The 57,671-nt window shown below is 52.8% G+C and carries 55 protein-coding genes, 1 pseudogene and 1 riboswitch (1 of these 57 running past the window's edge); of the genes and pseudogenes, 19 read left to right on the plus strand and 37 right to left on the minus strand.

Going from position 1 to position 57,671, the window contains the following annotated elements; genetic code table 11:
- Positions 1–431: 431 nt before the first annotated feature.
- Complete coding sequence (gene gss / locus NNO04_RS06915) at positions 432–2,291, minus strand: bifunctional glutathionylspermidine amidase/synthase (RefSeq protein ID WP_271444046.1); 1,860 nt, start codon at positions 2,289–2,291, stop codon at positions 432–434.
- Positions 2,292–2,528: 237 nt separating this feature from the next.
- Here gss and yghU point away from each other — a divergent pair, with 237 nt between their 5' ends.
- Positions 2,529–3,395 (plus strand): glutathione-dependent disulfide-bond oxidoreductase, encoded by an 867-nt coding sequence (gene yghU, locus NNO04_RS06920; protein WP_271444047.1) that lies wholly within the window; start codon positions 2,529–2,531, stop codon positions 3,393–3,395.
- Positions 3,396–3,436: 41 nt separating this feature from the next.
- On the opposite strand, the gene NNO04_RS06925 is transcribed toward yghU, so the two are convergent.
- From NNO04_RS06925 to yghX, 13 genes and pseudogenes are all read right to left on the minus strand, one after another.
- Positions 3,437–4,129 (minus strand): molybdate ABC transporter substrate-binding protein, encoded by a 693-nt coding sequence (locus NNO04_RS06925; RefSeq protein WP_271444048.1) that lies wholly within the window; start codon positions 4,127–4,129, stop codon positions 3,437–3,439.
- A gap of 144 nt (positions 4,130–4,273) precedes the next feature.
- A pseudogene (locus tag NNO04_RS06930) lies at positions 4,274–4,414 on the minus strand (hypothetical protein); the annotation flags it as partial.
- Positions 4,415–4,491: 77 nt separating this feature from the next.
- The gene (gene hybG, locus NNO04_RS06935) at positions 4,492–4,740 is read right to left on the minus strand and encodes a hydrogenase maturation factor HybG (RefSeq protein ID WP_271444049.1); all 249 of its coding nucleotides are present in this window, start codon (positions 4,738–4,740) and stop codon (positions 4,492–4,494) included.
- 27 nt (positions 4,741–4,767) lie between these two features.
- Positions 4,768–5,109 carry a hydrogenase maturation nickel metallochaperone HypA gene (hypA, locus tag NNO04_RS06940; RefSeq protein ID WP_271444050.1) on the minus strand — a complete coding sequence of 114 codons (342 nt, stop codon included), beginning with the start codon at positions 5,107–5,109 and terminating at the stop codon, positions 4,768–4,770.
- Entirely contained in the window at positions 5,102–5,590 is a 489-nt protein-coding gene (gene hybE, locus NNO04_RS06945) for a hydrogenase-2 assembly chaperone (protein WP_271444051.1), read from the minus strand. Before hybE ends, hypA begins: the two co-directional genes overlap by 8 nt.
- Complete coding sequence (locus NNO04_RS06950) at positions 5,583–6,077, minus strand: HyaD/HybD family hydrogenase maturation endopeptidase (protein WP_271444052.1); 495 nt, start codon at positions 6,075–6,077, stop codon at positions 5,583–5,585. Before NNO04_RS06950 ends, hybE begins: the two co-directional genes overlap by 8 nt.
- Positions 6,077–7,780, minus strand: coding sequence for a hydrogenase 2 large subunit (gene hybC, locus NNO04_RS06955; RefSeq protein WP_271444053.1), 1,704 nt, complete (start codon positions 7,778–7,780; stop codon positions 6,077–6,079). The genes NNO04_RS06950 and hybC overlap by 1 nt, the downstream gene beginning before the upstream one ends.
- Entirely contained in the window at positions 7,777–8,955 is a 1,179-nt protein-coding gene (hybB, locus tag NNO04_RS06960; RefSeq protein WP_192613478.1) for a Ni/Fe-hydrogenase cytochrome b subunit, read from the minus strand. Before hybB ends, hybC begins: the two co-directional genes overlap by 4 nt.
- Positions 8,945–9,931, minus strand: coding sequence for a hydrogenase 2 operon protein HybA (gene hybA / locus NNO04_RS06965; RefSeq protein ID WP_271444054.1), 987 nt, complete (start codon positions 9,929–9,931; stop codon positions 8,945–8,947). The genes hybB and hybA overlap by 11 nt, the downstream gene beginning before the upstream one ends.
- Before the next feature lie 2 nt (positions 9,932–9,933).
- Positions 9,934–11,052, minus strand: coding sequence for a hydrogenase 2 small subunit (gene hybO, locus NNO04_RS06970; protein WP_271444055.1), 1,119 nt, complete (start codon positions 11,050–11,052; stop codon positions 9,934–9,936).
- A gap of 188 nt (positions 11,053–11,240) precedes the next feature.
- On the minus strand, positions 11,241–11,528 hold the full coding sequence (locus tag NNO04_RS06975; RefSeq protein ID WP_271444056.1) for a DUF2623 family protein: 288 nt from the start codon (positions 11,526–11,528) through the stop codon (positions 11,241–11,243).
- A gap of 84 nt (positions 11,529–11,612) precedes the next feature.
- Positions 11,613–13,253: a methyl-accepting chemotaxis protein gene (locus NNO04_RS06980; RefSeq protein ID WP_271444057.1), complete on the minus strand. Its 1,641-nt coding sequence runs from the start codon at positions 13,251–13,253 to the stop codon at positions 11,613–11,615.
- Between the two features lie 204 nt (positions 13,254–13,457).
- Positions 13,458–14,345 carry a YghX family hydrolase gene (yghX, locus tag NNO04_RS06985; protein ID WP_271444058.1) on the minus strand — a complete coding sequence of 296 codons (888 nt, stop codon included), beginning with the start codon at positions 14,343–14,345 and terminating at the stop codon, positions 13,458–13,460.
- Positions 14,346–14,501: 156 nt separating this feature from the next.
- Here yghX and NNO04_RS06990 point away from each other — a divergent pair, with 156 nt between their 5' ends.
- Positions 14,502–15,542 carry an aldo/keto reductase gene (locus NNO04_RS06990; RefSeq protein ID WP_271444059.1) on the plus strand — a complete coding sequence of 347 codons (1,041 nt, stop codon included), beginning with the start codon at positions 14,502–14,504 and terminating at the stop codon, positions 15,540–15,542.
- Positions 15,543–15,632: 90 nt separating this feature from the next.
- Here the strand turns inward: NNO04_RS06990 and NNO04_RS06995 are convergent, their stop codons facing one another.
- Positions 15,633–16,136 carry an ESA_00282 family adhesion-associated protein gene (locus NNO04_RS06995; RefSeq protein ID WP_271444060.1) on the minus strand — a complete coding sequence of 168 codons (504 nt, stop codon included), beginning with the start codon at positions 16,134–16,136 and terminating at the stop codon, positions 15,633–15,635.
- Between the two features lie 107 nt (positions 16,137–16,243).
- Between NNO04_RS06995 and NNO04_RS07000 the strand changes: the two genes are divergently transcribed.
- Positions 16,244–16,648 carry a hypothetical protein gene (locus NNO04_RS07000; RefSeq protein WP_271444061.1) on the plus strand — a complete coding sequence of 135 codons (405 nt, stop codon included), beginning with the start codon at positions 16,244–16,246 and terminating at the stop codon, positions 16,646–16,648.
- A 1-nt stretch (position 16,649) separates the two neighbouring features.
- Positions 16,650–17,060 (plus strand): cytoplasmic protein, encoded by a 411-nt coding sequence (locus tag NNO04_RS07005; RefSeq protein ID WP_271444062.1) that lies wholly within the window; start codon positions 16,650–16,652, stop codon positions 17,058–17,060.
- A 137-nt stretch (positions 17,061–17,197) separates the two neighbouring features.
- On the opposite strand, the gene exbD is transcribed toward NNO04_RS07005, so the two are convergent.
- Both exbD and exbB read right to left on the minus strand, forming a co-directional pair.
- Complete coding sequence (exbD, locus tag NNO04_RS07010; protein ID WP_162379505.1) at positions 17,198–17,623, minus strand: TonB system transport protein ExbD; 426 nt, start codon at positions 17,621–17,623, stop codon at positions 17,198–17,200.
- Between the two features lie 6 nt (positions 17,624–17,629).
- The gene (exbB, locus tag NNO04_RS07015; RefSeq protein WP_271444063.1) at positions 17,630–18,364 is read right to left on the minus strand and encodes a tol-pal system-associated acyl-CoA thioesterase; all 735 of its coding nucleotides are present in this window, start codon (positions 18,362–18,364) and stop codon (positions 17,630–17,632) included.
- 252 nt (positions 18,365–18,616) lie between these two features.
- Between exbB and metC the strand changes: the two genes are divergently transcribed.
- Positions 18,617–19,804: a cystathionine beta-lyase gene (gene metC, locus NNO04_RS07020; RefSeq protein WP_271444064.1), complete on the plus strand. Its 1,188-nt coding sequence runs from the start codon at positions 18,617–18,619 to the stop codon at positions 19,802–19,804.
- Between the two features lie 131 nt (positions 19,805–19,935).
- Positions 19,936–20,595: a DedA family general envelope maintenance protein YghB gene (gene yghB / locus NNO04_RS07025; RefSeq protein ID WP_271444065.1), complete on the plus strand. Its 660-nt coding sequence runs from the start codon at positions 19,936–19,938 to the stop codon at positions 20,593–20,595.
- 38 nt (positions 20,596–20,633) lie between these two features.
- On the opposite strand, the gene NNO04_RS07030 is transcribed toward yghB, so the two are convergent.
- Positions 20,634–21,533, minus strand: coding sequence for an AraC family transcriptional regulator (locus tag NNO04_RS07030; RefSeq protein ID WP_271444126.1), 900 nt, complete (start codon positions 21,531–21,533; stop codon positions 20,634–20,636).
- A gap of 193 nt (positions 21,534–21,726) precedes the next feature.
- Between NNO04_RS07030 and yqhD the strand changes: the two genes are divergently transcribed.
- From yqhD to NNO04_RS07045, 3 genes are all read left to right on the plus strand, one after another.
- Positions 21,727–22,890 (plus strand): alcohol dehydrogenase, encoded by a 1,164-nt coding sequence (gene yqhD / locus NNO04_RS07035; RefSeq protein ID WP_271444066.1) that lies wholly within the window; start codon positions 21,727–21,729, stop codon positions 22,888–22,890.
- Between the two features lie 104 nt (positions 22,891–22,994).
- The gene (dkgA, locus tag NNO04_RS07040) at positions 22,995–23,822 is read left to right on the plus strand and encodes a 2,5-didehydrogluconate reductase DkgA (protein WP_271444067.1); all 828 of its coding nucleotides are present in this window, start codon (positions 22,995–22,997) and stop codon (positions 23,820–23,822) included.
- A 195-nt stretch (positions 23,823–24,017) separates the two neighbouring features.
- Positions 24,018–25,472, plus strand: coding sequence for an anion permease (locus NNO04_RS07045; RefSeq protein ID WP_271444068.1), 1,455 nt, complete (start codon positions 24,018–24,020; stop codon positions 25,470–25,472).
- Between the two features lie 103 nt (positions 25,473–25,575).
- Here NNO04_RS07045 and NNO04_RS07050 read toward each other — a convergent pair whose 3' ends face one another.
- From NNO04_RS07050 to NNO04_RS07070, 5 genes are all read right to left on the minus strand, one after another.
- Positions 25,576–27,795, minus strand: coding sequence for a YgiQ family radical SAM protein (locus tag NNO04_RS07050; RefSeq protein WP_271444069.1), 2,220 nt, complete (start codon positions 27,793–27,795; stop codon positions 25,576–25,578).
- Positions 27,796–27,902: 107 nt separating this feature from the next.
- Complete coding sequence (gene ftsP / locus NNO04_RS07055) at positions 27,903–29,315, minus strand: cell division protein FtsP (RefSeq protein ID WP_271444070.1); 1,413 nt, start codon at positions 29,313–29,315, stop codon at positions 27,903–27,905.
- A 71-nt stretch (positions 29,316–29,386) separates the two neighbouring features.
- Positions 29,387–30,124, minus strand: coding sequence for a 1-acylglycerol-3-phosphate O-acyltransferase (gene plsC, locus NNO04_RS07060; RefSeq protein ID WP_271444071.1), 738 nt, complete (start codon positions 30,122–30,124; stop codon positions 29,387–29,389).
- Positions 30,125–30,308: 184 nt separating this feature from the next.
- A complete protein-coding gene (parC, locus tag NNO04_RS07065) occupies positions 30,309–32,567 on the minus strand; it encodes a DNA topoisomerase IV subunit A (RefSeq protein ID WP_271444072.1) in 2,259 nt (752 codons plus the stop codon).
- 201 nt (positions 32,568–32,768) lie between these two features.
- Positions 32,769–33,161, minus strand: coding sequence for a YgiW/YdeI family stress tolerance OB fold protein (locus NNO04_RS07070; protein WP_271444073.1), 393 nt, complete (start codon positions 33,159–33,161; stop codon positions 32,769–32,771).
- 152 nt (positions 33,162–33,313) lie between these two features.
- On the opposite strand from NNO04_RS07070, the gene qseB reads away from it, so the two are divergent.
- The 4 genes from qseB (at position 33,314) to NNO04_RS07090 (ending at position 36,354) form a co-directional block, all read left to right on the plus strand.
- Positions 33,314–33,973, plus strand: a complete 660-nt coding sequence (gene qseB / locus NNO04_RS07075; RefSeq protein WP_271444074.1) for a quorum sensing response regulator transcription factor QseB — start codon at positions 33,314–33,316, stop codon at positions 33,971–33,973.
- Positions 33,970–35,319, plus strand: coding sequence for a quorum sensing histidine kinase QseC (gene qseC / locus NNO04_RS07080; RefSeq protein WP_271444075.1), 1,350 nt, complete (start codon positions 33,970–33,972; stop codon positions 35,317–35,319). Before qseB ends, qseC begins: the two co-directional genes overlap by 4 nt.
- 108 nt (positions 35,320–35,427) lie before the next feature.
- Positions 35,428–36,009, plus strand: coding sequence for an NAD(P)H-dependent oxidoreductase (locus tag NNO04_RS07085; protein ID WP_271444076.1), 582 nt, complete (start codon positions 35,428–35,430; stop codon positions 36,007–36,009).
- Positions 36,010–36,039: 30 nt separating this feature from the next.
- The gene (locus NNO04_RS07090; RefSeq protein WP_271444077.1) at positions 36,040–36,354 is read left to right on the plus strand and encodes a putative quinol monooxygenase; all 315 of its coding nucleotides are present in this window, start codon (positions 36,040–36,042) and stop codon (positions 36,352–36,354) included.
- 95 nt (positions 36,355–36,449) lie between these two features.
- Here the strand turns inward: NNO04_RS07090 and NNO04_RS07095 are convergent, their stop codons facing one another.
- The 3 genes from NNO04_RS07095 to NNO04_RS07105 are packed head-to-tail and all read right to left on the minus strand — an operon-like array spanning position 36,450 to position 40,780.
- Complete coding sequence (locus tag NNO04_RS07095) at positions 36,450–37,637, minus strand: glycoside hydrolase family 88 protein (RefSeq protein ID WP_271444078.1); 1,188 nt, start codon at positions 37,635–37,637, stop codon at positions 36,450–36,452.
- 28 nt (positions 37,638–37,665) lie between these two features.
- The gene (locus NNO04_RS07100; protein ID WP_271444079.1) at positions 37,666–38,934 is read right to left on the minus strand and encodes an oligosaccharide MFS transporter; all 1,269 of its coding nucleotides are present in this window, start codon (positions 38,932–38,934) and stop codon (positions 37,666–37,668) included.
- Between the two features lie 28 nt (positions 38,935–38,962).
- On the minus strand, positions 38,963–40,780 hold the full coding sequence (locus NNO04_RS07105; RefSeq protein ID WP_271444080.1) for a DUF2264 domain-containing protein: 1,818 nt from the start codon (positions 40,778–40,780) through the stop codon (positions 38,963–38,965).
- A 166-nt stretch (positions 40,781–40,946) separates the two neighbouring features.
- Between NNO04_RS07105 and NNO04_RS07110 the strand changes: the two genes are divergently transcribed.
- Entirely contained in the window at positions 40,947–41,783 is an 837-nt protein-coding gene (locus NNO04_RS07110) for an AraC family transcriptional regulator (protein WP_271444081.1), read from the plus strand.
- A 106-nt stretch (positions 41,784–41,889) separates the two neighbouring features.
- On the opposite strand, the gene parE is transcribed toward NNO04_RS07110, so the two are convergent.
- Genes parE through nudF form a run of 5 tightly spaced genes read right to left on the minus strand, consistent with a single transcriptional unit; the run spans position 41,890 to position 46,295 of the window.
- Entirely contained in the window at positions 41,890–43,782 is a 1,893-nt protein-coding gene (gene parE, locus NNO04_RS07115) for a DNA topoisomerase IV subunit B (protein WP_271444082.1), read from the minus strand.
- A gap of 28 nt (positions 43,783–43,810) precedes the next feature.
- The gene (yqiA, locus tag NNO04_RS07120; protein ID WP_162379484.1) at positions 43,811–44,392 is read right to left on the minus strand and encodes an esterase YqiA; all 582 of its coding nucleotides are present in this window, start codon (positions 44,390–44,392) and stop codon (positions 43,811–43,813) included.
- Complete coding sequence (gene cpdA, locus NNO04_RS07125) at positions 44,392–45,219, minus strand: 3',5'-cyclic-AMP phosphodiesterase (RefSeq protein ID WP_271444083.1); 828 nt, start codon at positions 45,217–45,219, stop codon at positions 44,392–44,394. The genes yqiA and cpdA overlap by 1 nt, the downstream gene beginning before the upstream one ends.
- Before the next feature lie 24 nt (positions 45,220–45,243).
- Positions 45,244–45,666, minus strand: a complete 423-nt coding sequence (locus tag NNO04_RS07130; RefSeq protein WP_271444084.1) for a DUF1249 family protein — start codon at positions 45,664–45,666, stop codon at positions 45,244–45,246.
- On the minus strand, positions 45,663–46,295 hold the full coding sequence (gene nudF / locus NNO04_RS07135) for an ADP-ribose diphosphatase (RefSeq protein ID WP_162379482.1): 633 nt from the start codon (positions 46,293–46,295) through the stop codon (positions 45,663–45,665). Before nudF ends, NNO04_RS07130 begins: the two co-directional genes overlap by 4 nt.
- 199 nt (positions 46,296–46,494) lie before the next feature.
- Between nudF and tolC the strand changes: the two genes are divergently transcribed.
- From tolC to NNO04_RS07150, 3 genes are all read left to right on the plus strand, one after another.
- Positions 46,495–47,973, plus strand: coding sequence for an outer membrane channel protein TolC (gene tolC, locus NNO04_RS07140; protein ID WP_271444085.1), 1,479 nt, complete (start codon positions 46,495–46,497; stop codon positions 47,971–47,973).
- Positions 47,974–48,190: 217 nt separating this feature from the next.
- Positions 48,191–48,862, plus strand: coding sequence for a DUF1190 family protein (locus NNO04_RS07145; RefSeq protein ID WP_271444086.1), 672 nt, complete (start codon positions 48,191–48,193; stop codon positions 48,860–48,862).
- Between the two features lie 5 nt (positions 48,863–48,867).
- Positions 48,868–50,028 carry a glutathionylspermidine synthase family protein gene (locus NNO04_RS07150; protein WP_271444087.1) on the plus strand — a complete coding sequence of 387 codons (1,161 nt, stop codon included), beginning with the start codon at positions 48,868–48,870 and terminating at the stop codon, positions 50,026–50,028.
- Between the two features lie 39 nt (positions 50,029–50,067).
- On the opposite strand, the gene ygiD is transcribed toward NNO04_RS07150, so the two are convergent.
- Positions 50,068–50,856 (minus strand): 4,5-DOPA dioxygenase extradiol, encoded by a 789-nt coding sequence (ygiD, locus tag NNO04_RS07155; protein ID WP_271444088.1) that lies wholly within the window; start codon positions 50,854–50,856, stop codon positions 50,068–50,070.
- 142 nt (positions 50,857–50,998) lie between these two features.
- Between ygiD and zupT the strand changes: the two genes are divergently transcribed.
- Positions 50,999–51,772, plus strand: a complete 774-nt coding sequence (zupT, locus tag NNO04_RS07160; RefSeq protein WP_192613513.1) for a zinc transporter ZupT — start codon at positions 50,999–51,001, stop codon at positions 51,770–51,772.
- Between the two features lie 74 nt (positions 51,773–51,846).
- Here zupT and NNO04_RS07165 read toward each other — a convergent pair whose 3' ends face one another.
- Both NNO04_RS07165 and ribB read right to left on the minus strand, forming a co-directional pair.
- Complete coding sequence (locus NNO04_RS07165; RefSeq protein WP_271444089.1) at positions 51,847–52,023, minus strand: hypothetical protein; 177 nt, start codon at positions 52,021–52,023, stop codon at positions 51,847–51,849.
- Positions 52,024–52,304: 281 nt separating this feature from the next.
- Positions 52,305–52,958: a 3,4-dihydroxy-2-butanone-4-phosphate synthase gene (ribB, locus tag NNO04_RS07170; RefSeq protein WP_271444090.1), complete on the minus strand. Its 654-nt coding sequence runs from the start codon at positions 52,956–52,958 to the stop codon at positions 52,305–52,307.
- Between the two features lie 105 nt (positions 52,959–53,063).
- Positions 53,064–53,213: riboswitch (FMN riboswitch) on the minus strand.
- 132 nt (positions 53,214–53,345) lie between these two features.
- Here ribB and ubiK point away from each other — a divergent pair.
- Positions 53,346–53,642: a ubiquinone biosynthesis accessory factor UbiK gene (gene ubiK / locus NNO04_RS07175; RefSeq protein ID WP_271444091.1), complete on the plus strand. Its 297-nt coding sequence runs from the start codon at positions 53,346–53,348 to the stop codon at positions 53,640–53,642.
- A gap of 29 nt (positions 53,643–53,671) precedes the next feature.
- Here ubiK and glgS read toward each other — a convergent pair whose 3' ends face one another.
- From glgS to glnE, 3 genes are all read right to left on the minus strand, one after another.
- Positions 53,672–53,881: a cell surface composition regulator GlgS gene (gene glgS, locus NNO04_RS07180; RefSeq protein ID WP_271444092.1), complete on the minus strand. Its 210-nt coding sequence runs from the start codon at positions 53,879–53,881 to the stop codon at positions 53,672–53,674.
- Between the two features lie 230 nt (positions 53,882–54,111).
- Positions 54,112–55,545, minus strand: a complete 1,434-nt coding sequence (gene hldE / locus NNO04_RS07185) for a bifunctional D-glycero-beta-D-manno-heptose-7-phosphate kinase/D-glycero-beta-D-manno-heptose 1-phosphate adenylyltransferase HldE (protein WP_271444093.1) — start codon at positions 55,543–55,545, stop codon at positions 54,112–54,114.
- 47 nt (positions 55,546–55,592) lie between these two features.
- Positions 55,593–57,671: the 3' portion of a bifunctional [glutamate--ammonia ligase]-adenylyl-L-tyrosine phosphorylase/[glutamate--ammonia-ligase] adenylyltransferase gene (gene glnE / locus NNO04_RS07190; RefSeq protein WP_271444094.1), read on the minus strand. Its footprint extends 762 nt past the window's final position; the window shows 2,079 of its 2,841 coding nt (coding positions 763–2,841); the start codon falls outside the window, past its right edge; the stop codon is at positions 55,593–55,595.

A 57,671-nucleotide genomic window follows, 5' to 3' on the forward strand; every position in this document is an offset into this window, starting at 1 on the left:
ACAGTATGAAAACGACTTGTTAACCCATGTCGTTGCATATTGAATTATGCGGCTGTACTTCTTTGCCAGTCACTTTTCATGGTGGGAATAATATCACATTTTTTATTTTTTGCTCAAAAATAACACAGCACGTGATACGAAAACACTCTAAAAGTAGTATTGCCTTAAATAAAAAAGCCGAAAAATCAAAATAAATTGCGTTCCATCGTACTGATGTCAGTGACTCAATGAAAATCGACGTAAAACTTCAGTTAAATATATCGCCATTCAACACTAACTTCAGTTATTTCAAAGGGAACGCCACTCCAGGGTCGGAATTGTTATACCGACATGCCCGCCAGGAAGCCGTTTTTAACGTGTTGAGAATGAAACGACCTGAATGAATCAGCGGCGGCAGGTAACCACCGCTGATTTCTCTTCAAAACGAGAGACTACGCCTTAACAACGATCAAGGGTTCTATGTCGCTCTCTTTCTTAATCACCAGTGAATCATCGCCACGCAGGCAAGTGCCGCCGTAGTTGCCGCCAACGGTGAACGTACAGACCTGAATGTACTTACCCGCCACGTTTGGCAGACACCAAAGCTGCTGATAAATGTTCTTCTGCTCTGCAAATTTGCCGCTGGTTTTATCCAGTAGCTCTTCCTGATGACTGACCAAATCGATGTTGCTGCCACAGCGGCCCGCGATCGGCTTCACCGCATATCCTGTCTGCACCAGTTCATCGTTAACGGTGAAATCCGTATCAAGCAGATAGCGATGATGGGGGAACAGTTGCCACAGAATCGGCAGGATAGCTTTGTTGCCGGGGATCATTGTCCATAACGGCTCAAAGACCAAAACTTCCGGGCGGAGCAACACATCGATCAGTCGAACGTCCTGATGGGTATGCCCGGTACGGATCGGTACTGCCGCGTATTCGGTTTCACTGACCTCACGCACCTGTTCAATGGCCGTTTCCCACGCCCAGGTTTTCCAGACACAGTTCACCAGCCGACCATCACCATCAATCAACTGACCGGCATCATCCCAACGCAATTCATCCAGACCACGCAGGATCTTGCTTTCAAATCCCGCCTGATGCAGCGCCTGCTGCATAAACTGCGCATGATAATTCTCCTCAATATCCTTATCCTGCATGATATGCACGAAAGGACGCGCATGGCTGTGCTTCCAGGCGCCCGCCAGTTCGTTGATCAACCCCTCTGCCGGATTATGCCCCGTCCCTTTATAGCCATGCTCTGCCCATCTTTCGAGGATCAAACCCGCTTCGGTATGACACGACGCGGAATCGGCGTTGTATTCGTATACCTTCAGCCCGCGTTCATCCATACAAAAATCCATACGACCGGTGATCATATGGTGGCGACGGCGTTGCCAGGAGAGCCGCAAACGCGGCCAGAGAATTTTCGGGATATCAAACAGCGCCAGCAGGCTGTCATCTTTCAGCACTTTGTCGGTCGCATGCAGGTACATCAAATGTAACTCATTGGTCGCTTTGATCAGCTCCTGCTCTGCGCTCTCAGTAATGGTGAAATACTGGTGCGGATCCTGATTGATCACATGGCCGTTCGCCTGCACATACGCTTTCTGCAGCGGATCCTGTTCATTGAGCCACTTACCGTCAAACTGCCCTGTGTTTTCCAGTCGCGCACCACGGATCGTCAACGCGTCGTTGGCGATCTCAGGTTGCGGCAGGCTGTGGCGCGTATCATCCGTCTGGATCATCCAGCCCAGAATGGTAGTGTCATCAAAGGTATCGCGAAGGGTGTAACAGCCGTTCTCTACCACCATCTCCAGTTCACGAGTCCATTGTTGACCCGGAGGAAGCGGCGTGTGAATCACGTTCTGTTCCGCAATGCGGACTTTGGTACCCAGTAGCTGGGTAATGATCGCCACATGGACTGTGTCTTTGAATTCACCGCCTTTTTGCCAGATCAGCAGCGCGCCCGCGACCGGAGCCCGGGGAGAACCATTAGGAAAAGCTTGTAACGGCAGAATGTTGTCATTCACCACTTCACGCAGGAAGCGCAGCGAGAAGATTTCCCATGCCATTCCAACATCAGTGAACACAACACCATAATTAAGAAAGAGAAAACGGCGGGCGAACTCAACGCACTGCCATTTGTGGCCCATATATTCATCGTCAATGTAGCTACGAAAAGCAGCATCATCGTCGTAGTCCCGTGGGTCGAGGGAGCTGTAATCTGAAGAGTAGATCGCCACACCACCGGGGGCGTAGCCCAATAATGTCCCGAAAGGGGCATCCTGACTGGTCGTTCCTTTGCTCATGCACCTTACCTCAAAACAATACAGTCTGAGCAGCCTGGCGTGAATTTTTCGCTCTGATTGCCTGCTCTGTGACACTAACCGGACAGAGGTCGACTTATCATACACCTCAACGAAGCGGATGGCGTTCAGAGGCGAAAAATTCACAATCGGTGGCCATCTTAATGTCCCAATCTGTTAAATGAGGGTCTACTGAACTGCTACACTGCTTCAACACAACCCCTCAGAAGGCAGGTCAACATGTCCGATAACACTTATCAGCCCGCGAAAGTCTGGACGTGGGAAAAATCCAGCGGCGGCGCGTTCGCCAATATCAATCGTCCGGTCTCTGGCCCAACCCATGAAAAAACGCTGCCTGTAGGCAAACATCCTCTACAGCTCTACTCCCAGGGAACGCCTAACGGTCAGAAAGTGACAATCCTGCTGGAAGAGTTATTGGCACAGGGCGTAACCGGTGCGGAATACGACGCCTGGCTGATCCGCATTGGCGAAGGCGATCAGTTCTCCAGCGGCTTTGTTGAGGTCAATCCAAACTCGAAGATCCCGGCGTTGCGCGATCATTCGCTGACTCCGCCATGTCGTGTGTTTGAATCAGGTTCTATCCTGCTTTATCTGGCGGAAAAGTTTGGCTATTTCCTGCCCCAGGATCTGGCAAAACGCACCGAAACCCTGAACTGGCTGTTCTGGCTCCAGGGCGCAGCACCGTTCCTCGGCGGTGGTTTTGGCCATTTTTACCACTATGCGCCGGAGAAAATTGAGTACGCCATCAATCGCTTCACCATGGAAGCTAAGCGTCTGCTGGATGTGCTGGATAAGCAGTTAGCGCATAACCAGTATGTCGCGGGAGAGGAGTACACTATTGCCGATATGGCCATCTGGCCCTGGTTCGGCAACGTCGTCTTAGGGAACGTTTACGATGCAGCAGAGTTCCTCGATGCGGGCAGTTATCAACACGTACAGCGTTGGGCGAAAGAGATTGCTGAGCGTCCGGCCGTCAAGCGCGGGCGGATAGTAAACCGCACCAATGGGCCGCTGAACGAGCAACTGCATGAACGTCATGACGCCAGCGACTTCGACACCCAGACCGAAGATAAGCGTCAGAGCTAAACCAGGATGCCGGACAAGACGTTTACGTCGGCGTCCGGCATTTACCTAAACCCGTGCTGCCTGAGGATCGTCACCGCTTGTGGTGAGAGCAGAAAATCTGAAAACGGCTTACCCCGTTCACTCAAACAGGCAAAAGCGTACTGGGCAACCGGATTGTAAGGCTCCGGTATCGCTATGATTTTTAGCGTAGCAACCTCACGCAATCTGGGCGCATAGCTGGCGTAGCCGATAAAGATATCGGTGTAATCGTTGTTGATTAACCACTCCGCAGCCAGCCTGCCCGGCGGAATGGCTAATGTTTCCCTGCCTCCGACCAACGCCACTGCGCGCTCTCGCACACGTTCTCCTGCCTCGCCCATTTGTGAGAAGAGCAGTTGAGTATAATCACCGGACGGATCGCATCCCGCTGTTGATGTGCCAATCCGTAGCGCCAGACGGGTTAACAACGCCAGCCAGTCATCACCGGCACGCACGAGATCTGCCCGCACGCAAAGACACAGGCGATTGGTGGTGAATGGCGCAACAAGCAGCGCGCGACCGGCATTCAACAACGCGTGTAGGTGTGCCAGATTTGCCGAGGCAAAAAAGTCGCACGGTTCCCCCTTTTCTATCCGCTCACGCAGCAATCCCGCAGGAGCAAAATCACAGGAAATACCCTGCCTTTCTTGCGCCTGAAAGCACGCCATCAGCGGTCGCCAGGCAGTGCGGAAACTCCCCGCAGCCAGTATGCGCATCAGTCAACCCCCTGATAATCGGTACGATAAAAACGCTGATACCAGTCATTGGCTTCTTTACGCATATCAATGCCCCCGCATGCGCCATCATTAACCCGGTATATTTACCGGAACCGTAGGTGGTCAGATCCGGGTTCACCATATAAGCGCGAACACGCGATCCACGGAGTCCGGAACAGTCACCTGGCGGCCAAGCTGATCGGTAAATGTTCGGTCGGCCTGAGCCATTAATGGCAGGGAAAAAAGCAACGCCAGCAAGGAAAGCTGGCGTAAGGATTTAAGCATAGGTGTGTTCTCACTTTCGATGTATAAAAAAACATACAGCGATGTGGGCGCACTTAACAGATTGTCATCAGGGGTTATCAGGCGCTGGTGACGTCATACTCCATACGGCGTAGCGCATCCAATGTGGCTTTGGCTTCATCTTCGTCGATGATACTCATCGCAAATCCCACATGCACCAGTACCCACTGCCCGAGCAGCTCAGCTGGATCACCTTCACATATCAGCGCAATGTTGACATCACGCTTGATGCCACACACTTCAACCTGCGCAAGCTGGTGAATATCTTCACCGACGGCCAACACCTGACCCGGAACTCCAATACACATAGTTAACCACCTGGAATGTACAACGGGTTATTCAACTTCAATACTTTTTACTTTCAACGTATCACCGGTTTCAACACGCAGACTGCCACCATGACAAAGCGGACACTGCGCGTCATGCTGCGAGATTTCAACCGCCTGGCTACAATCCCAACACCAGGCCTGAGCCGGTTTGTAGTCGATGTGAAGCTCACATCCCTGCGCAACCGTACCCTGGCAGACGATATCGAAACTGAAACGCACAGCACTCTCTTCAACGCAAGAGAGTGCCCCGATCTCCAGCCACACGCCGGTGACCCGCTTTACGTCATGTTGCTCAGCCTGCTGCACGATGATCTCAACGGCGCTCTGGCATAGAGACAACTCATGCATTTTCGCAGTTCCTACGGCCCAGCAGCAGCGCACGACGATTTAGCTGTGGCGCGTCAGGATTGCTGACCGGCAACGACAGCAGCATCCGCGCACAGTCGTCCGCCAGGCGGAGCCCTTCTTCAGCCGACATGCCGTGATCAAGCGGCGACATCAGCGAACAGGAGAGATACTGTGAAACGCCATCCAGCTCGCCAACGGTGAAGGTCATTGTACCGTAGGGCAGTCGAAGCCCCAGTTTTTCACTGACTTTACGCAGCGGCCAGAGTTGATCCGGCCCAGGGAAAATCAGCGCACTCAACATCCACGGGGTGATAACACACCCCGTCCATTGACCTTCAAATAGCGTAAAATCAGAGACGTACACCGGCATGTTCGGATGCAGAAAAGAGAGATCGTGCATCGAACGCTGCGCAATCTCTTCAAACGCGGCCTGAACCTGCGCCTTCGGGGCAGTCTGGAACCCTAAAAACTCCTCAGACATGCGTCGCCTCCCGTGGGATGGCTTCAACACCTGATTCGCGCAGCGCGGCAAGAACCTGCTCTAAAGCAGGTTCAATCATCGCTTCCACTGTCGGCGTTAAGCCAATATGCGGTTCCAGCGATTCCGGGATAACGCCAACCAGCGTCAGTTTCTTCGGAAATTCGTCGGTGAAGCGAAGGGCCGACAAAACGTCGGCCAGGCCAAGCTGGTGCGGTGAGATTTTGTTGGTAAACAGCGCCGGAATCTCTTCATCCCGCAGGATCATCATCGTTCCCGGAGTGCTTTTTCTCGACACAATGGCATCAGCAATGATCAGATGATCTCTGTTCGCCATATCGCCGAGAAGCTCCATTCCCGCCGTGCCGCCATCGAGGATCTCAACGAAATCCGGCAGTACATATCGCTGCTCTAACGCTTCAACGATACGTACTCCGATGGCTTCATCGGTCAGCAAAACATTGCCGACCCCTAAGACTAATATCCGCATTACAGAACCTTAACTGAGACGACTTCGTTCCCGTCAACGTCCACCACATGCACCGCACATGACATACAAGGGTCGAAGGAGTGAATGGTACGCACCACTTCCAGCGGTTTGTTCGGATCGGCGATCGGTGTCCCTACCAGAGAACGCTCATACGGTCCCACTTCGTCATTAAAGTTACGTGGGCCAGAGTTCCAGGTTGACGGTACAACCGCCTGGTAGTTGCTGATAATGCCGTCTTTAATCACCATCCAGTGAGAAAGCATACCGCGTGGCGCTTCGAGGAAGCCGACGCCTTTGAATTCGCCAGTGGCCGGAATATTCGGTTTCACGAAGGTCGTGTGGTCGCCTTTACCGATGTTCACGATCAACGCGTTATACTGATCCTGCAACACTTTCTGCAGTTCACAGCAGTGAACGGTACGACCAATGATACGGCCCAGCGTCGAATGCAGCTGCGCCACTTCGATCGTTTTACCGGTCAGCTTGGTGTAAATCGCAATGATTTCATTCAGCTTGGCATGGGTAGATTCGCGTTTCGCCGCCAGTTTGCACAGCAGGTTGGCCAGCGGACCCACTTCAACCGTTTTACCGTAGAAGGTTGGCGCTTTAACCCAGGAGTATTTGCCATCATCTGACCAGCCGGTGTAATCCGGAACCGTTGTACCTTCCCACGGTGCCTGCGGCGCTTCGTCTTTGTACCACGCGTGTTTCGCACTTTCCTGAATCCCTTTGATCAGGTATTCATCGGAGTGAGAGGTGATCGGACGATAAGTCGACAGATCTTCATTGGTGATGTAACCGCCCGGGAACAGGAAGCTACCGTTTTTACCGTCAGTCGGGAATTCCGGTGCGCTCAGGTAGTTCACCGCACCCTGACCGCGTTCCAGCCACTCTGGATAGAACGCCGCAATAACCGCGGTATCCACCTTGTAAACCTGCTCAACAAAGTCACTCAGCTTATCGATGAAGGACTTAATGTACATCAGGCGTTCAAGGTTCAGCACGCCCAGACCGTCCAGATTGATAGGGTTCGCGACCCCACCGACCGCCAGGTTCTGAATGTGCGGTGTTTTACCGCCCAGCAGTGCCACGACGCGGTTTGCATCACGCTGACATTCCAGTGCCTGCAGGTAGTGCGCCACCGCAATCAGGTTCACTTCCGGCGGCAGTTGCATCGCCGGGTGACCCCAGCAACCGTTAGCGAAAATACCTAACTGACCGCTGGCAACCAGATCTTTAATCTTGTTCTGAACCCTGGTGAACTCTTCCGCGCTGTTCAGGTGCCAGGTTGACACACCGTTCAGCATCGCCGAGGCTTTCGCCGGATCGGCTTTCAGTGCGGAGGTGATGTCCACCCAGTCAAGCGCAGACAACTGATAGAAGTGCACGATATGGTCGTGCGTGGTGTGCGCTGCCAGAATGATGTTACGGATGTACTGTGCGTTCACGGGAACATCAATATTCAGCGCGCTTTCTGCTGCACGCACGGAAGAGATAGCGTGAGTCGTGGTGCACACACCACAAATACGCTGCACAATCATCCACGCATCGCGCGGATCGCGGTTTTTCACGATCTCTTCCATGCCGCGCCACATGGTACCGGATGCCCATGCTTTTGATACCACGCCATTTTCGATTTCGCAGTCGATGCGTAAATGCCCCTCAATACGGGTTACCGGATCAATAGTAATTCTCTGGCTCATGCTTTGCTCGCCTCATGACGATTTTGATCGTTTTGCTTTAAAGGAGGAAGTATCGGCAGTAGACGAATGAGTACGATATATGCGCAAATCTCAATAGCCACAAAACCAATAGAAATCAACAGTTCTTCCCAGGTCGGGAAGTAGTGGTAGCCGCCGCCTGGATTGAATGCCACCAGCGAGTAGGACAGACGCCATGTCGCACAACCTAACAACGCGCTCAGCGCGGACAGGTACAACATGCGTGAGTCGTTACGCAGTTTCGCGACACGCAGCACCACCAGCGGGAAGACCATCAGAACAACTTCAAGCCAGAACATGGCGGAGTAAAAATCGCCCGCAAAGGCATACGACAGTTTGTCCCGATATACCAGTTCGCCAAAGCGCAGGACGAGGAAAATCCCCAGCAATACGCTGATCGTGTTCGTCAGTTTCACGAACAGGCTTTTCTCATCCGGGCCGTTCCCTTTCAGACCTGCTTGAACCAGAGAACCCTCAAAGATGACTATCGAGAAGCCCATGATAAAGGCGGTCAATACCGAGAACAGCGGCAACATTTCATAGCTTTGCCATAGCGGATGCACTTTAATCCCTGCAGAAATCATCAATGATCCCATTGAGGACTGGTGCATGGTCGGCAGCAGCGCGCCAAGCGCGATGATAAAGAACATCACTTTGTTCAAACGTTTGAGCGAAACCTTCCACCCCAGACGTTCAAACAGAGCAGGTGCAAACTCCAGCGCCATGATGCCGATATAGATGGTCATACAGACCGCCGTCTCGAACAGTACCGAGTTCACGTTAAAGTGGCCCGGAATGTAGAAGTACGGCAGGTTCCAGTAGCGACCAACGTCAATGGTGATTGACAGACCACCCAGGGAATAACCAAACAGGCTCGCCAGCAGTGCAGGGCGCACCAGTGGGTGATACTGTCCTTTATTAAAGACATATACCGCCCACGCCAGCGCCCAGCCGCCACAGGCGAAGCCCGTGCCGATCAACAGGTCAAACGCGATCCACACGCCCCACGGGAAACCACCGTTCAGATCGGAGACAGACCCCAATCCGAATACCAGACGTTTCACGATGAGGATCATGCAGAGGATGATAAGCGGCCCAAAAATAATGACCGGTTTGCTGACTATTTTTCCGCCCAGCGGTTTAGGATCATGACTCATGATCGTCTCCTCCGTCGTGATGGTCGTTTTTGGTGTTACGACGAACCAGCACGGTTAAGCCCGCCAGTACGGCCAGTGGTAGCATCATGCCTTTATACAGGGTGTGTTGAACATGTTCGGAACGTGCGCCCGTTGAAAGATCGGCCAGTTGCGGAAGGTCCAGATTCTCATAAGGCACCCCCGTCAACACCAGCACCTGCGTACCGCCGCCCTCTTTTTCACCGTACAGATGCGGGTAGTACTTCGGTACTGTATGCAGATAGGTATCGTCTGATTTCAACGTTTGACGCGGATAGTGGTAGTCGCTGCCTGGTTTCAGTGCCAGACGTTTTTGCGCTTCCGCCATCAGCTCTTCACGCGTACCAAAAATGACCGCCCCGGCAGGACAAACTTCGACGCAGCCCGGCAAACCGCCTTTATCAAGACGCTCAACCCCTTTCTGGTTACACAGCTCACATTTATGAAGCGCACCAAACGGGTTGTTGTAGTCGTATTTCGGCACGTTGTAAGGACAGGCAACCATGCAGTAACGACAACCGGTACACACATCTTTGTCATAATGGACAATGCCGGTTTTGGGATCTTTCTTGAGTGCAGATACCGGACAAACAGAGACGCAGTTGGGATCAACGCAGTGCATACATTGTTTTTTAATGTACGCATAGCCGTTCTCTTCCTGGTCCTTGTTGACGCCATCGCCGCTACGCCACACCTGAATGATGTTATTGGTGTACGGCGACAGTTTGTCGTTATTGGACCAGGTCTGTTCCCCTTGTGGGTTGCGCTCCGGGAAGTTGATATCCTGACACTTGGTGACGCAGGCCTGACAGCCTACGCACAGCGTCGAGTCATACAACATCCCCAGCGATCCTGGGATCGGCGGGCGATTTTCGGCAGCTGCATAGCTGACAGACGGCGCGGCGCCTAACAGCAATGCCCCGCTGGAGGCTGCTTTAATAAAGTTACGTCTGTTCACGGTTATTCTCCCCGTGAGTCAGCGTCATCTTTCTTTTGCTGACGCCCCAGTTCACGTACCGCCATCACGCTGACACCGGCAACCAGCCCAGCCACACCGCCAAGCAACCCGATAGCGCCAGCAGAAACGTTGCCGCCCTCTTTCATGTTCACGTCAGGTTTTTCTGAGCGCGGAGTTTGATTTTCCACATGAGCGAGCTGGTGGATACCTTTATGGAAACCGATGCCTTCTTCGTTACAACCGTAGCAAGGGTGCCCAATCGCGACCGGCCATACGCCGCCGACATCGCAGAATTGCAGAGTGGAGCAGTTACCCCAGGTTTCTGGTCCTTTACAGCCCAGATGGTAGAGACACCAGCCTTCACGGTGGCCTTCATCACCAAACTCTTTCGCAAAACGACCAGCATCAAAGTGCGGACGGCGTTCGCAATGTTCGTGGATCAAGCGACCATAGGCAAAGGTAGGACGATTTTTCGCATCCAGTTTCGGTGGTTTGCCATACGTAATGATGTGCGCAACTGTCGCAAGGAAGTTGTGCGGGTTAGGCGGGCAGCCTGGGATATTGATAATGGTTTTGCCCGGCAGCACTTCCTGCAAACCGACGGCGCCCGTTGGGTTCACGCCCGCAGCCGCCACACCGCCCCATGCAGCGCAGGAGCCGATAGCGATAATCGCTGCCGCGCCTTCAGCCGCTCTGCGGATATGATCCACAATCGGCTCACCGGCAACCATGCAGTAAATACCGTTATCTTTTAATGGGATAGAACCATCAACGACCAACACATACTGCCCTTTATATTTCTCCAGAGCATTATGTTTGTTCTCCTCGACCTGATGGCCGAAGGCGGCGGAAAGGACCTCATGATATTCAAGAGAGATGGTCTCCAGAACAAGGTTTTCTACCGTTGGGTGAGTTGCCCGCAGCAAGGATTCAGTGCAACCCGTACATTCCTGAGCGCCAATCCAGATAACCGGTGGACGCTGAGGACGGGTAACCGACTCGGCCATTTCTGCGGCGGCTTTGCTACTGAGCCCCATAGTAGCGGCTAGTGCTGCACAAAGCTTCATGAAATCACGACGGTTAACGCCGTGAGAATTGGTGAGAGTATTATCTCCAGTCATTATATTGTTATTCCGTTGCAAAGACCTGGCTCTATTTTGCACCTATCGCAAAAACCATACTGCGATCGGAGCGCCATTTACCACACTTTCTTTATGGTTATGTATATTATGATACTGCGAGGGGACAATAAAACGAAGGTGTAAGACAATAGTGTAATTAATTAAAGCAAGCTAATACCCCTTTTGGATCAATATTCGAGTCGATAACCAGCCATGAAAAATCGAATGGTTGTATTCGACTGATTCTCTCTAAAGAAGTCCATCACCATCTCTTTATCCAATCCATAACGACGGGTCAGAATTCCCGCCTCCCAGGCGCTAAGTTGGCGATCGCCTGTTTTTTCAAACATGCGATGCGAAAAACCTAATACAAAACCACGTTTATAGTCGGAACAAAAATTCGCCACATTGCGTGCGCTATCGGCATGTGATGCGTTTAACCCAGCCATCAAACCTTTGCCAAAATGATTTTTCATACAGCCTCCTAACCGCTATACAATTTATTATATAGCGGTTTTTTAAACAAAGGCCAGTGGTATTGCGTACTTTCTTACGCCTGATTAAAAGGTTACCCACTCATCGGTTAAATCGGGAGCAGAAGCTCCGGTTTGGGTAGGGCCAGAGGCATTTTTTCCCGGCTGAGTCTGCGGCTCGCTATGGGAGAGGCGGAACCGTTGTACTGAGCGCTGCAACGCCTCAGTCTGACGTTCCAGCGCTGACGCCGCCGCTGAAACCTGCTCCACAAGCGCGGCATTTTGTTGGGTCACACTGTCCATCTGGGTGATCGCTACCCCCACCTGAGAGATGCCTTTGCTTTGCTCCTCGGAGGCCGATGCAATTTGCTTCATGATGGCAGTGACTTCCGTGACGCCCCGCAGAATGGCCTCCATGGTCGAGCCGGTCTCTTTCACCAGTTGCGCTCCCTGCCCGACACGATGCGCTGATTCAGCAATCAGCGTTTCGATCTCTTTCGCGGCCCCCGCACTGCGACTGGCCAGATTACGCACTTCGCCAGCGACGACCGCAAATCCGCGACCTTGCTCGCCCGCTCTGGCAGCTTCAACGGCGGCATTCAACGCCAGGATATTGGTCTGGAAGGCGATGCTATTGATAACTGTAGTGATTTCGGCAATCTGCTTTGAACTTGCAGAAATACCGTCCATGGTATCAACCACTTCCGACACCAGCGCGCCGCCTTTTTCGGCGGTCGCCGATGCAATATCTGCAAGCTTGCTGGCCTGGCGCGCGTTTTCCGCATTCAGTTTTACCGTTGCGGTAAGTTGTTCCATGCTGGCCGCTGTCTCTTCCAGTGCGGCAGCCTGTTCCTCGGTGCGGGAAGAGAGGTCGTTGTTACCGCTTGAGATCTCCGTCGCGCCACGCCAGATATTGTCGCTGCCCGAACGAATCGTGCTCACCGCTTCACGCAGACTGTCCTGCATAGCACGGAGCAAAGGCATCAGTTGTCCCACACAGTTACGCCCCAAATCCTCAATCGGTTGGCTGAGATCGCCCTGCGCAATCTGGCGAAACTGCTGACGGATACGCGCCAGCGGCTTCATCAGCAGCACCACAAGATAACGGTCAGTAAAGAGGAGGATCGCAATACCCAGAATCGCGGCAGCGATGATCATTGTGCGGATAACCGATGTTTGACCATCCACCATGACACGAGTGTTATCCAGGCGGGTCCCGGCTTCGTGGTTAAAACGCTCAACGCTGGCACCAAACGCACGACTTAAGGCGGGCGTCACGGTCGTTGCCTGCTCGCGCCATGCCGCCTGAGAGTCCTCCTTTGCCAGTTGCATTTGCGGCATAATCCCCTTATCCAGCAAGGCCTGCCAACTCGCCAGCACTGCGGCCGCCACCTCCTGGTCCATCGGCCCTGGCGACAGCGTTTTCATCTCCTGAAGTTTTTTTCGCATATTATCAAGCGATTGCTGTGCTGGGGCGAAATCGGGTATGCCGCCGCCGATTTTAACGTCCATTGCGCGGCTCAGACGGGTAACAAAGCGAAAATACTGATCGTTACCCTGGCTAAGCACCGTCATCTGACGCACCAGATGTCGGTCAACTTCGTTCCCTTCCGTGACCTTCGATAAGGCATGGATACTAAATAGACCGACGCCCGACCAGAGCAGACAAAAAAGACCCAATATTGTCAACATGACAACACGAATAGAGAGGTTTCGCAGTAAGTACATAAGTATTCCCTTGCCGTAAATGAGGATTCGCCATTAAGCGTGACTTATCTGCGTTATCGGCAAAATGTGAAGAAGATATACTTACTTTTCATTTTTTATGCGATAAGAACCCCCTCAATCACAATATTGAATAAATGCTAATGGAATGGGAAACTATTATTATTCAATATCTGCTCTTAATACTGATAAGCAGATTCATACTTTTCATCGCAAATACTTTTCGAACCAGGTCAACGTACGCTGCCAGGCAAGATCGGCGGCGGATTTGTCATAACGCGGCGTCGAATCATTGTGAAAACCATGATTTACCCCAGGGTAAATATACGCTTCAAAGACGTTATTATTTGCTTTAAGCGCTGTTTCATAAGCGGGCCAGCCTTCATTTATCCGCGTATCCAGAGCGGCATAGTGTAATAACAAGGGGGCGTTGATTTTAGGGACGTCTGATGCCGGAACCTGGCGTCCATAAAAAGGAACAGCGCAGGCCAACTCCGGATACGCGACCGCCGCCGCGTTCGATACCCCGCCACCATAGCAAAAACCGGTGATACCGACCTTGCCCGTCGCTGCGGGATGGCGCTGCATAAACTCAATGGCGGCGAAAAAATCATTCATTAATTTTGTGGGGTCGACCTGTTGTTGCAGTTCCCGGCCTTTGTCATCGTTGCCCGGGTAACCGCCGACAGAACTCAGGCCATCTGGCGCCAGCGCAATGTAACCCGCCTTTGCCACTCGCCGCGCCACATCTTCGATATAGGGATTCAGTCCACGATTCTCGTGAACGACCACCACAGCGGGTGTTTTACCTTCAGCCTTTGCGGGCCTGACCAGATAGCCGCGCACATCACCATGCCCGTTCGGTGACGGATAGGTAATGTATTCCGGCACAATATCCGGGTCGGTAAATTCCACCTGCGTTGCCAGCGCATAATTCGGTTTCAGCAGGTTAAACAGCGCAAGCGCCGTCATGCCCCCCACCGCGTACTTCGCAGCAAGTTTGAGAAACTCACGTTTAGAGATCTTTCCATGCGCATAGTAATCGTAGTAATCGAGCAGTTCTTGCGGGAAATCTTTGGCTGTTAGTCTTGGCATAACCTCACTCCGGCACGGATGTTTTGTTAAGCAAAGCATAGCGGCGTATTTTTGCCCAATATTTCATCTCAATGTGACCTGGCGAACGGGACAGACCTGACGCAGTCGCTAGAATAGAAACGTTGTTTTGAAATCCAACAGCTCTAAGGAGATTGCATGACCTGGTTAGCTAACCCTGAACGTTATGAGCACATGCTGTATCGCTATTGCGGGAGAAGCGGTTTGCGTTTGCCTGCGCTGTCACTGGGCTTGTGGCACAGTTTCGGTCACGTTCACGCGCTGGATTCACAGCAAGCCCTGCTGCGTAAGGCATTTGATTTAGGTATCACCCATTTTGATTTGGCCAATAACTATGGACCGCCTCCGGGCAGTGCGGAGGAGAATTTTGGCCGCCTGTTACGCCGCGATTTTGCGAACCATCGCGATGAACTGATCGTCTCCACCAAAGCCGGATACGACATGTGGCCGGGTCCTTATGGCGCTGGTGGTTCACGTAAATACCTGCTGGCGAGCCTCGATCAGAGCCTGCAACGTATGGGGCTGAATTACGTCGATATCTTCTATTCGCACCGGGTCGACGAAAATACGCCGATGGAAGAGACGGCTTCTGCGCTGGCTCAGGCGGTGCAAAGCGGGAAAGCGCTTTATGTCGGCATTTCCTCATACTCTCCCGAACGTACGCAACAGATGGCTGACCTGCTGCGTGAATGGAAGATCCCGCTGCTGATCCATCAACCCTCCTACAACCTGTTAAACCGCTGGGTTGATAAAAGCGGTCTGTTAAATACGCTGGAAGCCAACGGAACAGGTTGCATCGCCTTTACACCGCTCGCCCAGGGGCTGCTCACAGGAAAATACCTGAACGGTATTCCGGAAGGTTCCCGCATGCAGCGTGAAGGGAAAAAGGCCCGCGGTCTGACGGAGAACATGCTCACCGAAGAGAATATTTCCAGCCTGCGTTTGCTCAACGAGATGGCGCAACAGCGCGGACAGTCGATGGCGCAAATGGCATTAAGCTGGCTGCTGAAGGATCCCCGCGTCACATCCGTGTTGATTGGCGCCAGTCGCCCTGAACAACTGGAAGAGAACGTTCAAGCGCTGAATAACCTGACGTTCACTGCTGAAGAACTGACGCAGATTGATAAGCATGTTGCAGATGGCAAACTGAATCTGTGGCAAGCATCATCAGATAAGTAAAGACATTGCGCCGGGCGGCCCTTTCGCCTTACCCGGCCAGTGAGTGAAAACCCGCTTCCGACCATTCCTGAAGCATCAGAATCACAGCGCTCAAACGTTATCCGGTTTTATGGGTGAGCGCTGATATTCTGGCCACACCAGCGCGACCAGGGAGGGATAAGCCTCCAGGCTGAACTCCTGGAAACATTGCCGCAAATTGAGTACATCAAGATCAGAGTGCGAGACCTTTTCTCCATTCAGACAACGTTTTTTAATATTGTCATAGTATTTGTACACCGCAGAATTAAGATCACTACAACGTCTTTGCGCGTCAAACAAACCTGGCGTTCCATTCAATTCAGCCACCGTCATCCGTTTTATCGTGGCGTGAAGAAAATCGATATATTCATGATTAACTCGCCAGTACCATACCGGTGTAATAGTGTTCATGAGCGATGAAAAATGATCTTCGCCCTCTTCTTTCGTCATCGGTTCTTGTTGATGACTTACGCTGGCTTTCGCTTCAGAATAATTTTTATTAAGTCCTCGCATCAGGACAAGTACACCAAAGGTAAGCAATAGCAGGGTAATAACAGAATAAAAAATACTGTTCATTTATTGACTCCATTTTTTTTGATTTTAAAATTACACCATGTTATTGTCAATGAAACCTACCTTATAAACACACTCGTTATACTATTGACAGGAAAGGATATTACAGAATGCTTCCTGAGCATCTTGTTCCGTCTCGCTTTCATCTATCGCCTTCCCCCGCAGACCCCAGCACCGCTGCAAAGAGTGAAAATTTAGCTCAGGGAAAGAAAACACTCAGCGATTATGAATCAGATATTTTAATTAGCGCCACTGCCACTGGCCAGTCCAGGAATATGCTACTTGAAGAGCGCGACCGTCATTTAAAAGATCGATTGTATCGTGTTGCCAAAATTGAAACGTTTGCCCGCCTCATAAATACACTGCAGGCCGAAGGTGATATTGATGCGCAAACCGTTAGCAAAATACTGGCAGAAACAACTGCAAAGATAAACGACGATGGTAATAAAATTTGGCTTAATTTAATTACCGGTGAGAAAAACACCCCCATTTTTTATTCTCTGGAAGATGATTAAAATGAAAGACGTTGAGGATAATAATGTTTATTTAGCTTTAGATAGCGATAAAAGTGATGAATTTATCTTAAAGCAAAATCTTGACGCGTTAATTGCCAATAAAAATGCCATCCTTGAAAGCGTCGCGCAAGAGATGGTATCAATTCCCGCAGAGCTTGTGAGGTTAAAATGGCAAAACCGCCGTGAAATCTATGCCCTGCAGGTAAAGGAAGAGATTTACGGCGCGATCATCAACACCCTCACAGAACAACGCCCGGAACTGCATGCCAAAATCATGGCTCGCCTGGAAAGCAGCTGGCAGCACTTGCTGGCGCGGGAAACCGCCACATTACGTCTGACCCGTAAACTTTCCGATGGCAATTACCGGACAGCCAATATCACGACAGTGGCGCTGGATGAGAATCGACAGTAAACACGAAAAGAGAAAATGTGCGGGGGATGTTTTCAAGGACAGATGTTGCGTAGAGTTGTGCCAGGCAACGACACCAGGCCGGCCAACGAGTCGCAGAAATCAGGCCGGACAGGCCTAAGCACCGTCCGGCAAAACGATTACTTCGCTTTTGCGACCTCTTCACCAACCAAACCAATTTTCAGGTAACCCGCCTGATGCAGCGAGTCCATTACCTTCATCATGGTTTCGTAATCAACCGTCTTGTCTGCGCGAAAGAAGATCGTGGTGTCTTTCTTTCCTTCGGTCAGCGTATTAAGCGCGTTGATCATGGTTTCATCCGTGACCTGATCGTTGCCGATGAACATGGAGTTATCGGCCTTCACAGACAGGTAAATCGGTTTTTCCGGACGGGGTTGCGGCACACTGGAGGAAGCAGGCAAATTCACCTTCACATCCACCGTCGCCAGAGGCGCAGCCACCATAAAGATGATCAGCAAAACCAGCATAACGTCGATAAACGGCGTCACGTTGATTTCATGCATTTCACCATTATCGTCCAGGTTTTCGTTAAGACGCATTGCCATGAAACATTATCCTACACGTAATTTCTGCGCGGTACGCACCGGCTGAGCGGAGACACTCGCGTTCAAATCCAGGTCACGGCTTTGCAGCAACAACACCTGTGCCGCCACGTCGCCCAGCATCGCTTTATAGCTGCCAATCTGGCGGGCAAAAACGTTGTAGATAACCACGGCAGGAATGGCCGCCACCAGACCAATCGCCGTCGCCAGCAGTGCTTCTGCGATACCCGGAGCCACAACGGCAAGGTTAGTGGTTTGCGTTTGTGCGATACCGATGAAGCTGTTCATGATGCCCCATACCGTACCGAACAGACCCACAAAAGGAGAGATCGCACCGATAGTCGCCAGATAACCGTTACCCCGTCCCATATGACGACCCACGGCTGCGACGCGGCGTTCCAGACGGAACCCTGTACGCTCTTTAATACCTTCGTTATCTTCGCTGCCTTCCGACAGTTCCAGTTCGTTTTGCGCTTCGTTAATCAACATCGCGCTAAAACTTTTTTCGTCAAATTCAGAAGCGATATCGCTTGCCTGATCCAAAGAACGGGCTTCAGCCAGTTGCTCCTGCTCACGCTTGAGTCGGCGCTTCTGCGTGAAATGCTCAACGCTTTTGCTGAAGAAGATAGCCCAGGTGACCACTGACGCCAGAATCAGACCAATCATCACACACTTAACTACAATGTCGGCGTGCTGATACATACCCCAGACGGAAAGATCCGTCTGCATCAAATTATTACCCACTCTGTATCTCCAGGACGCAAATCACAAAATCTGAGCGCAATAATATCAAAACGACGTCGAATTGATAGTCGTTCTCATTACTATTTACATATTGCCGCACCTTTGGTTTCTTTTCCTTGCGCTTACGCAGTAAAAAAGCCACGAGAGGATATTTTGATAAAATTTTCTGCTTTATCGAAATTCCTCTGGATGCGCGGTGCCGCATTCATGTTAGTTTAGACATCCAGACGTATAAAAAACAGGTCGTGCGACATGACAAAAAAACACCTTGATACTCAATTTGTGAATGCAGGACGCAGTAAAAAGTACACCCTGGGATCGGTAAACAGCGTGATTCAACGCGCTTCTTCACTGGTATTCGAGACAGTCGAAGCGAAAAAACACGCTACCCGTAACCGCGCCAACGGCGAGCTTTTCTATGGCCGTCGCGGAACGTTGACCCATTTCTCTCTCCAGGAAGCGATGTGCGAACTGGAGGGCGGTGTTGGATGCGCCCTGTTCCCCTGTGGTGCGGCAGCCGTCGCCAACACCATTTTAGCTTTCGTCGAGCAAGGCGATCACGTGCTGATGACCAACACAGCCTATGAGCCAAGCCAGGATTTCTGCACCAAAATTCTCGCCAAACTCGGTGTGACCACCGGTTGGTTCGACCCTATGGTCGGCGCCGATATCATAAAACACATTCAGCCCAACACCCGAATCGTTTTCCTGGAATCGCCGGGCTCCATCACAATGGAAGTCCATGACATCCCAGCGATTGTTGAAGCAGTCAGACGGGTTGCGCCTGATGCAATTATCATTATTGACAACACCTGGGCCGCCGGGGTGCTCTTTAAAGCGCTGGATTTTGGAATCGATATCTCGATTCAGGCGGGGACAAAATACCTGATCGGTCACTCTGATGCGATGGTCGGAACCGCGGTTTCCAACGCGCGCTGTTGGGAGCAACTGCGTGAGAACGCCTATCTGATGGGACAAATGCTGGATGCCGACACGGCGTACATGACCAGCCGCGGTTTACGTACATTGGGCGTGCGCCTGCGCCAGCATCATGAAAGCAGCCTGAAAGTAGCTGAATGGCTGGCAAATCATCCGCAAGTGGCGCGCGTCAACCACCCTGCGCTCCCCGGCAGCAAGGGCCATGAATTCTGGAAGCGCGATTTTACCGGCAGCAGCGGTTTGTTCTCATTTGTCCTGAACAAAAAACTCAGTAATGACGAGATGTCAGCCTACCTCGACAACTTCAGCCTGTTCAGCATGGCTTACTCGTGGGGGGGATTTGAATCCTTGATTCTGGCGAATCAACCTGAGCACATGGCCGCCATTCGCCCGGAAGGTGTAGTGGATTTCAGCGGAACACTGATTCGTTTACATATTGGTTTAGAAAATGTTGACGATCTTATTGAGGATTTAGCCGCAGGATTTGCCCGGATCGTGTAAAGTTGCCGCCAATGGACATAATTGCAGACACTTCCAGCAGAAAAGTCTGTGTTTGTTGCGTCCGGGATCAAAGCGTCCCGGGCAATTCGGGAGTACAATAGGCACTTACACGCGGTTCCACAGGAAAGTCCATGGCTGTCATTCAAGATATTATCGCTGCGCTCTGGCAACACGATTTTGCTGCGCTGGCGGATCCACATGTTGTTAGCGTTGTCTACTTTGTGATGTTTGCCACACTGTTTTTAGAAAACGGTCTGTTGCCAGCATCCTTTTTACCGGGAGACAGCCTGCTGATACTGGCAGGAGCGCTGATTGCACAAGGTGTGATGGACTTTGTACCCACCGTGGCGATATTAACCGCAGCGGCAAGTCTGGGATGTTGGCTCAGCTATATTCAGGGTCGATGGCTGGGAAATACGCAAACAGTGAAAGGCTGGCTGGCGCAACTACCGTCCAAGTACCATCAACGCGCAACCTGCATGTTCGACCGGCACGGTCTTCTGGCTCTGCTCGTTGGGCGCTTTTTGGCATTTGTTCGCACTCTGTTACCCACGATGGCGGGAATTTCCGGACTCTCTAACCGCAGATTCCAGTTTTTTAACTGGCTGAGTGGTCTGCTGTGGGTTGGCGTGGTGACCAGTTTCGGCTATGCGCTCAGCATGATCCCCTTCGTCAAACGCCATGAAGATCAGGTGATGACGTTTTTGATGATCCTGCCGGTTGCCCTGCTGACGGCAGGATTGCTCGGCACGGTGATTGTTGTCATCAAGAAAAAGTACTGCAACGCCTGAGCCCTTCCTCTTCCCGGCGTTGCCAGCCGGGAAGTCAGTTAACTCCCCTGGAGAGTCCGAATTCGCGCCGCATCCTCACCCGGCGTAACGCCAAAATAACGTTTAAATTCCCGACTGAACTGCGACGCACTCTCGTAGCCAACCCGCATCGCAGCGGCACTCGCTTTCATCCCGTCATGAATCATCATCATCCGCGCTTTATGCAGTCGGTAGGACTTCAGGTATTGCAGCGGCGAGGTGCTGGTGACCGATTTAAAATTATGGTGGAACGCGGAGACGCTCATATTGGCCTCCGCTGCCAGTTGTTCAACGTTAAGGTTTTCAGTGTACTTATTTTCAATGCGCTTCAGCACACGGCTAATCAGACTGAAGTGTGTCTGGCGACTCACCAGCGCCAGCAGCGCGCCCCCGCGCGGCCCGGTCAACACATGGTAAAGTATTTCACGGATGATCTGTTTCCCCAGAATCCGCGCATCCAGTGGCCGTTCCATAACATCTAACAGCCTCTCGGCAGCACAAAGGATCTCGTCTGACAGCGTAGCGGAGTTAATTCCGCTCGCCGCCATCGACGGCTGGAAGCGATCGTCTTCTCCGATGTCCATCAGCAACTCCTGCAATTGCAGGATATCCACATTCAGGCGAATACCGGCCAGCGGGCGTTCTGGCGTCGCATACGTTTCACATTCAAAGGGTAAAGGTACTGTCAGCAACAGGTATTCATTGGCGTCGTAGCGAAATACGCGCTCATTGATATAACCGATTTTATGTCCGGAGAAGAGGAATATGATGCCAGGTTCATACATCACCGGCGTACGCAGACCAGGTTCAGTGCCGTATAGCAAGCGGACATCAGGAAGCAATTCACTAAGCTTCTTCTCATTACTTTTCAGCTGCTTAATTTTATCTGTCAGCAGAAGACAGGTCTCTTCTCGGTTCATCGCGCGCCATTTTGTCATCGGTTTACCACCTCTACATAGTGCGCATTTTTATCTATTTTCTCCAGTCTTCTGGAGAAATAGGCAAGACATTGGCAGAAATGAGCATTGAGAGGCACGCCACTGAAGACCACAATGTTCACCATCAGGCAGACATCCACCTGCCCTCTTTTCTACCCACATAAGGGAACGAACAATGAACAATTTTAATCTGCATACCCCAACCCGTATTCTGTTTGGTAAAGGCGCTATCACCGAACTGCGCCAGCAAATTCCGCAAGGCGCCCGCGTGTTAGTCACCTACGGTGGGGGTAGCGTGAAAAAGACCGGCGTGCTGGCCCAGGTACATAACGCCCTCAGCGGTCTTGATGTACTGGAATTTGGCGGGATTGAACCAAACCCGTCTTATGAAACGCTGATGAATGCCGTCAAAATGGTGCGTGATGAGAAGGTGACTTTCCTGCTGGCTGTGGGGGGTGGATCCGTCCTGGACGGTACGAAATTTATCGCTGCCGCCGCTCACTACGCAGAGGGCGTCGATCCGTGGCACATTCTGGAAACCCGCGGCAACGACGTGAAAAGCGCAGTCCCGATGGGTTCTGTTCTGACGCTGCCCGCGACCGGTTCCGAATCTAACTCAGGCGCGGTTATCTCGCGCAAAACCACCGGTGATAAGCTGGCGTTTATGACGCCGTTTGTACAGCCGGTCTTTGCTGTGCTGGATCCGGTTTACACCTACACGCTGCCGCCGCGTCAGGTTGCCAACGGCGTCGTCGATGCGTTTGTGCACACAGTAGAACAGTACGTCACTTACCCGGTCGATGGAAAAATTCAGGATCGTTTCGCTGAAGGCATTCTGCTGACGCTGGTTGAAGATGGCCCGAAAGCGCTGCAGGAACCTGAAAACTATGATGTCCGCGCCAACGTGATGTGGGCGGCGACGCAGGCGTTGAACGGTCTGATTGGCGCAGGTGTTCCCCAGGACTGGGCAACCCATATGTTGGGCCATGAGCTTACCGCCATGCACGGCCTCGATCATGCTCAAACACTGGCTATCGTTCTACCGGCGCTGTGGAATGAAAAACGCGACACTAAACGCGCCAAACTGCTGCAATATGCCGAGCGTGTCTGGAACATTACGGAAGGTTCTGATGACCAGCGTATTGATGCCGCTATCGCCGCGACTCGCGGTTTCTTTGAGCAATTGGGTGTGCCGACCCGCCTCTCAGATTATGGTCTGGATGGCAGCTCAATCCCGGCGTTGCTGGCAAAACTCGAAGCGCACGGCGGTACAAATCTCGGTGAACATCAGGACATTACGCTGGACGTCAGCCGCCGTATTTATGAGGCGGCACGCTAAGGTTTTTTCGCTTCAGGCTTTCGTTTTTGGGCATTTCGTCCAGACTTAAGTCACACAACCTCACCGGGGCTATGCTCCGGTGAGCTCATATGAAGGAGGAACGCATGGCTACACCAACCATTATCAAGCTTCAGGATGGCAACGTAATGCCGCAACTGGGCCTGGGTGTCTGGAAGGCGAGCAATGAGGAAGTGATCTCCGCCATTCATAAAGCGCTGGAAGTGGGGTACCGCTCATTTGACACTGCTGCCGCGTATAAGAATGAAGAAGGGGTCGGCAACGCGTTAAAAAATGCGGGCATAGCCCGGGAAGAGTTGTTCATCACCACCAAATTGTGGAATGACGATCAGAAACGTCCTTATGAAGCACTGCAGGAAAGCCTGGATAAACTGCAGCTCGACTACGTGGATCTCTACCTGATGCACTGGCCTGTCCCTGCTATTGATCATTATGTTGAAGCATGGAAAGGGATGATCAACCTGAAAAAACAGGGGTTGGTGAAAAGCATCGGCGTATGTAACTTTCAGATCAATCACCTCCAGCGTTTGATCGACGAAACGGGCCTGGCACCGGTTATCAACCAGATCGAACTACACCCTTTGATGCAGCAGCGCCAACTGCATTCCTGGAATGCCACGCACAAAATCCAGACGGAATCCTGGAGCCCGCTGGCGCAGGGCGGCGAGGGAGTATTTGATCGCCCCATTATTCGCGACCTGGCGGACAAATATGGCAAATCTCCGGCACAAATTGTGATTCGCTGGCATCTGGACAGCGGTCTGGTGGTGATCCCGAAATCCGTCACGCCTTCACGTATCGCGGAAAACTTTAACGTCTGGGATTTCCGTCTCGATAAAGATGAATTGAGTGAAATTGCCAAACTCGATCAAGGAAAACGTCTGGGACCAGACCCGGATCAATTCGGCGGTTAACGCATCCACTTTCCTTTTTGAAGCCCGGCGTTCTGTCGGGCTATTTTCATTTTGCAATACACCGAAACAATATCCACCTGATTGTATGTATCTTTCCTGCCATCTCAGGCGCAGCATTATATTAGCTAACCATTTGGTTACTAATGGAAATTATATGCACCATAACTGATAACAACATTTAACAGGTGGCTTATTGTGAAGGAAAACAAATCTCAGGGCGTCAAATGGCTCCCGCTCATTATCATTATGTTGATCACCGTCGGACTGTGGCAACTCCCTCCTCCCACCGGATTAACGGCACCCGCATGGCACTCGGCCATTATCTTTGTCGCCACTATCGCCTCTATTGTTGCAAAAGTACTGCCCATTGGCGCAGTGGGCCTCATTGGTATTACCGTTTTTGCGCTCGTCTATGCCGCCGGGGATAAAACCGCCAGTGGCGCAATCACCACGGCGCTGAGTGAACTCAACAGTTCGCTGATCTGGCTGATTGTCGTGGCGTTTATGATCGCCCGAGGGTTTATCAAAACCGGCCTGGGTCGGCGTATTGCCTTGCAGATGATCCGCCTGCTGGGCAAACGTACGCTGGGGCTCGCCTACGGCCTGGCCTGCGCCGATCTGATCCTCTCTCCGGCAATGCCAAGTAACACTGCTCGCTGCGGCGGGGTGATTTACCCTATCGCCGACTCACTGGCGCGCAGCTTTAATTCACGACCCGATGATGAGTCCCGCAGTAAAATCGGCACCTTTCTGATCACCTGTATCGGAAACGTGAATGATGTGACCGCCGCACTCTTTATGACGGGCTACACCGGTAACCTGTTGGCGGTGAAACTGGCAGCAAACGCCGGCGTCACATTGACATGGGGAAGCTGGTTTATGGCGGCGCTGCTGCCCTGCCTGGTCTCGCTGCTGATCGTCCCTCTTCTCGTCTACTGGTTGACCCGACCAGAAATCAAACACACACCCGATGCCCCCAATATCGCACGCAAAGAGCTGGCGGAAATGGGAAGCATGACGCGGGGAGAATGGTTGATGCTGGCAACCGTCGGCGTTCTGCTGGTGCTGTGGATCTTTGGTGATGTGCTGGGGGTAGATGCGACAACAGCCTCGTTTGTCGGCCTCTCCATTTTGCTGCTGAGCGGCGTTCTCAGTTGGGAAGATGTTAAAAGCGAGAAAGGCGCATGGGATACGTTGATTTGGTTTGCGGCATTGCTCATGATGGCAAACCAGTTGAAGAAATTAGGTTTCACCAGCTGGTTTGGTAATCTGATTGGTGACAGTATCGGCAGCACGATGCAGGGCACCAGTTGGGTGATCGTTCTGCTTATTCTGAATGCCGCCTATTTCTATACCCATTACTTCTTCGCCAGCGGTAACGCTCAGATCGCCGCCCTGTATGCCGTATTCCTGGGAGTAGGCCTGCACCTGAATATACCGGCGGCGCCGATGGCGTTGATGTTGGCGTTTACCAGCAGCCTGTATTGTTCACTCACCCAGTACACCCACGCACGCGGTCCGATCCTGTTTGGCGCAGGATATGTTCCAACAGGTGTCTGGTGGCGAACGGGTTTTGTCATCAGCTTGTTTAATCAGGCGGTCTTTTTGACCGTGGGTCTGGCATGGTGGAAAGTGCTGGGTCTGTACTAAGGCCATGAAGCTTGCCGGATGGCGGCGCAAGCCCCTTTTCCGGCCAGCCAATTGTATTTTAAACGAAAGCCCGGTCAGCGTTAGCGCTGCCGGGCTCCAGGGTTTAGCGCCCTGCCGCAGGTTTAGCGCGTTTTTTCGCCCCTTCAGACGGTTTGCGCGACGGCGTTGACGCAGCTTTCTTCGCGCTCGCCGGTGTCTGACGCTGATGCGCCACTGGCGTGTGCTTGGTCAACGCCGGACGCGTATTACGGTTCTGACGACGCGCTTCGCGCATCTCTTCCAGCGTCGGTGACGGCACCAGACACTCACGACGACCGCCAATCAGATGCTTTTTACCCATTTCTTCCAGCGCCTGACGGATTAACGGCCAGTTCGCCGGATCGTGGTAACGCAGCAGCGCTTTATGCAGGCGGCGCTGTTTGTCCCCTTTCGGCACCACCACATCTTCACTCTTATACCCAATTTTACCCAGCGGGTTTTTCCCGGTGTAATACATGGTGGTCGAGTTCGCCAGCGGCGACGGATAGAAGTTCTGTACCTGATCAAGACGGAAACGACGCTGTTTCAGCCACAGAGCCAGATTGACCATATCCTCGTCTCGCGTACCGGGGTGCGCAGAGATGAAGTAAGGGATCAGATACTGCTCTTTACCTGCCTGTTTCGAATAGGTATCAAACAGTTCCTTGAAGCGGTCATAGCTGCCCATACCCGGCTTCATCATCTTCGACAATGGACCTTCTTCGGTATGTTCCGGCGCAATTTTCAGGTAGCCGCCGACGTGATGGGTCGCCAGCTCTTTGATATAACGCGGGTCTTCAACGGCGATGTCATAACGTACCCCGGAAGCGATCAGGATCTTCTTGATGCCCTTCAGATCGCGGGCGCGGCGATAAAGATTAATCGTCGGCTCATGATTGGTGTCCATATGCGGGCAAATGTCCGGATAAACGCACGACAGGCGGCGACAGGTTTGCTCCGCGCGCGGTGACTTACAGCGCAACATGTACATGTTCGCCGTGGGGCCGCCGAGATCAGAAATGATCCCCGTAAAACCAGGAACAGTGTCGCGAATCGCTTCGATCTCATTGATGATCGAATCTTCCGAGCGGCTCTGAATAATGCGCCCTTCATGTTCTGTGATCGAACAGAAGGAACAACCGCCAAAGCAGCCGCGCATGATGTTGATCGAAAAACGGATCATTTCATAAGCCGGGATACGGCTGTCGCCATACGCCGGGTGCGGCACACGCTTATACGGCAGAGCAAAAACACTGTCCATCTCTTCAGTCGAGAGCGGAATGGCGGGCGGGTTGATCCAGATGTAGCGATCGCCATGCTTTTGCATCAACGCACGCGCGCAGCCAGGGTTGGTTTCATGGTGCAAAATACGCGAAGCATGCGCATACAATACTTTGTCGCCCTTCACCTTCTCAAAGGACGGCAACAACACGTAGGTTTTCTCCCACGGCTTCGGGCGCGGCGGCTGTACCGTTACCGCTTTTGCTTCCTGCTTTTTCGGCGCGACCGGTTTGTTATCGGCGCACGGCAAGTCTTCGCCATAGGGATGCGGGATAGGATCGATTTTACCCGGCGTGTCCAGACGCGTGGAATCCACGCCGCTCCAGCCGGGCAGCGCTTCTTTAACCATAATCGCAGTGTTACGTACATCGCGGATCTGATCGATGGTTTCGCCCATCGCCAGACGGTGCGCAACTTCCACCAGCGGTCGCTCGCCGTTGCCGAACATCAGCATGTCGGCTTTAGAATCCACCAGCACCGAGCGGCGTACGGTATCCGACCAGTAGTCGTAGTGCGCGGTACGGCGCAGACTGGCTTCGATGCCGCCGAGGATCACGGGTACATCTTTCCATGCTTCTCTACAGCGCTGGGTGTAGACCAGGGTGGCGCGATCCGGGCGTTTGCCCGCCACGTTATCCGGGGTATAAGCATCATCATGGCGCAGTCGGCGATCGGCGGTATAGCGGTTGATCATCGAGTCCATGTTGCCGGCGGTAACGCCGAAAAACAGATTCGGTTTGCCCAAACGCATAAAGTCGTCTTTGCTGTTCCAGTCCGGCTGAGCAATGATGCCGACGCGGAATCCTTGCGATTCCAGCATACGACCACAAATCGCCATACCAAAACTCGGATGATCGACATACGCATCACCGGTAACCAAAATAATGTCGCAGCTATCCCAGCCAAGTTGGTCCATTTCGTCGCGTGACATCGGCAAAAAAGGTGCGGGACCAAAACAGGCTGCCCAGTACTGAGGCCAGGAGAAAAGGTCTCTGTCTGGCTGGATCAGGGATATTGCGCTCATAACACTTCCAAAAATGGTAAAAAAATAATCAAAGGCCGGCGATTATAAGCCGGAACGAATGAGAAATCGAAAGGTATTCTTACTCGCCCTCGCGGGCGAGAAGAGGATTATGGCGCCGGGTTCACCAGTAACTGCCCGATAGAACCCCGGTCCGCCATTTCCAGGGTCTGGCTGGAAAAATAGAACGGGAAATGCGCCCAGGACGGTTGTCCATAATAAACCAGCAGTTCTACCTGACCATCCACCCACACGGTGTCTTTCCAGCCCCTGTCTTCCGGGAAAGGAATGGCGCCGTTCACGTTGCGAATCAGGAAGGTAACACCCTCAATGTGGAACGACTGCGGCAGATCGGCGCGGACGGTCCAGCGCTCCCAGGTACCCTGCTGAGCGGTAATATCAACACGATTGACATCCCACAACTGCCCATTAATACCCGGATCGTCACCCAGGCTGATATCCCGACTGCGAATCGGCGCGCCGCTCAGGATTTCCGTCGGCAACAGGCGCATCGGCAGATTGTCTGTCACCAGCGGCAGAAGCCCCGTTGGGCGTAACGTCAGCACCAGCGTTGATACCAGAATACTGGAAGGCTCAAAGAACCCGCGGATCCGGTCGACAATGCTTGCCGCCTCGCCACAGGTAATCGACACCTCATCACCGTTGGTCATATCGACCAGGATCTCACGACGTTCACCTGGCGCCAGCGACAGTTGTTTAACCGACACGGGAGCAGGCAAAAAGCCCTGGTCACCCGAAATAACATGCAGCGCGCGACCGTCGCTCATCTGCAAAAGATAGCGACGTGAGTTGGAGGCGTTTAGCAAACGCAATCTCACCCAGCCGCGAGACACTTCCACATACGGGCTTTGTACGCCGTTAACCAGCAAGGTGTCGCCGACAAAACCGCCGCTTCCCGGTTCGCTGTACTCTGGCGCACCAAAATTATCCAGTCGTTTGTCCTGGATGATGATGGGGAAATCATCCACACCGTAGTGGTTAGGGATCGGCAGCGACTTGCTCACTTCATCTTCGACCAGCCACATCCCGGCCAGGCCGTTGTACACCTGTTGCGCGGTTCGGTTCGGTGTATTAGCGTGATACCACAAGGTGGCGGCGCTCTGGCGAATCGGCAACACCGGCGCCCAGTCGGCATTCGGCGACATCATGCGCGCCGGACCGCCCATCAGCGGCCCAGGCACCTGAAGACCCGCGATGGTCATCGAGACGTTTTCAGCCAGCCGGTTACTGTAGATAAGCTTGACGTCATCCCCTTTCCAGACGCGGATCGTCGGTCCCAAATAGCGGCCATTAATACCCCAGACCGGCGCGCGAGTCCCTTGCGTAAAGGACCAGTGCGCGCGCTGTAATGTCATAAATAATGGCTGTCCACGGCGGGACTCTAACAGTGGCGGAACAGGCAACGGTTGCTGCTGTCCGGCAGCATGTGCTCGCAGCGGAACAGCACCAGCACACAGTGCGATCCCTGATGCCTGAATGAACTGACGCCGACTGAGTGACATATAAGCTCCATGTAAAACTGGCTAAAATAATGCGCAGGAAATCGTATTCCGCAAATCTCTCACTAACCGGCTCACACTTTGCCGGCCGCTTCCCGTTCTGCAACTTCTTTATCGAGCTCTTCGATTTTTTGTTCCATCAATGTACGGCAATGTGCCGCGAGCTCCCGAACCTGATCTTTACCAAAAGCGCTGATATCAATCGGCGGCAACATCTCAACGATCACCAGACCATTGTTCAGTCGGTTAAGTTTAATCTTATTTGAGGTATTGGATACGCACACGGGAATAATAGGTACGCCTGCTGCAATCGCGGCATGAAACGCCCCCGTCTTAAACGGTAGCAGACCACGCCCACGGCTGCGCGTGCCTTCCGGGAACATCCAGACGGAAATACGGCGTTTCTTAATATGGCGGACCACCTGCGCAATGGTACTGTGTGCTTTGGCCCGGTTATCTCGGTCAATCAATAAGTTACCGGTTAACCAATATAACAGCCCGAAAAACGGTATCCACAACAGGCTTTTTTTACCGACGGTAACAGTAGGTGGTTGCACAATATTTGCTGCCGTAACCATGTCGTAATTATTCTGATGGTTAGCGATATAAATGGCATTGCCATGGTTTTCAACACCGGCAGGCAAACGGCATTCCACCTTCAAGCCATACAGAGGGGCCAGGCGGCCAAACATACGACCAAACGTCGCGACGTGCTTAGGATTTCGCGGACTGAAGAGACAGTAAATACACCCAAAAATACAGACCAGAACACAGTAAATAACAGTAATAAAGAGACGAAAAATATATAGCATAACAACCTCTGAAGCCCTAAGAGCCTACTTTTGTACGTCACCTGCTATCAGGTTAGAGCTTTGTTAAGAGCGGCTCTCTGGAAAAGCGTATTGTTAATCGCAACGCACGAATAAACAACGGTTTCACGGGAATTTTTAACGTTTATTCTCCCTCCATGAAAGGAGGGAGAATAAGACGAGACCATTACTCTTCGCTATCGCCACTGCTTGCGCGGCGAGGAGAGTCAATCTCGATACGATCGATACGCTGCAGACCGCGCATCAGCGTACCGCGGCGACCACGCTCACCAGTCACTTTTTGCAGCTCTTCAGGACGCAGTTTAATTTTGCGCTTGCCGACATGAATCGTCAGCGTGCTTTGTGGCGGCAGAACGTAAAGTTGCGCCAGGCCATCGTCGCCTTTCGCTGCTTCCGCTGAAGGAATATTGATGATCTTATTCCCTTTGCCTTTCGACAATTGCGGCAGATCGCTGACCGGGAACATCAACATACGGCCCGCATGCGTTATTGCCAGCAGCATATCGGTGTCATCTTCAATCACCACCGGCGGCATCACATGCGCATTTTCCGGTAACGTAATCAGTGCCTTACCCGCACGATTGCGCGCGACCAGATCGTTGAAGGTACACACAAAACCGTATCCTGCATCAGACGCCATCAACAGTTTCTGCTCATCGCCTTCCATCAGCATATGATCCACCGTCGCCCCCGGCGGCAGCGTAAGCTTACCGGTCAGCGGTTCGCCCTGACCACGTGCCGACGGCAGCGTAATCGGATCGATGGCATAGCTGCGTCCGGTCGTGTCGATGAATACCACGGGCTGGTTACTCTTGCCTTTCACGGCGGCTTTAAAACTATCACCCGATTTATAGTTCAGCCCTTGCGCGTCAATATCGTGACCTTTGGCGCTACGCACCCAACCCATTTGAGAGAGCACAATAGTCACAGGCTCTGACGGCAGCATGTCATGCTCGCTCATCGCCTTAGCTTCTTCGCGCTCCTGCAAAGGAGAGCGACGATCATCGCCATAGGCATCAGAGTCAGCCTGCAGTTCTTTCTTCAGCAGGTTACTCATTTTGCGCTCGGAAGCCAGAATGCCCTGCAACTGGTCACGTTCTTTCGCCAGCTCATCCTGCTCACCGCGGATTTTCATCTCTTCCAGTTTGGCAAGATGACGCAGTTTCAGTTCGAGGATAGCTTCAGCCTGCGTTTCAGTGATGCCAAAGCGCGACATCAACGCGGGTTTGGGTTCATCCTCGTGACGGATGATCTCAATCACTTCGTCGATATTGAGAAACGCCACCAGCAAACCTTCGAGGATGTGCAGGCGCTTAAGGACTTTCTCCAGACGATAGTTCAGGCGGCGGCGCACGGTGTCACGACGGAACGCCAGCCATTCGGTCAGGATTTCCAGCAGGTTTTTCACTGCCGGACGACCGTCCAGGCCGATCATGTTCAGGTTGATACGATAGCTTTTTTCCAGATCCGTGGTGGCGAACAGGTGGTTCATCACCTGATCCATGTCCACCCGATTGGAGCGCGGAACAATCACCAGACGCGTTGGGTTTTCGTGATCCGACTCGTCACGCAGATCGTCCACCATCGGCAGCTTTTTATTGCGCATCTGGGCGGCGATTTGCTCAAGGACACGCGCACCGGAAACCTGGTGCGGCAGCGCGGTAATCACCACCGCGCCGTCTTCTTTATTCCATACCGCACGCATACGCACGGAACCGCGCCCGTTCTCGTAAATCTTACGGATTTCAGCACGGGAGGTAATGATCTCAGCTTCCGTCGGGTAGTCCGGCCCCTGCACGATATCCAGCAGTTGATCCAGCGTCGTTTTCGGCTGTTCAATCAGGGTAATAGCCGCTTTCGCCACTTCGCGCAGGTTATGCGGAGGAATGTCAGTTGCCATCCCGACCGCAATACCGGTAGTGCCGTTGAGCAGAATGTTGGGCAGACGCGCAGGCAGCATTTTCGGCTCCTGCATCGTGCCATCAAAGTTCGGCACCCAGTCTGACGTTCCCTGCCCCAGTTCACCCAGCAGAATCTCCGCGTACTTCGACAGGCGAGATTCGGTATAACGCATTGCTGCGAAGGATTTCGGGTCGTCCGGCGCCCCCCAGTTTCCCTGGCCGTCAACTAACGGATAACGGTAAGAGAATGGCTGCGCCATCAGCACCATAGCTTCGTAGCAGGCGCTGTCGCCATGAGGATGATACTTACCCAGTACGTCGCCGACGGTACGGGCGGATTTTTTAAATTTGGCGCTGGCGTTCAGTCCCAGTTCCGACATCGCATACACGATGCGACGCTGAACCGGTTTCAGCCCGTCACCAATAAACGGCAACGCCCTGTCCATGATGACGTACATGGAATAATTCAGATAGGCGTTTTCCGTGAATTCATGCAGCGCAAGGCGCTCTGCCATATCGCTCATTAATCGTGGTTCCTCAACGGTTAGCCTGAACAATACCCACTCTCTGTCAGGCAATATTGCCGCAGATATTACCCTATCTGACGCGTTGAGTCACAAAGTCTGCCAGCTTTCCCCCATCCGGTTGGCGAGGTTGATGTTCGATGGGAAGTCGCGGAGTCGACTGAGCAATGATCAGAGCCGCACACGCGGCCCTGATGAGGATTATTTGGTAACTTTGGTGACCTGTTTTACATCGATCTCTACAGAGTTCCAGTCTTTATCAACCTCACCCTGAATTTCCACAACGTCCTGCGGCGTCACGGTCACCCCGTTCCAGCGTTTGTGGTCGATATCCACATTCATGGTGCCGGTGGCATCTTTAAACAGATATAAATCGTCGGAAATACGCTCAACGATATTCCCGCGCAGCGTTACCCAGGTATCATCACGCAGCGATTTAGCACTTTCGACTGTCGTGCTGCTACCGTTCGGGCCAACAAACCCGCCGCTTTGACTTTGCGTCGCCGTCGGACCAGAAAATCCGCCCTGTTGCGCAGCCAGGACCGGTGCAGAACTCAATGCCATCACGGCAATCATTGCAGCCAATTTCTTCATGATTCTTCCTCCCTTTCATGTTGTTTCACATCCATTAAATACCTTAATTCTTAACAACTTCTTAAGCCAAAAAAAGAGATATTATTTCTGTACATCGCCCGCGACGACAGGGTTTACTGACAGCAGACTGATTCAATGCAGGGACGAATATCATGCGAATTTTACTGGTAGAAGATGACACGTTAATTGGCGATGGCGTCAAAGCGGGTCTGGGTAAAATGGGATTCAACGTCGACTGGTTTACTGAAGGTCGCCTGGGTAAAGAAGCGCTCTACAGCGCCCCTTATGATGCGGTGATCCTCGATCTTACGCTGCCGGGAATGGACGGGCGGGAGATTCTGCGCGAATGGCGTGAAAACGGCAAACGTGAACCGGTATTGATTTTGACGGCGCGTGATGCGCTGGCGGAACGTGTTGAAGGTTTGCGTCTCGGCGCAGACGACTATCTTTGCAAACCCTTTGCGCTCATCGAAGTCGCCGCCCGGCTGGAAGCGCTGGTGCGCCGCGCCAACGGCCAGGCCAGCAACGAACTACGTCATGGGCAGGTGGTGCTCAATCCCGGTAGCCTGATGGCGACGCTGGCGGGTGAACCTTTACCGCTCAAACCGAAAGAATTTGCGCTGCTGGAACTGCTCATGCGCAACAGCGGACGAGTTCTGCCGCGCAAACTCATCGAAGAAAAACTGTATAGCTGGGACGATGACGTCTCCAGCAATGCCGTTGAAGTACATGTCCATCATCTGCGCCGCAAACTCGGCAGCGACTTTATCCGTACCGTACATGGAATTGGCTACACCCTGGGTGACGCATGAAATTAACGCAACGTCTCAGCCTGCGGGTCAGGTTAACCCTGATCTTTCTGATCCTGGCATCCCTCACCTGGGCGGTTTCCAGCTTTGTCGCGTGGAAGAAAACAACCGACAACGTTGATGAGCTGTTTGACACGCAACTGATGCTGTTTGCCAAACGCCTGAGCGCGCTGGATATTAACGATATCAACGCGTCAGCCCGCATGGCGCGCACGCCAAAAAAATTCAAACACGGCCACGTCGATGACGATGTTCTGGCCTTTGCGGTATACACCAGCGACGGCAGAATGGTGCTGCACGATGGCGATAACGGACGAGATATTCCCTACAGCTACCGTCGGGAAGGCTTTGATGATGGCCGGTTGAAAGGGGATAACGACAAATGGCGTTTTATCTGGTTAACCTCCGCCGACGGTAAATACCGTATTGTGGCAGGGCAAGAGTGGGAATACCGAGAAGATATGGCGTTGGCGATCGTCACGGCGCAACTCACCCCCTGGCTTATCGCCCTCCCACTGATGCTGCTGATCCTGATTGTGTTGCTCAGTAGGGAACTCAAACCGTTGAAGAAACTGGCGCAAACGCTGCGTTTGCGCGCCCCGGAATCGGAGGAACCGCTTGATCCTAAAGGCGTCCCCAGTGAAGTACGCCCGTTGGTTGAAGCCCTCAATCAGTTATTTATCCGCACACACTCAATGATGGTGCGTGAACGACGCTTCACCTCAGACGCGGCCCATGAACTACGCAGCCCTTTAACGGCGCTGAAAGTCCAGGCTGAAGTGGCGCAACTCTCTGACGACGATCCAAAAGCCCGGGAAAAAGCCCTTGCGCAATTGCATGCAGGTATTGATCGCGCCACGCGCCTGGTTGATCAACTCTTAACTCTTTCACGACTCGACTCGCTCGACAATTTACAGGATGTGGCAGAACTCTCTCTGGAGGAGGTTCTGCAATCCGCCGTGATGGAGATTTATCATCTGGCGCAGCAGGCACACATCGATGTGCGTCTGAACATTAATGCACACCATGTCATGCGAACCGCGCAGCCTCTGCTGCTCAGTTTGCTGGTACGAAATCTGCTGGATAACGCCATTCGCTACAGCCCGCAGGGCAGCATCGTGAACGTGACCTTACAGGCGCGCTGTTTTACCGTTACCGATAATGGCCCCGGTGTGGCGCCCGACATTCTGCCCCACATCGGCGAACGTTTTTATCGCCCACCGGGACAGAGCGTGACCGGCAGCGGACTGGGTCTGTCAATCGTCCGCCGGATTGCCGCATTACATGGTATGGAGGTGGCGTTTAGTCATGCCCCCCAGGGGGGATTTGAAGCCACTGTGAAGTGGTAAAGCAGGATTATTGCTAATTAAGCAAAAGACTTTGCACATTTTGCTAATTTTACCAGGTCGGTCATCAGCGTAAAATGGCCTTCAAACGCATTCCTGTGAGGACAAATAATGAGCAACATTCTGATTATCAACGGCGCGAAAAAATTCGCACATTCCAATGGTCAGTTGAATGACACCCTGACCGAAGTCGCGGATGGCCTCCTGCGCGACCTCGGGCATGATGTTAAAGTCGTCCGTGCCGAAAGTGATTACGACATCAATACCGAAGTACAGAACTTCGTCTGGGCCGATGCGGTCATCTGGCAGATGCCAGGCTGGTGGATGGGCGCACCGTGGACGGTTAAAAAATACATTGATGACGTCTTCACTGAAGGTCATGGCATCCTGTACGCCAGCGATGGACGCACCCGTTCAGACGCGTCGAAGAAGTACGGTTCAGGCGGTTTGATTCAGGGCAAAAAATATATGCTCTCGCTGACCTGGAACGCGCCGATGGAGGCGTTCACGGATAAAGATCAGTTCTTCCACGGCGTGGGCGTTGATGGCGTGTACCTGCCGTTTCACAAAGCGAATCAGTTCCTTGGAATGGAAGCGCTGCCGACCTTTATCGCCAATGACGTGATTAAAATGCCGGACGTCCCACGTTATATCGCAGAATATCGCAAGCATCTGAGCGAGATTTTTGGTTAACTGGTAGCCTGGAATTAGAAGGAGTTAACCATGCTTACAGTCATTGCTGAAATCCGTACGCGTCCAGGTCAACATCACCGCCAGGCGGTACTGGAGCAGTTCGCAAAAATTGTCCCTACCGTATTGAAAGAAGAGGGTTGCCACGGCTATGCGCCGATGGTCGATCACGCCGCGGGTGTGAGTTTCCAGACCACTGCCCCTGATTCAATCGTGATGATCGAACAGTGGGAAACCGTGGCGCATCTTGAAGCGCATCTGCAAACCCCTCACATGAAAGCCTGGAGCGAAGCCGTCAAAGGCGATGTGCTGGAAACGACTATTCGTATTCTGGAGCAGGGGATTTAAGTGCAGTGGTATTGCCGGGTGACACGCTGTTTACCCGGCCTTGAAAACCCTAAAACTTAACCTCCAGGCCCGGTAAGCACCACCGGGCCTTTTTATTACCAGTACAGCTTCCAGCTCTGCGTAAACCGCATCAGCGCCTCAACGTAGAAATAATCTCCCCAGCTTGCACACTCATCCACACCCTTGTTGCTCGCCAGATGGTAAACCGAGTGTTTCAGCAGACCATTACCCTTCTCGTCTTTGCCCATCAGGTAGTGTTTCGTCAGCGATGACATAATCCCTTTCGCCCACGCCAGATAACGTTCACGATCAGGATCGGTGATCGGCAGGTGTTTCACGAGCTCCAGCAATCCACATACCGCGATCGCCGCCGAGGAGGAATCACGCAATGCGTCAGTTCCGACCAGCGCCAGATCCCAGTGACAGACATAATCTTCCGGCAGACGGTTCAGAAAGTAGTTCGCCAGTCGTTTCGACAGGGCGATCATCGTCTTGTCGCCGGTGTAGATATAGCTCAGCAGGAAACCGTAAATTCCCCACGCCTGCCCACGCGACCAGCAGGAGTCGTCCGCATAGCCCTGCTGCGTATTGCCATAGCGCGGCGCACCGGTTTTCACGTCCATATAATAGGTGTGGAAGGTGGACGCATCCTCACGAATCAGGAACGTCGCCGCCTGCATCACGTGCGCTTTAGCCGCTTCTGCAAAGCGCGGATCGCCGGTCTGCTCCGTTGCCCAGTAGAGCAGTGGCAGGTTCATGTTGCAGTCGATAATCATCCGTCCGGCCTGTTCAGGATCGGCCAGATCCCCCCACGCCTGGATGATCTTCGCCTTCTCGTGGAAGCGTTCGAGCAGGGCTTCAGCAGCAAGCAAAGAGAAACCGCGCGCCTCATGATTGCCCGTCAGACGCCAGGCCGCCACACAAGACAGGGTGTACAGAAAACCTAAATCATGGGTATTGGTGTCGCTGCGCCCGGCGATGCGCAAGCCGAACGAGCGAACATGTTTTTCCGCCATCGTACGGAATGTTTCATCCCCGCTCATCTCCCACGCCAGCCAGAGTTGGCCAGTCCAGAAGCTGGTGGTCCATTCGACGTTTTCGGTTAACGGGTAATAACCGTCCTGGCAGGTTTCCGCCGGGAATTTTTCACCGAACTCCGTTAAATGACGGCTAATCAGCTCGAGGACATGACCGCGCGCGGAACATAACTCATCGTTAAATGCGTGGGCATCAACGGGCGCAGGGATATCGGTCAGGCGTTCCTCAACGATACGACTTAACATATTTCGGTTCCTTCTTTTAAAGCTGTAATTAGCGTGATGGATGGTGTTCTGCAACGTTCATGGCCTGCGCCCCGCGCCATTTGCTCTGGCAGGCGGATAACGTAAAGGCAGAAATCAGGGTAAAGGTCAGCGCCGTGACGCCCATAATGATATAGGTCTGTTCAAAGCCAATGCGGTCATACATATATCCGGCAGGTGATGACACCACCACGTTTCCGACATACAACATCGCCTGATAACCTAATAAATACATGGTGGCGTTAACGCGTTTATCGAAATGCTCGGCGATATATTTAAATACCGACACCAGCAGCAGACAGATTTCCAGACCATAAAGCGGTTTAAGAATCGAAATTAACAAGTGTGAATCACACATGCCGGAAATAATCAGTCTGGCACCTACCACTAATCCAACAATTAATAATCCACGCTTGGCACCAATAAAATTCACAAACAGCGGGATCACCATGTACATCAGGAATTCCATCCCCGACTGCACCGTGCCCAGATAGCCAAAGACCGCATTGCCCTGCTGCACGTCATCGAAGAAGGTGACGAAATAGCGCGAGAACTGCTGTTCGGCGATAAACATCATCCACGCCACGCCCGCCACATACAGGCAGAAGGCCCAAAATTTGCGATTACGCAGCAGCGCATAAACGTCTGACGGCGCAATTTTCTCTTTGGTCAGCACCTCCCCGGCGTGAACGGAGTTAGTGTTCACTTTTAGGCTCAGCAGGACAATCAGCATGATGACCGACGCAACGCTGCCCATAATGAAGTTATATGCCGGAGAGAGGTTAAACAGCAGGCCGGAGAACGAGGACGCCACCGCCCAGCCGAGCGATCCCCACATTCTGATCTGGCCGAACTCCATTCCGTTCAGGCGGCTAAAACGGTCAGAATAGGATTCACACGCCGCCACCCCCGCATACCAGGCAAAGCTTAAATAGAGTGCGCCGAGAATAATCCCGAGCATGGTGTTGGACATTAATAGCGGCTGATAGACGTAAATAAAGAACGGTGCCATCAGCGCCGACATCGCCACCACAAAATAGAGCAGGTATTTGCTCATACCAATTTTATCGAGAATATAGCCGTAAATCGGTTTCAGAATAACGGAGAATACGCCGTTAACCGCAAATACGGTACCAATTACCGAACCGCTCAGATTCGCCTTTTGGCCGAGCCAGATAGCCAGCAGGCCAATACTTGCCGACCAGGTAAAGAAATAGAGAAAAATAAAACTACTGATTTTGTAATATTCAGTTCTGTTGTTTGTTGATGTATTTTTCATACCACCCTCGCCGAGATATCCGGAGTTATTAGATAAAGAACGCCAATTGACGTTCGCTTCCCGGTTCGTGAATCACGACCTGGTTACGGTTAATGTGCAACTGTGGAGCCACTGCGTAATTCTTTCGTTCTCCGGAGGCGGTCACGGCGCAACAGAGCCAGCTTTCACCGACTGGGATTTCCGTGGCGAGCACCGGAATAGAGGCGCACTGCGCAAACATAATGCTGCTGTTTGGCGGCGTAACGACGCTGTCCGGTACGCGGGCAATTGCGGGAGACAAATCAATAATCACGCTGCTGCCGTTTTCCGCGTTCAGATAACAGCCTTTCTCCTGCAACTGATGCTCGGTTTTCATCACCGCAAAACCGCCTTCCACCGTTTGCAGAGTACGAGCACTATCAATACGATGCAGACGCAGATGCCACTCGCCGAACGGCACCAGCCAGGTGTCGATCTGCACGTCATGCCACGGCAACCAGCGCGAGAAAATGAAGTTCTCATCGACGCGTACTTCCTCACAGTCGCGGCGACCACGGAAGTAGTTATCGCCATCAGAGAGCAACAGCATAGAGTCGCAGGCAGCGTGTTTTAGACCGTAACGCCCACGCTCAATGGTGAAACCAAAGCGGCTGGAGTAGGCAAATTTGGTGTATTTCGCGTCAGTGTTGACGAAATTATTCAGCTCCAGTTGCCCTGCGGTGAGCAGCGTGGCGTGCTGCGACGCGTCGGCATGGATGATGATTTGCTGCGCATTTGGGATCAGATGTTTTTCAGCACGTTCCGGTAACGGCTGTTCGTCGGCTTGCCAGAACGGATGCTCCTCTTTCAGTGCGAGGATCAGATACGTTTTCAGCGCCCAGTACGGTGATCCCGGCGAGTTGTAGTCCTCGCACATCACCAGATTTGGATATGCAAAACCGAGCGTCAGGATGCCATCGCGATCGCAGATCGGCTGCTGCTGCCACCAGCGCAGATGGCGCAGGATCACGCCTTTCACAATCCCTGGCGTGAACACATCCAGCCCGGAAAACGCTACCGCGCTCCAGAACGCCACCATCGCAAAGCGATAGGTCAGGCTGCGACCAAAGGGGATCGACGCACCGTCGGTAGCGGACATGTAGATAAAATCATCGGCAAACAGGCGCGCGCGATCACGCAGCACTGCAGACCTCTCCTCGTCACCGCTGAGCGTGGCGTAAATCAGGCCGTAGAAGTGGAACGCCATTGAGATGTAATAATCTTTCGGGCGGCCAGGACCGTCGGAATACCAGCCGTCACCCAGGTAATATTCATCCATCATGGCGAAACGGCGGTCGATAGCGCTCTGGTCAAACGGCATTCCGGCGCGTTTAAAACCGAGCTGGACCATAATGGCAAAATAGTTCCAGTTGCTGTCCGGCATCTGCGCATCGGTGATTTGATTCAACCACGCGTGCAGGTTCTGTAACTCGCGTTCGCTAAACCTGGCAGTGAGCTTATCCTGCAACAGCGAAAGCCCCAGGCCATACGCAGCCATCTCCACCAGACGCTGGTCGTATGGCGCAGTTTCGCCCCAGTAGCCTGCGCTTTGCGGATCGGTTCCCAACTTGATAGCCGTGATGTATTTGTCGCCAAACGGCGCGGCGTCACCGGACGCCATCAGCGGGAACAGCCCCCACAGTGCGCGGGAAAGCCCCTCCATCTGCGCAATATCCGTGGCGTAGTGCGCGCAGGTATCGCCCAGAGAAAAATGGGAACTCTCCTGTGGGAATTGTTTGTCCAGCGCGCCCAGCATCGCGTTTAACGCGGCCACGACATCCCGACGGGAAGACAACGGATTTGATTTTTCTTTATTTGCCGCCAACATACGCTCGTCCTCAGAATCAACTGCGGCAAAGAATAGTGAATCAGGGCGGCGTAGAAATGTTAGCCATGTCACAGCGACAACAGATGAATAAACTCACAGTTGAGAAAATTTAAAAAGGTGGTTTATAAATGCAATGTGAGAGGTAAAAATTGAGTTTTATTGCACTATGCGCGACACGCCAAAATCCGAGCATCTGGAGCTGATTGCCTTAAACGACGCCACCGTGTCGTTCAGTCGACTATTCGCCAATACCGTGCGTTATCACCACTGGCATCAGTGCCTGGAAATTCTCTATGTTGAAGAGGGGTTTGGCGTAGCGATTGTCGATAATCGTCACTACACCATGCGCCCCGGGCGGCTGTTTTTCTTCCCGCCGTTTACCCTGCATAAAGTGATGGTGGATGAGCAGGCCGTGGCGATTTACCGCCGCACCATTATTCATCTCGACCATCACGCGATATTAAAGACCCTGCGCGATTTCCCGCAAACCCAGCAACGATTGCAGAAACTGTCCCGACGTGGAGGTGAGGCGTGGGTGGTGGATGTGGCGCACTGCCATGCGCACGTTGTCCATCTCTTTGGCTGTTATCAGCCACCGCTGAACAGCGAAAATATCGCCAGCCTGCTGATCGGTCTGTTTGCCATGCTGCCAGGAGATAACGACAGCGCACCTGGCAACCGCCACGGTATTGCAAGCCTCGTGATGTTCTGGCTGGATGAGAACTATCAACACAAATTCACGCTTGATGCGCTGGCGCAGGAGTTAGGCAAATCGCGCAGTTACGTTTCACGAAAATTCCACGCTGAAATGGGCGAGAAAATTCATGATTATCTGAATACGCTGCGGTTACGAAAGGCCTGTGAAAGGTTGCTCCACAGTGAGGATAGCGTGCGGGAAATTGCTACCAGGGTCGGATTTTCTGACGTGACGTACTTTATCAGCGCGTTTAAAAAAGGTATCGGCGAGACGCCATTACAATACCGTAAGGCGCATAAATTATAGTGTTGAAAGCGGCATGAACGCTTTATCCGGTCAGTCGGTTATTCACGAACGGCAGGCCGGATAACGCGCTTTCGCATCGCCATCCGGCACTAAAACACAAGTGTGATTACCCTTCGAGATCTGCCAGGTCGCCTTTCTCCTGCAACCAGTTGCGGCGATCTTCAGAACGCTTCTTAGCCAGCAGCATATCCATCATCGCATTAGTACGTTGATCGTCTTCGTCATCAATGATGAGCTGCACCAGACGACGGGTGTTCGGATCCAGCGTGGTTTCGCGCAGCTGCATCGGGTTCATTTCGCCCAGACCTTTAAAGCGCTGCACGTTCGGCTTGCCTTTCTTGCGCTTCAGTTGCTCCAGAACACCGGCTTTTTCTTCTTCCGTCAGCGCGTAATAGACCTCTTTGCCAAGGTCGATGCGGTATAACGGCGGCAGCGCAACGTAGACGTGCCCATGTTTTACCAGCGTACGGAAGTGTTTCACAAACAGCGCGCACAGCAAGGTGGCAATGTGCAAACCATCAGAGTCCGCATCCGCAAGGATACAGATCTTGCCGTAACGCAGCTGGCTTAAATCATCGCTATCCGGATCAATGCCGATCGCCACAGAAATATCATGAACCTCCTGCGAAGCGAGAACCTCATCAGAAGAGACTTCCCAGGTGTTTAGGATCTTACCTTTCAGCGGCATGATCGCCTGATACTCACGATCGCGCGCCTGTTTTGCAGAACCGCCCGCCGAGTCCCCTTCCACCAGAAACAGTTCGGTACGGTTGAGATCCTGCGCAGTGCAGTCCGCCAGTTTTCCTGGCAGCGCCGGACCACTGGTCAGTTTTTTACGCACCACTTTCTTCGCCGCCCGCAAACGGCGCTGAGCGCTGGAAATCGCCATTTCCGCCAGCAGTTCCGCTGCCTGCACGTTCTGGTTCAGCCACAGGCTAAAGGCATCTTTCACCACGCCAGAAACAAAGGCCGCGCACTGACGCGAAGAGAGGCGCTCTTTGGTTTGCCCGGCAAACTGCGGGTCCTGCATCTTCACGGAGAGCACGTACGCGCAGCGATCCCAGATATCCTCGGCGGACAACTTCACGCCACGCGGCAAAATATTGCGGTATTCACAGAATTCGCGCATGGCGTCCAGCAGCCCCTGGCGTAAGCCGTTGACGTGGGTACCGCCCTGCATGGTAGGGATCAGGTTAACGTAGCTTTCAGTCAGCAACTCGCCGCCTTCCGGCAGCCATAGCAGCGCCCAGTCGATGGCTTCCGTTTCACCTTCAAAATTGCCGATAAACGGTTTTTCAGGAAGCGTGGGCAGGCCATTAACGGCTTCGGCCAGATAGTCATTCAGACCATCCTGATAGCACCAGCGCTGTTCGGTATTGTTAACTTCATCTTTAAAGGTGATTTCAACACCCGGGCACAGAACCGCTTTGGCTTTCAACACATGCGTTAAACGAGACACGGAAAAACGCGGGCTGTCGAAGAAACTTTCGTCCGGCCAGAAGTGGACGCTGGTGCCGGTATTGCGTTTACCACAGGTCCCAATGACCTGCAGATCCTGCACTTTATCACCGTTTTCAAACGCGATGTTATAGACCTGGGCGTCACGGCGAACCGTCACTTCAACGCGTTTCGATAAGGCGTTCACCACCGAAATACCCACCCCGTGCAGACCGCCGGAGAACTGGTAGTTTTTGTTGGAGAACTTGCCCCCAGCATGCAACCGGCAAAGGATCAGTTCGACTGCCGGGACGCCCTCTTCAGGGTGAATATCCACCGGCATGCCACGTCCATCGTCAATGACTTCCAGAGATTGATCGGCATGTAAAATCACATCCACGCGTTTTGCGTGGCCCGCCAGTGCTTCATCCACACTGTTATCAATCACTTCCTGCCCAAGATGGTTGGGACGGGTCGTATCGGTGTACATCCCTGGGCGGCGGCGTACCGGCTCAAGCCCAGTGAGTACCTCAATGGCATCAGCGTTATAAGTTTGCGTCATGGTTTAAATTAGCAATTCGAATTGATTGTCAGAAACTGTGCAGTCCAAGAAAATCGACAATCTGGTTGAAATAATCTTCGAAGCCCGTGAATGCGTGATTCCCACCTTCGATCACTGTCTGACGGCAGGAGGCGTAATTCGCCACCGCCTGGCGGTAGTCCAACACTTCATCCCCCGTCTGTTGCAGCAGCCAAATCAAATCCGGCGCTTCCAGCGGGTCAATCTGCATGACTTTAAGATCGTAAATATGGCGTGACTCTAGCACATATTGCTGCCCCGTGTAGGGGTTCTCGTTCTGACCCAGGTAGTCGACCAGCAGTTCGAAGGGTTTTACTGCGGGGTTCACCACCACGGCCGGTAACATGAAACATTGCGATAACCAGGTGGCGTAATATCCGCCAAGCGAGGAACCGACGATGCCCAGCGATTCTCCGCCATGTTCAAGCACGATAGATTCCAGAAGCTCTGCCGCATCGGCAGGATACGGCGGCAATTGCGGCACCACCATTTCAACATGAGGATGGTGCTCCGCCAACCAGCTTTTAAGCAGGCAAGCCTTTGCCGAGCGGGGGGAACTATTAAATCCGTGGAGATAAAGAAGCGTAGACATCAGTAGCCTTCTGAAGCGGTATCAGGTCGGAACTGGGTCCCCTGCAGACGACAGACTTCCGTTTTCAGCGTACCGTCGGCAAACAGCTCCAGCGTACGCCAGCCCGGACCAATCGTGTCCAGCGTGAAATTCGCGCAATGTGGCTTAAACTGAACGCATGTCGATGGGGTCGCCATCAGGCGACGGCCGTTCCATTCCAGATCCTGTTCCTGATGAATATGCCCGCACAACAAATACTTAACACGAGGATAGTTCACCAGTATGGTATCCAGTTCTGCGGCGTTGCGCAGACTGTGCTGGTCAAGCCAACTGCATCCCGCAGGCAGCGGATGGTGATGCAAAAGCAACAGCGTGTGGCGCTCGGGAGCATCAGCGAGTTTACGCTCCAGCCATTCAAGCTGGAACTCACTTAACTCGCCGTGGGGAACGCCAAAAACCTGACTGTCCAGCAGCAAAATTTGCCACTGTTCGCCAATCCAGACGCGTTTAGCCGGAGAGATCCCCGCATCCTGTAACGCGCTGTACATCGCGGGTTGAAAATCGTGGTTGCCTGGCAACCAAACGCAAGGCGCACGAAAGCTTGCGATGCCTTCAGCGAAATGCTGATAGGCCGCAGAACTTTGATCCTGAGCCAAATCGCCCGTTGCCACGATCAAATCGAACTGAATCTGCTGCGCATGGATCGCATCCAGTACGGCCTGGTAGCTTTCCCAGGTGTTCACGCCCAGTAGTGTTTCGTGCTTTGCGGCAAACAGGTGAGTGTCTGTAATTTGTAAAATCCTGACTCTGGCCTCACCAGCCAAAGGAAGGGTTAACAGGCTTTCCAAATGGTGTCCTTAGGTTTCACGACGCTAGTAAACCGGAATCGCCATCGCTCCATGTGCTAAACAGTACCTTAACCAATCAGCTAAAAACTGATTAATTTGATGCTTTTCGTCGCGTTGATGCAACTTTTTATTTGGATAATCATACCGCGCTTTGAAGCGAAAGATCTGCTGAGTTGAACACACTTCAGCCACCATCGCATCATGATACAGGCGCACCGTCAACGACGGCAGGCTCCAGTAGGTGATGGCAGGCGCAGTCTGCTCAATCTCCACCAGGGTAGTGTATCGGGTCGATTCCACAATCGTTAACCGATATTGTGCGTTTGCCACCTGATAGCTCACTGTTTCACCGGGTGCGTCATTACGTGGCAACAGGCGGCGCAATTGCGAAAAGTTAGTTTCGCACAGGCGCATCATCTCAGGAAAGTCAGGTGTGTAACGCTTCATTTTTTCCACTCGTTTTTTAACTCTTGATAGTGCAGTTGCAGCCATTGCAAAGCGATGACAGACGCCGCGTTGTCGATTTTCCCCTCTTCCACCCACTGGTATGCCTGCTCCCGACTTACCACATGAACACGAATATCTTCGTTTTCATCCGCCAGACCATGAATCCCGCTTGCGGTCGTGGCATCCACTTCACCCACTAAAATTGACAGGCGCTCACTGGTGCCGCCAGGGCTTGCCAGATAACTCATCACCGGCTTCGTCCGTTTGACATCAAGGCCAGCCTCTTCCATCGCCTCACGGCGGGCGACATCGTCTGCGGTTTCGCCCTCTTCAATCATACCGGCAACCATCTCCAGCAACCACGGACTCTCACTGGTGTCGTACGCCGCGATACGGATCTGTTCCACCAGCACAACTTCATCGCGCTCAGGGTCAAAGGGTAGCAAGACTGCGGCGTGCCCGCGCTCAAAAATTTCACGTTGAACCTCGCCACTCATTTCTCCATTGAATAAACGATGGCGAAAGCGATAAAGGTCCAACGAAAAAAAACCGCGATAAAGCGTTTCTCGTGCAATAATTTCTACATCGTTTTTAGAGAAAGTCATCGGCGAACTGTCTTGTTTATGCATTGTTCTGTCCTGGTTACCAATAGTGATTAGAATGTGAATTTCAAGGCCGTTTGAATACTGTTTCACCTGGCTTGTGATAAATTGGTGCAAATTAACGCCGTATGGCACATAACGCCAACTTTTCGCAGTGGCGGATTCTGCTAGAATCATCAATTATTTTACAATTTGATCAGCGCTAAATACTGCTTCACAACAAGGAATGCAAATGAAGAAATTGCTCCCCATCCTTATCGGCCTGAGCCTGTCGGGGTTCAGCACTTTGAGCCAGGCAGAGAACCTGATGCAAGTGTATCAGCAAGCACGCCTGAGCAACCCGGAATTGCGTAAATCCGCCGCCGATCGCGATGCTGCATTCGAAAAGATTAACGAAGCGCGTAGTCCTTTACTGCCGCAACTGGGTTTAGGTGCCGATTACACCTATAGCAACGGCTACCGTGACGCCAATGGTATCGACTCCAACGCAACCAGCGCCTCTTTGCAATTGACTCAGACCCTGTTCGATATGTCGAAATGGCGTGCGCTGACATTGCAGGAAAAATCTGCCGGTATTCAGGACGTCACCTTTCAGACAGACCAGCAAACGCTGATCCTGAACACCGCAACGGCCTACTTCAATGTGCTGAGCGCCATTGATGCGCTCTCCTTTACCGAAGCGCAGAAACAGGCGATTTACCGTCAGTTAGATCAAACCACGCAACGCTTTAACGTGGGTCTGGTTGCGATCACCGACGTGCAGAACGCCCGTTCACAATACGATACCGTGTTAGCGGACGAAGTGACCGCACGTAATAACCTCGATAATGCGGTTGAAACGCTGCGTCAGGTCACCGGTAATTACTACCCGGAACTGGCATCGCTGAATGTTGATGGTTTTAAAACCAACAAACCGCAGGCCGTCAATGCGCTGCTGAAAGAAGCAGAAAACCGCAACCTGACGCTGTTGCAAGCCCGCTTGACCCAGGATCTGGCGCGTGAGCAAATCCGTCTGGCGCAGGACGGCCACTTGCCAACGCTGGATTTAAACGCCTCAACGGGGATCTCCGATACCTCGTATAGCGGGTCGAAAACCAACACCTCTCAATATGACGACAGTAACCTGGGCCAGAACAAAATTGGTCTGAGCTTCTCCTTGCCGCTGTACCAGGGCGGACAGGTCAATTCTCAGGTGAAACAAGCGCAGTACAACTTTGTTGGCGCGAGTGAACAGCTGGAAAGCGCACACCGTAGCGTCGTGCAGACCGTGCGTTCCTCCTTCAACAACATCAATGCCTCTATCAGCAGCATTAACGCGTATAAACAAGCCGTTATCTCTGCGCAAAGTTCATTAGATGCCATGGAAGCCGGTTATTCCGTCGGTACGCGTACCATCGTGGATGTGTTGGATGCCACCACCACGCTGTACAACGCGAAACAACAGCTTTCCAGCGCACGCTATAACTATCTGATTAACCAGCTGAACATCAAGTCTGCACTCGGTACGCTGAACGAGCAGGACCTGGTTGCTCTGAACAACACGCTGGGCAAACCGATTTCCACTACGCCAGACATTGTGGCACCGGAAAACGCAGAGCAGGACGCCAGCGCTGACGGCTATACTGCCGACAACGCCGCCCCGGAAACTCAGCCTGCGTCAGTACAACCGACCAGCAGCAACGGCAACAACCCATTCCGTAACTGATGAAATTGCCGATGGCGCCTCTGCTTACCTGTCCTACAAACCCGTAGGTCCGGTAAGCACGGCGCCGGCTGGCGCTAAATTGCTGGTCGAACGTAAGGCAACGTAAAGATCCCGCGATTTCCCCGCATTCTCGCCTCTTCTCGCTTCATTTTCGACCAGCCATCCTCTATCCTGAGCATTATTTGCCATATTCACCACTGGGTCCTGGAAGACGAAAATGAAACGGACAAAATCCATACATCACGCTTCGTTCCGCAAAAGCTGGAGCGCTCGCCATTTAACGCCGGTCGCACTGGCAGTCACCGCAGTCTTTATGCTGGCTGGCTGTGAACAAGCCGATGAAACGGTTTCGCTTTATCAAAATGCTGACGACTGTTCTGCTGCGAACCCAGGTAAAAGCGCGGAATGTACGACTGCATTCAACAATGCAGTGAAAGAAGCAGAACGTACCGCGCCCAAATACGCCACACGAGAAGATTGCATCGCCGAATTCGGTGAAGGTCAGTGCCAGCAAACGCCTGCCCAGGCAGGTATGGCGCCAGAGAATCAGGCGCAAGCACAACAATCCAGCGGCAGCTTCTGGATGCCATTGATGGCAGGATACATGATGGGCCGCATGATGGGCGGTGGCGCAGGCTTTGCGCAACAACCGCTGTTTAGCTCGAAAAACCCGGCCAGCCCTGCTTACGGTAAATATACTGATGCCAGCGGCAAGAACTACGGCGCCGCGCAGCCAGGCCGCACCATGACCGTACCGAAGACAGCGATGGCGCCTAAACCGGCAACCACATCAACCGTTACACGCGGTGGTTTTGGTGAATCGGTAGCGAAACAAAGCACCATGCAGCGTAGCACCAGCGGCACCACTACTCGTTCGATGGGTGGTTGATACTCATGGAAAGAGTCAGTATTACTGAGCGTCCGGACTGGCGCGACAAAGCCACAGAATACGGTTTTAATTTTCACACCATGTACGGCGAGCCCTACTGGTGTGAGGATGCCTACTACAAGCTGACGCTCGCCCAGGTTGAAAAACTGGAAGAAGTGACCGCTGAGCTGCACCAGATGTGTCTCAAGGTGGTTGAGAAGGTCATCGCCAGCGACGAACTCATGACGAAGTTTCGTATTCCGAAGCATACCTGGGGATTTGTTCGTCAGTCATGGCTGACACGTCAGCCTTCGCTCTATTCCCGCCTGGATCTGGCATGGGACGGTATCGGCGAACCCAAACTGCTGGAGAACAACGCCGATACGCCGACCTCGCTGTATGAAGCGGCATTTTTCCAGTGGATCTGGCTGGAAGATCAGCTCAATGCAGGCAACTTGCCGGAAGGTAGCGATCAGTTTAATAGCCTGCAAGAAAAGCTGATCGAGCGCTTTGCAGAGCTTCGTGAACAGTACGGTTTTCAACTGCTGCATTTAACCTGCTGCCGTGACACTGTTGAAGATCGCGGTACTATTCAATATCTGCAGGATTGTGCGGCCGAAGCCGAAATCGCCACCGAATTCCTTCACATCGAAGATATCGGTCTCGGTGAAAAAGGTCAGTTCACGGACTTACAGGATCAGGTTATCGCCAACCTGTTCAAACTCTATCCGTGGGAGTTTATGCTGCGCGAAATGTTCTCTACCAAGCTGGAAGATGCTGGCGTACGCTGGCTGGAACCGGCATGGAAAAGCATCATCTCCAACAAAGCGCTGTTACCGTTGCTGTGGGAAATGTTCCCGAACCATCCGAACCTGCTGCCAGCCTATTTTGCCGAAGATGACCATCCGCAGATGGAAAAATTTGTCGTGAAGCCTATCTTTTCTCGTGAAGGCGCCAACGTCTCGATCATTGAGAACGGGAAAACGATCGAAGCGGCGGAAGGTCCGTACGGCGAAGAAGGTATGATCGTGCAGCAGTTTCATCCGTTGCCGAAATTTGGCGACAGCTACATGTTGATCGGCAGTTGGTTGATTAACGATCAACCCGCCGGGATCGGCATTCGTGAAGACAGAGCGTTGATCACCCAGGATCTTTCCCGTTTCTACCCGCATATTTTTGTTGAGTAATACGGCAAGCCCGGTGTCACCGCCGGGCTTTTCACACGGTTATCCAATCTGTACCGACAGCATGCTCAGACTGCCCATCTCAATACCGTCCACCGGTATCGAGACTGACTCCTTACCATCCCACGCGCCTAACACATACAACAGCGGCAGGTAGTGATCCGGCGTTGGATTCGACAACGATCCCCCTTCATGCTCGAGATAGTTGACCAGCGGATGCTGCTCAACAGGTCCCTGCCACGTCAGATTCGCCTTCACGTAATCATTAAATGATATCGCCCACGGATACGGCGTATTCTCGCCGTGCCAGCGCGCCGTGCGCAGGTTATGCACCACGTTACCGCTAGCGACCAGCATAATGCCCTCATCACGCAGCGCCGCCAGTTTACGCCCCATTTCGAGGTGCCAGGCGGCGGGTTTTGTGCTGTCGATGCTTAACTGCACCATCGGGATATCCGCGTCGGGATACATCTTGATCAGCACTCCCCAGGAGCCGTGGTCAAAGCCCCAGGCCTCTTTATCGAGCGTAACAGGAACAGGAGACAGCAGTTCCACCAGTCGTTGTGCCAGCTCTGGCGAACCGGGTGCTGGATAGTGTGTGTCGTACAGCGCCTGTGGAAAACCACCAAAATCATGGATGGTTTTCGGGGCTTCCATTGCCGTCACGCCGGTCCCGCGGGTGAACCAGTGTGCCGACACTACCACAATCGCTTTCGGACGCGGTAATGCCTCCCCCAGATGCTGCCAGGCGCGGGTATAAACGTTATCTTCCAGAACATTCATTGGGCTGCCGTGACCCAAAAACAATGCTGGCATACGCGTTGAAGACATGATGATATCCTTACTCAGGGAGGTCATTTTGATATCCTCACAATACGCTTTTTCGGTAGATGAAGAACTCAGATAACCATGATGAAGATCATCAGTTATTTTGAAGGTCAGGCCCGGACAGCAGAATCATAAGGAGTTGTCGATGTCAGTACCTTTAATTCTGACCTTATTGGCGGGTGCCGCCACTTTTATTGGCGCCTTTCTTGGCGTGCTGGGACAAAAACCCTCGAATCGCGTACTGGCATTTTCGCTGGGATTCGCGGCAGGCATCATGCTACTTATCTCACTAATGGAAATGCTGCCGGCGGCGCTGGCAGCGGAAGGAATGTCCCCCCTTTTAGGCTACGGTATGTTTATTACTGGACTGCTGGGGTATTTCGGACTGGATCGCCTGCTTCCTCACGCCCACCCGCAAGATTTAGTACAGAAAACAACGCGACCACTTCCTGGCTCCATTAAGCGCACCGCCATCTTATTGACGTTGGGCATCAGCCTACACAACTTTCCGGAAGGGATCGCGACGTTTGTTACCGCCAGCAGCAATCTTGAACTGGGCTTCGGTATTGCTCTGGCGGTCGCCTTACACAATATTCCCGAAGGTTTAGCGGTTGCCGGACCGGTTTATGCCGCAACAGGTTCGAAACGCACGGCTATTTTCTGGGCAGGAATTTCCGGTATGGCGGAAATTCTCGGCGGCATATTAGCCTGGTTAATTCTTGGCAGTTTGATTTCGCCTGTCGTAATGGCATCGATTATGGCTGCGGTAGCGGGAATTATGGTGGCATTATCCGTAGATGAATTAATGCCGCTGGCAAAAGAGATCGATCCTAATAATAACCCCAGCTACGGAGTACTGTGTGGAATGTCGGTGATGGGACTCAGTCTGGTGATTCTTCAGTCGATGGGTATCGGGTAAAGCAACCGCAGATGTTGTCCTCATCATTCAGGACAACATCATGCTTTCCCATCAAGAAAATATGAGAATAAAAGTTATTCCCGATCACTGGCCACACGATCATCTTCACCTGTGCGGCGAAATAGCGTGTTGCGGGCCTCGAGCAGCGCGTCCCTGTCTTGCCTGAACGCTCTGCAATAACGTTTCATATGGCAAAAATAACCTACGACGACAAGAACAATTAATACAATCCAATACCAGGCGATAAACATCCTTTTACCCTTAAAATTTAACATTGCCAAACATTTAACGTTAAAATTTTACATACCTATCTTTAGGTATATTCATATACTGGCACAGTATGAAATTGAGAATATGATTTTGATCATAGAGAAAAAGATTGAGCTTTTATTACAGACCAGACCGTCTGCAAAATTAAAATATCTGGGATAAACAATCTATTTTTTCGAACCGATAAAAACAAAAACCGAAGTCAGTAAACTGGCTTCGGTTTCTTTCATCGCAAATTACCACCCAATGGGTGGCACGCAAGTTAGCTGGCCATACGCGCGTGCGCCTGGCGGTAAGCCACCAAATCTTCGATGGTAACGACGGCCATATTGTGTTCACCAGCAAACTTGATGCACTCCGGCGCGCGAGCCATTGTGCCGTCATCGTTGGTCAGTTCACACAGAACACCTGCAGGTTTAAAACCTGCCAGCGTCACCAGATCGATGGTCGCTTCAGTATGACCACCGCGAGTCAACACCCCACCAGCCTGAGCGCGCAGCGGGAAAACGTGCCCCGGACGGTTGAGGTCAGAAGGTTTGGCGCCGTCGGCAATGGCTGCGCGCACGGTGGTAATGCGGTCGGCCGCAGAAACACCGGTGGTCACGCCTTCAGCAGCTTCAATCGTCACCGTAAAGCCCGTGCCGTAAGCGCTGGTGTTATTTTCCACCATCATAGGCAGCTCGAGTTGCTTGCGGCGATCTTCAGTGATGCACAGGCAAACGATGCCGCTACCATGACGGATGGTCAGCGCCATCTGTTCAACGGTCATCGTTTCGGCAGGGAAAATCATATCGCCTTCGTTTTCACGATCTTCGTCGTCAAGCACCATCACACCGCGTCCTTCACGCAGCGCGGACAGAGCGTGTTCGACACGGTCAAAAGGCGTACCAAAAGAGGAAAGTAGCGTCTGATTCATGGTAAAAAAACCTCACTAAAATTATGGTTACCAGAATCAGGGCAGTCTTAGGAGTACCGCTATGCGGCAAAAAAATAACGTGAGCGGGTCCATGCCCGGCTGGATCGTTACTCTCTCCCATCCGGACTCTAACCGTCGGCTCCGGAATTACACCGGATCTGCTGACCTTTGAGTTTGCACCCAAAGCGCTCGCGGGCTTTCAACATAGGTTGATTCACCGCCGGTGGGGAATTTCGCCCCGCCCTGAGAATAAGCGAGATAACTATAACGCTATTGATTACCTTCATCAATGCCTTTACTCAGCCACAGGTCACACAATTCTGGTTTATGCCTCACGCAGATCGCACTACAATGTGCCTCAACACTTACCAGTTCAGGGAAACCACAATGATTGACCCGAAAAAAATTGAGCAAATCGCTCGCCAGGTTCACGAGTCGATGCCGAAAGGGATCCGGGAGTTCGGGGAAGATGTCGAGAAGAAAATCCGTCAAACGCTGCAATCACAGCTGACGCGTCTCGATCTGGTGAGCCGCGAAGAGTTCGATGTGCAGACTCAGGTGTTACTGCGTACCCGTGAAAAGCTGGCACTGCTTGAGCAGCGCCTCAGTGAACTGGAAATGCGCCAGTCGCCTGCCGACGTCAAACCTGCGACCGCCATCCCGCCAGTGGATACACAAGAGTAAAAAAACGGGCCGATGGGCCCGTTTCTTTTTTAGTGTTCGAGTTCTAATTTTTTTGCTCGTGTGGCCTGTTGGCAGTAAAGCGCGTAACGCTTGCAGAACCAACTACGGTGCTCCTCATCCATATTCCCGGTAACGGCACGGATATCGACAGGGCGACCTTCAGCCTGCATTCTGGCAAAACTACGGGCCAGAAAATCGAAGTTGTTCAACGAATACACATTTTGGTTGTTCATGAGCATACCCTCCAGTTAGCGAGTTTCTGATAAGGCCATATGCTTTTTCTGATTCCAGTATTCGCTTCTGGTCGCAACATCTTTATACATTATGTGCGCAAATCACCTGCCGGAAGTCACACATTTTCCAGGAAATGTAAAGGGGTAAGAGTAAATGATAACGGAACGCTTATCAGGCCAGCATCGCGTAGAGGCTCACTGGCCTGACAAGGTGTTTGAACTTACTGGCGGATCAATTACTTGTCACTGTCTTTCTGGATTTTTTTGATGATGTTGGTGGTTGAACAACCGTCTTCGAAGTTCAGCACCAACACTTCGCCACCGTTGGCCCAAACCTCTTCACTACCCGCAATCTGTTCCGGCTTGTAATCGCCGCCTTTCACCAGCAAATCCGGCAGTACGCCTGCAATCAGACGCTGCGGGGTATCTTCTTCAAAAGAGACCACCCAGTCGACGGATTCCAGCGCGCCCAATACGATCATGCGTTGTTCGAGCGGATTTACCGGGCGCGTTTCGCCTTTAAGACGTTTAGTGGAGGCATCACTGTTGACCGCCACAATCAGGCGGTCGCCCAGTTTGCGCGCATTCGCCAGATAAGAGACGTGTCCGGCATGCAGGATATCGAAGACGCCGTTGGTCATCACCACTTTCTCGCCACGCTTACGCGCGCTGGCAACGGCCTGTTTCAGCTCGTTTTCAGTCATCACGCCAAAGCCCGTATCGGCACGACCGCGTACAGCGTTTTCCAGCTCAATGGGTGAAACGGTGGATGTCCCCAGCTTACCAACGACCACGCCAGCCGCCGCGTTGGCGAAGTAACAGGCTTCTTCCAGCGATTTCCCTGACGCCAGCGTCGCCGCCAGCACGCCAATCACCGTATCACCGGCACCGGTGACGTCATACACTTCCTGCGCCTGCGTCGGCATATGCAGCGGCGCTTTACCCGGCTGCAACAACGTCATACCTTGCTCAGAACGTGTCACCAGCAGCGCAGAGAGATCGAAATCCGCAATCACTTTCATGCCGCGAGTGACAATCTCTTCTTCGCTTTTACACTTACCGGCCACCGCTTCAAATTCAGACAAATTCGGGGTCAGCAGCGTAGCACCACGGTAGCGTTCAAAATCGGTGCCTTTCGGGTCGATCAATACCGGTACACCCGCTTTACGCGCCAGCGCGATCATCTGCTGAACGCTGGCCAGTGCGCCTTTTGCATAGTCAGAGAGTACCAGGGCGCCAATCGAACCCAGCGCCTGATTAATGCGCTCATGCAGCGGTTGCGGATCAACCCCCTCAAAGCCTTCTTCAAAATCCAGGCGAATCAGTTGCTGGTTGCGTGAAAGTACGCGCAGCTTGGTGATGGTAGGATGCGTCGGGACAGAAACAAAGTCGCATTTCACATTCACATCGGCCAGCGTTTTGCTGAGCGCGCGCGCGGCGTCATCAATTCCGGTTAAACCGACCAGACGTGAATTGGCCCCCAGGGACGCAATGTTCATCGCCACGTTAGCCGCGCCGCCTGGACGTTCCTCAATGGTGTCCACTTTGACAACGGGTACTGGCGCTTCCGGTGAAATACGGCTGGTTGGCCCGTACCAGTAGCGATCCAGCATCACGTCACCAACAACCATGACTCCTGCACGTTCAAACTCTGGCAGCGTTACTTTCATTCCTGTCTCCTGAGAGATTCAAAATTTGCGCGCGATAATATCACACTTCACTCGGCAACCAGCCACTTCTGCCAGCTAGCCCGTACCTGTTCACGCTCTTTGCTAAAAGACGTCTGCGCCACGTGTCCCGGCAACTCTTGCAACGCCAGGTGGTGGAGTTCGTCACGCAACGTGGTGTAGGCCAGCGTCAACGCCTGTGCTTCCTGTTCTTCCATAATGTCGTTTTGCGCCAACAGTTCCAGGATACGCACGTTATCTGACCAACGCGTCAGCTTCGGTTTCTCATGCGCGTAGCGCAGCACCAGATATTGCGTAATAAACTCAATGTCGGTGATCCCGCCCTCGTCAGCTTTGATATCAAAGCGATCGCGATGCTTATTCCCCAGATGCGCGCGCATCTTTTCACGCATTTCACGCACATCGGTTTGCAGCGTTTTGCCATCGCGAACGAGGGTCATGATCGTACGCCGCACGGCGTCAAACTGCGCAGTCAGTTGCGGGTCGCCATAGACCACACGCGCTCGCACCAGCGCCTGATGCTCCCACGTCCAGGCTTCGTTTTTCTGATAATCGGCGAAAGCTTCGGCTGAGGTCACTAACATTCCCGCCGCGCCGGACGGGCGTAATCGCGCATCGACCTCATACAAAATACCCGAAGAAGTACGGGTGCTGAACAGATGCATAATCCGCTGCGACAAGCGCAGATAGAACTGTCTGCCGTCAATTTCTCGCTCGCCGTCGGTCATCACGTCCATCGGACAATCGTGAAGGAAAATCAAATCCAGATCGGAACTGTATCCCAATTCCCAACCGCCCAGCTTACCGTAACCGACCACGGCAAAACCTCGCCCCTGGCGCTCGCACAGATGCTTCGGCTGACCGTAACGCGCCACCATTTGCGTCCACGCCTGTTGCACTACAGCGTCGATGATGGCTTCCGCCAGCCAGGTCAAGTGGTCGCTGACTTTCATCACCGGTAACGTGCCCGCAATATCCGCCGCCGCGATACGCAGCAATTGGGTTTGCTTAAACTGCCGCAACGCCTCCAGTTGCTGCTCTTCGTCATCTTCCGGCACACGCAGCAGATACTGACGCAGCTCATCACGGTAAGCGTCTGTCGCGGTCGGTTGATACAGCGTGTTCGGGTCGAGCAGTTCGTCGAGCAACAGTGGGTAGCGCGCCAGTTGGCTGGCGATCATCGGGGAGGCAGCACAAAGCGAAATCAGATGTTTTAGCGCACCCGGGAATTCACTCAGTAATTCAAGGTACGTGGTGCGGGTCACAATGCCCACCAGCAGCGGCGTAATCCGCGACAGCGGTACAGAAGCGTCTTCACGGGAGCAGACGTCGCTGAGCAAATGCGGCATCAGATGATCGAGGACCTGACGGCCACGCGGGCCAATGGGGCGTTTATCCAGTTCTTTGCGAAAATCGGCAATCAGCGCTAACACGCGCCCCCGCCCTTCATCGGTAAGATGAGCGAGGACTGGCGTGGAATCATCTTCCTGTAGCGCATCCTGCCACAGTTCGCGCCACTGTTCAGACAACGACTCTTCCTGCGTCTCGGTTTCGTCATCGCCAATCAACTCATTAAACACCCGGCGCACATTCGCCATATGGCCGTCCAGCTCGTTGGTGAGCTGCGACCAGTCATCCGCATCCATTCCCCACGCCAGACGCGCCCGATTCAGCTCATCCCCCGGTAGCGTCTGCGTTTGCTCATCATTGATACTTTGCAGCAGGTTTTCCAGGCGGCGCAGAAAGAGATAAGCGATGCGCAACTGTTCCGCGTCGTTCTCAGACAGCAGATGCAGCGCGGCAATCGCATTCAACGTGGGTAAAAGTGAACGTGACTGCAGTGAAGGTTCGCGACCGCCGCGAATGAGCTGGAACACCTGGACAATAAACTCGATTTCGCGAATGCCGCCCGCGCCGAGTTTGATATTGTCTTTCAGACCCCGGCGACGAACTTCACGGGCAATCATCCCCTTCATGTTTCGCAGCGACTGGATCACGCTGAAGTCGATATAGCGGCGGAAGACGAAAGGCCGCAGCATGGCCCGCAATTCGTCAACATAAACGCCATCGGTATCGCCCATGATCCGCGCTTTAACCATCGCATAGCG

It is taken from the genome of Citrobacter sp. Awk 4 (genome assembly GCF_028069725.1).
In the GTDB taxonomy this organism is placed as follows: domain Bacteria; phylum Pseudomonadota; class Gammaproteobacteria; order Enterobacterales; family Enterobacteriaceae; genus Citrobacter_D.

Bases quoted from the DNA above. Each gene is read 5' to 3' on its own strand.
- gss (WP_271444046.1), bottom strand. From the start codon at position 2,291: ATGAGCAAAGGAACGACCAGTCAGGATGCCCCTTTCGGGACATTATTG.
- yghU (WP_271444047.1), top strand. From the start codon at position 2,529: ATGTCCGATAACACTTATCAGCCCGCGAAAGTCTGGACGTGGGAAAAA.
- NNO04_RS06925 (WP_271444048.1), bottom strand. From the start codon at position 4,129: ATGCGCATACTGGCTGCGGGGAGTTTCCGCACTGCCTGGCGACCGCTG.
- hybG (WP_271444049.1), bottom strand. From the start codon at position 4,740: ATGTGTATTGGAGTTCCGGGTCAGGTGTTGGCCGTCGGTGAAGATATT.
- hypA (WP_271444050.1), bottom strand. From the start codon at position 5,109: ATGCATGAGTTGTCTCTATGCCAGAGCGCCGTTGAGATCATCGTGCAG.
- hybE (WP_271444051.1), bottom strand. From the start codon at position 5,590: ATGTCTGAGGAGTTTTTAGGGTTCCAGACTGCCCCGAAGGCGCAGGTT.
- NNO04_RS06950 (WP_271444052.1), bottom strand. From the start codon at position 6,077: ATGCGGATATTAGTCTTAGGGGTCGGCAATGTTTTGCTGACCGATGAA.
- hybC (WP_271444053.1), bottom strand. From the start codon at position 7,780: ATGAGCCAGAGAATTACTATTGATCCGGTAACCCGTATTGAGGGGCAT.
- hybB (WP_192613478.1), bottom strand. From the start codon at position 8,955: ATGAGTCATGATCCTAAACCGCTGGGCGGAAAAATAGTCAGCAAACCG.
- hybO (WP_271444055.1), bottom strand. From the start codon at position 11,052: ATGACTGGAGATAATACTCTCACCAATTCTCACGGCGTTAACCGTCGT.
- NNO04_RS06975 (WP_271444056.1), bottom strand. From the start codon at position 11,528: ATGAAAAATCATTTTGGCAAAGGTTTGATGGCTGGGTTAAACGCATCA.
- NNO04_RS06980 (WP_271444057.1), bottom strand. From the start codon at position 13,253: ATGTACTTACTGCGAAACCTCTCTATTCGTGTTGTCATGTTGACAATA.
- yghX (WP_271444058.1), bottom strand. From the start codon at position 14,345: ATGCCAAGACTAACAGCCAAAGATTTCCCGCAAGAACTGCTCGATTAC.
- NNO04_RS06990 (WP_271444059.1), top strand. From the start codon at position 14,502: ATGACCTGGTTAGCTAACCCTGAACGTTATGAGCACATGCTGTATCGC.
- NNO04_RS06995 (WP_271444060.1), bottom strand. From the start codon at position 16,136: ATGAACAGTATTTTTTATTCTGTTATTACCCTGCTATTGCTTACCTTT.
- NNO04_RS07000 (WP_271444061.1), top strand. From the start codon at position 16,244: ATGCTTCCTGAGCATCTTGTTCCGTCTCGCTTTCATCTATCGCCTTCC.
- NNO04_RS07005 (WP_271444062.1), top strand. From the start codon at position 16,650: ATGAAAGACGTTGAGGATAATAATGTTTATTTAGCTTTAGATAGCGAT.
- exbD (WP_162379505.1), bottom strand. From the start codon at position 17,623: ATGGCAATGCGTCTTAACGAAAACCTGGACGATAATGGTGAAATGCAT.
- metC (WP_271444064.1), top strand. From the start codon at position 18,617: ATGACAAAAAAACACCTTGATACTCAATTTGTGAATGCAGGACGCAGT.
- yghB (WP_271444065.1), top strand. From the start codon at position 19,936: ATGGCTGTCATTCAAGATATTATCGCTGCGCTCTGGCAACACGATTTT.
- NNO04_RS07030 (WP_271444126.1), bottom strand. From the start codon at position 21,533: ATGAACCGAGAAGAGACCTGTCTTCTGCTGACAGATAAAATTAAGCAG.
- yqhD (WP_271444066.1), top strand. From the start codon at position 21,727: ATGAACAATTTTAATCTGCATACCCCAACCCGTATTCTGTTTGGTAAA.
- dkgA (WP_271444067.1), top strand. From the start codon at position 22,995: ATGGCTACACCAACCATTATCAAGCTTCAGGATGGCAACGTAATGCCG.
- NNO04_RS07050 (WP_271444069.1), bottom strand. From the start codon at position 27,795: ATGAGCGCAATATCCCTGATCCAGCCAGACAGAGACCTTTTCTCCTGG.
- ftsP (WP_271444070.1), bottom strand. From the start codon at position 29,315: ATGTCACTCAGTCGGCGTCAGTTCATTCAGGCATCAGGGATCGCACTG.
- plsC (WP_271444071.1), bottom strand. From the start codon at position 30,124: ATGCTATATATTTTTCGTCTCTTTATTACTGTTATTTACTGTGTTCTG.
- parC (WP_271444072.1), bottom strand. From the start codon at position 32,567: ATGAGCGATATGGCAGAGCGCCTTGCGCTGCATGAATTCACGGAAAAC.
- NNO04_RS07070 (WP_271444073.1), bottom strand. From the start codon at position 33,161: ATGAAGAAATTGGCTGCAATGATTGCCGTGATGGCATTGAGTTCTGCA.
- qseB (WP_271444074.1), top strand. From the start codon at position 33,314: ATGCGAATTTTACTGGTAGAAGATGACACGTTAATTGGCGATGGCGTC.
- qseC (WP_271444075.1), top strand. From the start codon at position 33,970: ATGAAATTAACGCAACGTCTCAGCCTGCGGGTCAGGTTAACCCTGATC.
- NNO04_RS07085 (WP_271444076.1), top strand. From the start codon at position 35,428: ATGAGCAACATTCTGATTATCAACGGCGCGAAAAAATTCGCACATTCC.
- NNO04_RS07090 (WP_271444077.1), top strand. From the start codon at position 36,040: ATGCTTACAGTCATTGCTGAAATCCGTACGCGTCCAGGTCAACATCAC.
- NNO04_RS07095 (WP_271444078.1), bottom strand. From the start codon at position 37,637: ATGTTAAGTCGTATCGTTGAGGAACGCCTGACCGATATCCCTGCGCCC.
- NNO04_RS07100 (WP_271444079.1), bottom strand. From the start codon at position 38,934: ATGAAAAATACATCAACAAACAACAGAACTGAATATTACAAAATCAGT.
- NNO04_RS07105 (WP_271444080.1), bottom strand. From the start codon at position 40,780: ATGTTGGCGGCAAATAAAGAAAAATCAAATCCGTTGTCTTCCCGTCGG.
- NNO04_RS07110 (WP_271444081.1), top strand. From the start codon at position 40,947: ATGCGCGACACGCCAAAATCCGAGCATCTGGAGCTGATTGCCTTAAAC.
- parE (WP_271444082.1), bottom strand. From the start codon at position 43,782: ATGACGCAAACTTATAACGCTGATGCCATTGAGGTACTCACTGGGCTT.
- yqiA (WP_162379484.1), bottom strand. From the start codon at position 44,392: ATGTCTACGCTTCTTTATCTCCACGGATTTAATAGTTCCCCCCGCTCG.
- NNO04_RS07130 (WP_271444084.1), bottom strand. From the start codon at position 45,666: ATGAAGCGTTACACACCTGACTTTCCTGAGATGATGCGCCTGTGCGAA.
- nudF (WP_162379482.1), bottom strand. From the start codon at position 46,295: ATGCATAAACAAGACAGTTCGCCGATGACTTTCTCTAAAAACGATGTA.
- tolC (WP_271444085.1), top strand. From the start codon at position 46,495: ATGCAAATGAAGAAATTGCTCCCCATCCTTATCGGCCTGAGCCTGTCG.
- NNO04_RS07145 (WP_271444086.1), top strand. From the start codon at position 48,191: ATGAAACGGACAAAATCCATACATCACGCTTCGTTCCGCAAAAGCTGG.
- NNO04_RS07150 (WP_271444087.1), top strand. From the start codon at position 48,868: ATGGAAAGAGTCAGTATTACTGAGCGTCCGGACTGGCGCGACAAAGCC.
- ygiD (WP_271444088.1), bottom strand. From the start codon at position 50,856: ATGTCTTCAACGCGTATGCCAGCATTGTTTTTGGGTCACGGCAGCCCA.
- zupT (WP_192613513.1), top strand. From the start codon at position 50,999: ATGTCAGTACCTTTAATTCTGACCTTATTGGCGGGTGCCGCCACTTTT.
- NNO04_RS07165 (WP_271444089.1), bottom strand. From the start codon at position 52,023: ATGTTTATCGCCTGGTATTGGATTGTATTAATTGTTCTTGTCGTCGTA.
- ribB (WP_271444090.1), bottom strand. From the start codon at position 52,958: ATGAATCAGACGCTACTTTCCTCTTTTGGTACGCCTTTTGACCGTGTC.
- ubiK (WP_271444091.1), top strand. From the start codon at position 53,346: ATGATTGACCCGAAAAAAATTGAGCAAATCGCTCGCCAGGTTCACGAG.
- glgS (WP_271444092.1), bottom strand. From the start codon at position 53,881: ATGCTCATGAACAACCAAAATGTGTATTCGTTGAACAACTTCGATTTT.
- hldE (WP_271444093.1), bottom strand. From the start codon at position 55,545: ATGAAAGTAACGCTGCCAGAGTTTGAACGTGCAGGAGTCATGGTTGTT.